The sequence below is a fragment of the Paenibacillus sp. JT22N7 genome (assembly GCF_059383875.1).
In genome coordinates, this window is record NZ_JBXENY010000013.1 from 1 (window position 1) to 57671 (window position 57671).

50 protein-coding genes (1 of these 50 running past the window's edge) are annotated in these 57671 nt (G+C 50.6%); 31 read left to right on the forward strand and 19 right to left on the reverse strand.

Annotated elements, in window-relative coordinates; all coding sequences use genetic code 11:
- The 3 genes from AC50Y5_RS28065 to AC50Y5_RS28075 all read right to left on the reverse strand — a co-directional run.
- The coding region (locus AC50Y5_RS28065) for a DUF8696 domain-containing protein (RefSeq protein ID WP_494864613.1) at positions 1–1815 on the reverse strand (1815 nt) is incomplete at its 3' end.
- A gap of 699 nt (positions 1816–2514) precedes the next feature.
- Entirely contained in the window at positions 2515–3456 is a 942-nt protein-coding gene (locus AC50Y5_RS28070; protein ID WP_494864615.1) for an aldo/keto reductase, read from the reverse strand.
- A gap of 48 nt (positions 3457–3504) precedes the next feature.
- Entirely contained in the window at positions 3505–4503 is a 999-nt protein-coding gene (locus AC50Y5_RS28075; protein WP_494864617.1) for a Gfo/Idh/MocA family protein, read from the reverse strand.
- Positions 4504–4625: 122 nt separating this feature from the next.
- Here AC50Y5_RS28075 and AC50Y5_RS28080 point away from each other — a divergent pair, with 122 nt between their 5' ends.
- Positions 4626–5477 carry an AraC family transcriptional regulator gene (locus AC50Y5_RS28080; protein ID WP_494864619.1) on the forward strand — a complete coding sequence of 284 codons (852 nt, stop codon included), beginning with the start codon at positions 4626–4628 and terminating at the stop codon, positions 5475–5477.
- Positions 5478–5580: 103 nt separating this feature from the next.
- On the opposite strand, the gene AC50Y5_RS28085 is transcribed toward AC50Y5_RS28080, so the two are convergent.
- The 3 genes from AC50Y5_RS28085 to AC50Y5_RS28095 all read right to left on the reverse strand — a co-directional run bounded on the left by AC50Y5_RS28085 (position 5581) and on the right by AC50Y5_RS28095 (position 7326).
- Positions 5581–5865, reverse strand: a complete 285-nt coding sequence (locus AC50Y5_RS28085) for a hypothetical protein (protein ID WP_056031318.1) — start codon at positions 5863–5865, stop codon at positions 5581–5583.
- 189 nt (positions 5866–6054) lie between these two features.
- Positions 6055–6261 carry a hypothetical protein gene (locus tag AC50Y5_RS28090; RefSeq protein ID WP_494864621.1) on the reverse strand — a complete coding sequence of 69 codons (207 nt, stop codon included), beginning with the start codon at positions 6259–6261 and terminating at the stop codon, positions 6055–6057.
- 213 nt (positions 6262–6474) lie between these two features.
- Positions 6475–7326 (reverse strand): AraC family transcriptional regulator, encoded by an 852-nt coding sequence (locus AC50Y5_RS28095; RefSeq protein WP_056032954.1) that lies wholly within the window; start codon positions 7324–7326, stop codon positions 6475–6477.
- Between the two features lie 166 nt (positions 7327–7492).
- On the opposite strand from AC50Y5_RS28095, the gene AC50Y5_RS28100 reads away from it, so the two are divergent.
- The 3 genes from AC50Y5_RS28100 (at position 7493) to AC50Y5_RS28110 (ending at position 10168) form a co-directional block, all read left to right on the forward strand.
- Positions 7493–8656, forward strand: coding sequence for a Gfo/Idh/MocA family protein (locus AC50Y5_RS28100; RefSeq protein WP_494864623.1), 1164 nt, complete (start codon positions 7493–7495; stop codon positions 8654–8656).
- 207 nt (positions 8657–8863) lie between these two features.
- Positions 8864–9283: a GNAT family N-acetyltransferase gene (locus AC50Y5_RS28105; RefSeq protein WP_056031310.1), complete on the forward strand. Its 420-nt coding sequence runs from the start codon at positions 8864–8866 to the stop codon at positions 9281–9283.
- A gap of 27 nt (positions 9284–9310) precedes the next feature.
- The gene (locus AC50Y5_RS28110) at positions 9311–10168 is read left to right on the forward strand and encodes an aminoglycoside 6-adenylyltransferase (protein ID WP_056031307.1); all 858 of its coding nucleotides are present in this window, start codon (positions 9311–9313) and stop codon (positions 10166–10168) included.
- A gap of 105 nt (positions 10169–10273) precedes the next feature.
- Here AC50Y5_RS28110 and AC50Y5_RS28115 read toward each other — a convergent pair whose 3' ends face one another.
- Positions 10274–11062: a hypothetical protein gene (locus AC50Y5_RS28115; RefSeq protein ID WP_056031304.1), complete on the reverse strand. Its 789-nt coding sequence runs from the start codon at positions 11060–11062 to the stop codon at positions 10274–10276.
- A gap of 536 nt (positions 11063–11598) precedes the next feature.
- On the opposite strand from AC50Y5_RS28115, the gene AC50Y5_RS28120 reads away from it, so the two are divergent.
- The 5 genes from AC50Y5_RS28120 to AC50Y5_RS28140 all read left to right on the forward strand — a co-directional run bounded on the left by AC50Y5_RS28120 (position 11599) and on the right by AC50Y5_RS28140 (position 17170).
- Positions 11599–12390: an SDR family oxidoreductase gene (locus AC50Y5_RS28120; RefSeq protein ID WP_494864637.1), complete on the forward strand. Its 792-nt coding sequence runs from the start codon at positions 11599–11601 to the stop codon at positions 12388–12390.
- 93 nt (positions 12391–12483) lie between these two features.
- Positions 12484–13866: an AraC family transcriptional regulator gene (locus AC50Y5_RS28125; RefSeq protein ID WP_494864640.1), complete on the forward strand. Its 1383-nt coding sequence runs from the start codon at positions 12484–12486 to the stop codon at positions 13864–13866.
- Positions 13867–13987: 121 nt separating this feature from the next.
- Positions 13988–15277 (forward strand): ABC transporter substrate-binding protein, encoded by a 1290-nt coding sequence (locus AC50Y5_RS28130; protein ID WP_494864642.1) that lies wholly within the window; start codon positions 13988–13990, stop codon positions 15275–15277.
- 93 nt (positions 15278–15370) lie between these two features.
- Positions 15371–16327, forward strand: a complete 957-nt coding sequence (locus AC50Y5_RS28135; RefSeq protein WP_235533062.1) for a carbohydrate ABC transporter permease — start codon at positions 15371–15373, stop codon at positions 16325–16327.
- Positions 16328–16336: 9 nt separating this feature from the next.
- Positions 16337–17170, forward strand: a complete 834-nt coding sequence (locus AC50Y5_RS28140; protein WP_494864644.1) for a carbohydrate ABC transporter permease — start codon at positions 16337–16339, stop codon at positions 17168–17170.
- A 319-nt stretch (positions 17171–17489) separates the two neighbouring features.
- On the opposite strand, the gene AC50Y5_RS28145 is transcribed toward AC50Y5_RS28140, so the two are convergent.
- The gene (locus AC50Y5_RS28145) at positions 17490–17693 is read right to left on the reverse strand and encodes a hypothetical protein (protein WP_155972848.1); all 204 of its coding nucleotides are present in this window, start codon (positions 17691–17693) and stop codon (positions 17490–17492) included.
- 302 nt (positions 17694–17995) lie between these two features.
- On the opposite strand from AC50Y5_RS28145, the gene AC50Y5_RS28150 reads away from it, so the two are divergent.
- The 11 genes from AC50Y5_RS28150 (at position 17996) to AC50Y5_RS28200 (ending at position 30135) form a co-directional block, all read left to right on the forward strand.
- Complete coding sequence (locus AC50Y5_RS28150; protein WP_056031290.1) at positions 17996–18808, forward strand: ABC transporter ATP-binding protein; 813 nt, start codon at positions 17996–17998, stop codon at positions 18806–18808.
- Positions 18771–19601, forward strand: coding sequence for an ABC transporter permease (locus tag AC50Y5_RS28155; protein ID WP_494864647.1), 831 nt, complete (start codon positions 18771–18773; stop codon positions 19599–19601). The genes AC50Y5_RS28150 and AC50Y5_RS28155 overlap by 38 nt, the downstream gene beginning before the upstream one ends.
- Positions 19598–20455 (forward strand): ABC transporter permease, encoded by an 858-nt coding sequence (locus tag AC50Y5_RS28160; protein WP_494864649.1) that lies wholly within the window; start codon positions 19598–19600, stop codon positions 20453–20455. The genes AC50Y5_RS28155 and AC50Y5_RS28160 overlap by 4 nt, the downstream gene beginning before the upstream one ends.
- A 159-nt stretch (positions 20456–20614) precedes the next feature.
- Entirely contained in the window at positions 20615–21703 is a 1089-nt protein-coding gene (locus AC50Y5_RS28165; protein WP_494864651.1) for an ABC transporter substrate-binding protein, read from the forward strand.
- Between the two features lie 205 nt (positions 21704–21908).
- Positions 21909–23300 carry an aspartate aminotransferase family protein gene (locus AC50Y5_RS28170; protein WP_056032945.1) on the forward strand — a complete coding sequence of 464 codons (1392 nt, stop codon included), beginning with the start codon at positions 21909–21911 and terminating at the stop codon, positions 23298–23300.
- On the forward strand, positions 23281–24552 hold the full coding sequence (locus AC50Y5_RS28175; RefSeq protein ID WP_494864653.1) for a M20 family metallo-hydrolase: 1272 nt from the start codon (positions 23281–23283) through the stop codon (positions 24550–24552). The genes AC50Y5_RS28170 and AC50Y5_RS28175 overlap by 20 nt, the downstream gene beginning before the upstream one ends.
- 21 nt (positions 24553–24573) lie before the next feature.
- Positions 24574–25455, forward strand: coding sequence for a nitrilase-related carbon-nitrogen hydrolase (locus tag AC50Y5_RS28180; RefSeq protein WP_494864871.1), 882 nt, complete (start codon positions 24574–24576; stop codon positions 25453–25455).
- A gap of 90 nt (positions 25456–25545) precedes the next feature.
- Positions 25546–26904: an NAD(P)-dependent oxidoreductase gene (locus AC50Y5_RS28185; RefSeq protein ID WP_056031275.1), complete on the forward strand. Its 1359-nt coding sequence runs from the start codon at positions 25546–25548 to the stop codon at positions 26902–26904.
- Between the two features lie 168 nt (positions 26905–27072).
- Positions 27073–28377 carry an NAD-dependent dihydropyrimidine dehydrogenase subunit PreA gene (gene preA, locus AC50Y5_RS28190; RefSeq protein ID WP_494864655.1) on the forward strand — a complete coding sequence of 435 codons (1305 nt, stop codon included), beginning with the start codon at positions 27073–27075 and terminating at the stop codon, positions 28375–28377.
- Positions 28378–28389: 12 nt separating this feature from the next.
- Positions 28390–29841: a dihydropyrimidinase gene (gene hydA / locus AC50Y5_RS28195; RefSeq protein ID WP_494864873.1), complete on the forward strand. Its 1452-nt coding sequence runs from the start codon at positions 28390–28392 to the stop codon at positions 29839–29841.
- A gap of 30 nt (positions 29842–29871) precedes the next feature.
- Positions 29872–30135 carry a hypothetical protein gene (locus tag AC50Y5_RS28200; protein ID WP_056031270.1) on the forward strand — a complete coding sequence of 88 codons (264 nt, stop codon included), beginning with the start codon at positions 29872–29874 and terminating at the stop codon, positions 30133–30135.
- Positions 30136–30156: 21 nt separating this feature from the next.
- On the opposite strand, the gene AC50Y5_RS28205 is transcribed toward AC50Y5_RS28200, so the two are convergent.
- From AC50Y5_RS28205 to AC50Y5_RS28220, 4 genes are all read right to left on the reverse strand, one after another.
- On the reverse strand, positions 30157–31779 hold the full coding sequence (locus AC50Y5_RS28205; RefSeq protein WP_494864657.1) for a PucR family transcriptional regulator: 1623 nt from the start codon (positions 31777–31779) through the stop codon (positions 30157–30159).
- 64 nt (positions 31780–31843) lie between these two features.
- Positions 31844–32944, reverse strand: a complete 1101-nt coding sequence (locus AC50Y5_RS28210; RefSeq protein ID WP_056031264.1) for a GerAB/ArcD/ProY family transporter — start codon at positions 32942–32944, stop codon at positions 31844–31846.
- Positions 32945–33012: 68 nt separating this feature from the next.
- On the reverse strand, positions 33013–34233 hold the full coding sequence (locus AC50Y5_RS28215; protein WP_056031261.1) for a Ger(x)C family spore germination protein: 1221 nt from the start codon (positions 34231–34233) through the stop codon (positions 33013–33015).
- Between the two features lie 73 nt (positions 34234–34306).
- Positions 34307–35848, reverse strand: a complete 1542-nt coding sequence (locus AC50Y5_RS28220; RefSeq protein ID WP_081418647.1) for a spore germination protein — start codon at positions 35846–35848, stop codon at positions 34307–34309.
- Positions 35849–36125: 277 nt separating this feature from the next.
- On the opposite strand from AC50Y5_RS28220, the gene AC50Y5_RS28225 reads away from it, so the two are divergent.
- Positions 36126–36326 (forward strand): hypothetical protein, encoded by a 201-nt coding sequence (locus AC50Y5_RS28225; protein WP_494864660.1) that lies wholly within the window; start codon positions 36126–36128, stop codon positions 36324–36326.
- Between the two features lie 142 nt (positions 36327–36468).
- On the opposite strand, the gene AC50Y5_RS28230 is transcribed toward AC50Y5_RS28225, so the two are convergent.
- Positions 36469–39348 carry an S-layer homology domain-containing protein gene (locus AC50Y5_RS28230; RefSeq protein ID WP_494864662.1) on the reverse strand — a complete coding sequence of 960 codons (2880 nt, stop codon included), beginning with the start codon at positions 39346–39348 and terminating at the stop codon, positions 36469–36471.
- Positions 39349–39717: 369 nt separating this feature from the next.
- Between AC50Y5_RS28230 and AC50Y5_RS28235 the strand changes: the two genes are divergently transcribed.
- A complete protein-coding gene (locus AC50Y5_RS28235) occupies positions 39718–41355 on the forward strand; it encodes an alkaline phosphatase (RefSeq protein WP_494864664.1) in 1638 nt (545 codons plus the stop codon).
- Between the two features lie 118 nt (positions 41356–41473).
- On the opposite strand, the gene AC50Y5_RS28240 is transcribed toward AC50Y5_RS28235, so the two are convergent.
- The gene (locus tag AC50Y5_RS28240; protein WP_056031249.1) at positions 41474–42013 is read right to left on the reverse strand and encodes a hypothetical protein; all 540 of its coding nucleotides are present in this window, start codon (positions 42011–42013) and stop codon (positions 41474–41476) included.
- A gap of 97 nt (positions 42014–42110) precedes the next feature.
- Here AC50Y5_RS28240 and AC50Y5_RS28245 point away from each other — a divergent pair, with 97 nt between their 5' ends.
- Positions 42111–42791: a DUF3885 domain-containing protein gene (locus AC50Y5_RS28245; protein ID WP_494864666.1), complete on the forward strand. Its 681-nt coding sequence runs from the start codon at positions 42111–42113 to the stop codon at positions 42789–42791.
- Positions 42792–42847: 56 nt separating this feature from the next.
- A complete protein-coding gene (locus AC50Y5_RS28250; RefSeq protein ID WP_494864668.1) occupies positions 42848–43006 on the forward strand; it encodes a deaminase in 159 nt (52 codons plus the stop codon).
- Between the two features lie 58 nt (positions 43007–43064).
- Here AC50Y5_RS28250 and AC50Y5_RS28255 read toward each other — a convergent pair whose 3' ends face one another.
- On the reverse strand, positions 43065–44522 hold the full coding sequence (locus tag AC50Y5_RS28255; protein WP_494864670.1) for an alpha-L-fucosidase: 1458 nt from the start codon (positions 44520–44522) through the stop codon (positions 43065–43067).
- Between the two features lie 126 nt (positions 44523–44648).
- On the opposite strand from AC50Y5_RS28255, the gene AC50Y5_RS28260 reads away from it, so the two are divergent.
- Together AC50Y5_RS28260 and AC50Y5_RS28265 are read left to right on the forward strand one after the other, a co-directional pair.
- A complete protein-coding gene (locus AC50Y5_RS28260; protein WP_494864672.1) occupies positions 44649–45473 on the forward strand; it encodes an AraC family transcriptional regulator in 825 nt (274 codons plus the stop codon).
- Positions 45474–45601: 128 nt separating this feature from the next.
- On the forward strand, positions 45602–46501 hold the full coding sequence (locus tag AC50Y5_RS28265) for a manganese catalase family protein (RefSeq protein WP_494864674.1): 900 nt from the start codon (positions 45602–45604) through the stop codon (positions 46499–46501).
- Between the two features lie 142 nt (positions 46502–46643).
- Here AC50Y5_RS28265 and AC50Y5_RS28270 read toward each other — a convergent pair whose 3' ends face one another.
- A complete protein-coding gene (locus AC50Y5_RS28270) occupies positions 46644–48380 on the reverse strand; it encodes an ABC transporter ATP-binding protein (RefSeq protein WP_494864676.1) in 1737 nt (578 codons plus the stop codon).
- A 187-nt stretch (positions 48381–48567) separates the two neighbouring features.
- Between AC50Y5_RS28270 and AC50Y5_RS28275 the strand changes: the two genes are divergently transcribed.
- The 4 genes from AC50Y5_RS28275 to AC50Y5_RS28290 all read left to right on the forward strand — a co-directional run bounded on the left by AC50Y5_RS28275 (position 48568) and on the right by AC50Y5_RS28290 (position 54069).
- A complete protein-coding gene (locus AC50Y5_RS28275) occupies positions 48568–49944 on the forward strand; it encodes an ABC transporter permease (protein WP_494864875.1) in 1377 nt (458 codons plus the stop codon).
- A gap of 14 nt (positions 49945–49958) precedes the next feature.
- The gene (locus AC50Y5_RS28280; RefSeq protein ID WP_494864678.1) at positions 49959–51470 is read left to right on the forward strand and encodes an ABC transporter permease; all 1512 of its coding nucleotides are present in this window, start codon (positions 49959–49961) and stop codon (positions 51468–51470) included.
- Positions 51471–51629: 159 nt separating this feature from the next.
- Entirely contained in the window at positions 51630–53471 is a 1842-nt protein-coding gene (locus tag AC50Y5_RS28285; RefSeq protein ID WP_494864680.1) for an ABC transporter substrate-binding protein, read from the forward strand.
- Positions 53472–53565: 94 nt separating this feature from the next.
- The gene (locus AC50Y5_RS28290) at positions 53566–54069 is read left to right on the forward strand and encodes a hypothetical protein (RefSeq protein WP_063892470.1); all 504 of its coding nucleotides are present in this window, start codon (positions 53566–53568) and stop codon (positions 54067–54069) included.
- 21 nt (positions 54070–54090) lie between these two features.
- On the opposite strand, the gene AC50Y5_RS28295 is transcribed toward AC50Y5_RS28290, so the two are convergent.
- From AC50Y5_RS28295 to AC50Y5_RS28305, 3 genes are read right to left on the reverse strand one after another with little or no spacing between them, the layout of a single operon-like run.
- Positions 54091–54867 (reverse strand): ABC transporter permease, encoded by a 777-nt coding sequence (locus AC50Y5_RS28295; RefSeq protein ID WP_056031221.1) that lies wholly within the window; start codon positions 54865–54867, stop codon positions 54091–54093.
- 7 nt (positions 54868–54874) lie between these two features.
- Positions 54875–55684: an ABC transporter permease gene (locus tag AC50Y5_RS28300; RefSeq protein ID WP_235533059.1), complete on the reverse strand. Its 810-nt coding sequence runs from the start codon at positions 55682–55684 to the stop codon at positions 54875–54877.
- Positions 55681–56553, reverse strand: a complete 873-nt coding sequence (locus AC50Y5_RS28305; RefSeq protein WP_056031218.1) for an ABC transporter ATP-binding protein — start codon at positions 56551–56553, stop codon at positions 55681–55683. Before AC50Y5_RS28305 ends, AC50Y5_RS28300 begins: the two co-directional genes overlap by 4 nt.
- Positions 56554–56744: 191 nt before the next feature.
- Here AC50Y5_RS28305 and AC50Y5_RS28310 point away from each other — a divergent pair, with 191 nt between their 5' ends.
- Positions 56745–57671, forward strand: the 5' end (the start) of a protein-coding gene (locus tag AC50Y5_RS28310) for an AraC family transcriptional regulator (RefSeq protein ID WP_494864684.1). Its footprint extends 1023 nt past the window's final position; the window shows 927 of its 1950 coding nt (coding positions 1–927); it begins with the start codon at positions 56745–56747; the stop codon falls past the right edge of the window.

Below are 57671 nucleotides of genomic sequence, written 5' to 3' on the forward strand. Positions count from 1 at the left end.
AGTAGGAGTGGATGCGTTGGTTAACGCAATCACGGTTACGGTTGCAACATTACTGGTAGCCGTAGCGGTTTGGTTACCTGTTGCGCTACTGTCTGTATTTGTGATGACAACGTAGTAGTAGGCAGTGCCTGCACTGGAAGTTGGTGCTGCATACGAAGCGCTAGTCGCACTGCCGATCAGCGTCCCGCCGACGTTGCTGTTCGTCGAATTGCTGTACCACTGATAGCTAAGCGCCGCGCCACCGCTAGCCGCAACACTGAGGTTTGCGCTGTCGCCGACGTTCACAGTTTTATCTGTTGGCTGCGTATTAATCGTTGGAGTTGCAGCATGAGTAAGAGAAATCACGGTAACCTTAGCTGCATTGCTGGTAGCCATAGCAGTCTGGTTTCCTGTAGCACTGCTGTCCGTATTGGTCACGACAACATAGTAGTAAGTCGTACCTGCACTAGAAGTTGGTGCTGAATACGAAGCGTTAGTCGCACCGCCAACGAGTGTCCCGCCGACGTTGCTGTTCGTCGAATTGCTGTACCACTGATAGCTAAGCGCCGCGCCACCGCTAGCCGCAACACTGAGGTTTGCGCTGTCGCCGACGTTCACAGTTTTATCTGTTGGCTGCGTATTAATCGTTGGAGTTGCAGCATGAGTAAGAGAAATCACGGTAACCTTAGCTGCATTGCTGGTAGCCATAGCAGTCTGGTTTCCTGTAGCACTGCTGTCCGTATTGGTCACGACAACATAGTAGTAAGTCGTACCTGCACTAGAAGTTGGTGCTGAATACGAAGCGTTAGTCGCACCGCCAACGAGTGTCCCGCCGACGTTGCTGTTCGTCGAATTGCTGTACCACTGATAGCTAAGCGCCGCGCCACCGCTAGCCGCAACACTGAGGTTCGCGCTGTCGCCGACGTTCACAGTTTTATCTGTTGGCTGCGTGTTAATCGTCGGAGTTGCTGCATGAGTAAGAGCGTTCACGGTAACCTTAGCTGCATTGCTGGTAGCCGTAGCAGTCTGATTGCCTGATGCACTGCTGTCCGTATTCGTTACGACTGCGTAATAGTAGGTCGTGCCCGCACTGGAGGTTGGTGCCGAATACGAAGCGCTAGTCGCACCGCCGATAAGCGACCCGCCGACGTTGCTGTTCGTCGAATTGCTATACCATTGGTAGCTAAGCGTCGCGCCACCGCTAGCCGCGACACTTAGGCTTGCACTGCCGCCGACGTTCACGGTCTTATCAGTCGGCTGAGTGCCAATAGTTGGCGGAGCCGCATTAGTGATGATTGGTTCGTCAATTTGAATATTATTAATACCATGCCAGGTTGGGCCTGTTGAATATAGAAGCACCTTATCAACATTGTAGAATGCTGATCCTAATATCACTGTTTTCGAATCGTAATTATTCACTAATTCATCTGTAGTAAATGAAGTATTTCCCACTTCCGTTCCATTACGATAGCCTACTACAGTAATAGAAGCAGATCCGCCCCAATTAGAGTAAAAGAATTCCTTTAACCGAAACTCGGCTCCGTCAGACGATTGCATGCCCATGCCTTTCCAACCACTAGCTATATTAGAAGCATAACTAGTCAAAGCATGGAAAGAGTCACTTTGTTGAGTATCCCCATGTATCAGCTTTTCTGGAATAATTGTGCCGCTCGTATCGCTGATATTGTAAAACTGCATATTAATACCTGCGATATTGGCAGATCCGCCCTCGCCGTCTTCGGCAATACCGTCGTTCCACGCCGTTGCTTCATTCGTGGTAAACGTGACAGTTGTGGGGGTGATGGCAGCGGCAGCCACGTCTATGAATCGATTCATAGAAAAACTGCTAGAAAGAACGACCGTTAAGCTTAATAAAATCATAAAAGCCTTCTTGAGATGTTTAACCGAGCGTATAATATGGATCACTCCCTCAGATGTAGGTGCTCTTAATTAAATGGTTTACAGCGGTGTACGGCCTAATTTTATTTCTCGATGTTTATGAATCCCATTCTTTCATACAATTTGCTGCTAACGCTCCCCCATTCCCACAGTTATCTGAAAATAGTAGTAGATAATATAACAGACATTATTCGACAAATAGCTGTCGATTTCCTTTGCTTTATAACAGCGCTATCCATAATATTTTTTCGTTAAAAGCACGCCAAAAAAACCGCCAAAAGGTTGGCGGCTCAAGGATATTTTGGATCTCGATATCTCGATCTAATAGATGAAGTACTGTAAGGCATCTTCATGCGAGTCGTTTCAGGAGTTTTCCCTGTACAAAGATAGATTTGGCGGACACAGCAGCTTCTATTTTAACCGAATCACGGGTTATGGCACACGTCGCGGACTCAGGAGCCGCTAATGCGCTGTCCAAAGCCATTTCGATGGGAGGAAGAGGGCAATAATGGATTTCCTGTCCGCATATCGCCTATAATCGGGTCAAAAGCCAGAATAGCGGAACCTCAGTCCGCCAAAAAAGGAATGAGGTTCCAAAACTGCGTGATCTCAGCAACAATCGTATGCTGCGGTTACCTAGCCTTGAGTTTCCGAGGTCAGATCCAGCCAATTCCGCTCTTCTGCTGTCAATGTAATAAGCGAGCCCTCATCGCAGGATCGCAGCTCCTCCAGTGACTGTGCGCCAATTAAGGCGCAGGTCGGGAACGGCTGATTTAGCACGTAAGCGAGTGCGATTTGAATGGCGGTAACCCCTTTGCGGGCAGCAAGCTGCTTGGCACGCTCCAGCCGCTCCCAGTTGCCGTCGCTGTAGAAGACGCGGACCAGATCGGCATTCGACCGATCCTCGGGTGTAAAGCGTTCCGTGAAGAAGCCTCTGGCTTGGGACGACCACGAAAATAACGGCATTTGCGTTGCTTCATGCCAAGCGGATGTCTCTTCATCGGCGGAAACGCAGCCTGCCCAGAACGGTTCGTTTGCTTTTGCCAGGCTGAAGTTAGGGCTATTGAAGGAAAAGCCCACCAAACCTTTGGCTGCTGCGTAATCATTGGCTTCCTTAATACGCTGCCATGTCCAGTTGGACACGCCAATCGTCCGAACGGCGCCTGAAGCGACATGCTCGTTCAAAATTTCAATGACCTCGCCAGCGGGAACGGCTGGATCATCGCGGTGCAGCGCATACATATCAATGTAGCCGGATTGCAGCCGCTCAAGGCTGGTGTTCAAATCGCTGCGAATCGCTTCACTGCTTACACGAGGGCCATTTTGGTCATGATGTGCGCCTTTAGTCAAAATGACCCACTGCTCCCGATTGCCTCTTTCTTTCAAATAACGGCCGATAACTTCCTCGCTTTGACCGCCGCAGTAAATATGGGCCGAATCAATGGAATTGCCGCCGATGGCGAAAAACGCATCCAAGTTTGCCGCAGCTTTATCATAGCGGTCATGAAAAAAATAATCCGAGCCTTTCATAAGCCGGGATACCGGTTTGTCCAAGCCTTGCACCTTTAAATAATCCATTGTTGTCGTGGCCTCCTCAATAGGCTAATGTGCTTGAAGCGTTTAAGCTTATAAAATAACTCTTTGGCGCTCGCGTGCAGACTGCAGGCAGGCATCAATCACTTTCATATTGCGAATGCCATCCGCAGCACCGAAGGTTAGAGCTTTGCCTTCTGTAATGGCACGTGCCATATGGTCGGCTTGCTCGGTATAGGCATTTACATAAGGGACTTCAACTTCCTTGCGCTCGCCGCCAGATGTGACGAATATCGTGCCGCTTTCTGGAGTAGGCGTAACAAAAGCGGAGGGAAGCTCGATAATGCCATCGCTGCCTAATATCTCAAGCGGATTGCGGAAGGCGGACCACATGCCGCAATCGAAGGTGAGCGATACATTGCCCTCGAATTCGATGAGCCCGGACGCCATCATATCCACATCATCATGCTCAGGTGAAAATTGGGCGTTTACCGTTACCGCCTCAGGCTCCTTGCCCAGCAGTAGGCGCGCTGCATTAATCGGATAGCAGCCTACATCGTAGAGGGAGCCGCCGCCCCAAGCCTTGCGGTAACGGACGTTCGCTTTATCGCCTGCATTGTTGAATGTAAAAGCACTGCGAATGCCGCGTACCTCACCGATGGCACCGTTTGCAATTAAGTTTTTAATCGTTTCATAGCGGGGATGGTAGCGATACATAAAAGCCTCGGAAAGCAGGACGCCAGCTTGCTCAGCGGCTTCAGCCATTTCTGCTGCTTCGTGTGCCGTAAGGGCAAGCGGTTTTTCGCATAAAATATGTTTGCCTGCCGCAGCAGCCTTGATTGCCCATTCCTTATGCAAATGGTTAGGGAGCGGTATATAAATGACGTCGATGGAGCTGTCCGCCAAAAGGGCTTCATAGCTGTCGTATGCAGTCGGAATTTGGAGTTGTTCGGCGGTTTGCTTAGCCTTGTCTCCGTCGCGGCTGGCGATGGCAGCCACTTCATTTAATTCAGATAAATGCAGCCCTGGAATAACAGCGCGTTTCGCAATTCCAGCACAGCCAATAATGCCCCATTTCAACTTCTTGCTCATGATTCAACCTCGCTTTGTATGAAAGTTTATGATGATATTGCGATTATAGAGGATGTGAATTAAAATTAAAATGATAATATTTTGCACCCTATTAAAACAATATTGTCATTGAGGTGTTGGATTTGCATCGTCAAAGCCATTTGCTTACCCTACCGAATATGCCTTACTTTTGTTTTCCGGAATCGGTTGGCAATTACAATGAACAGCCCGAGCATAGCGTATATCGGGAAGCGGGCGCGCTGAATAATTTTAATATCCATTATGTCGCATCGGGCAGAGGATTTGTCGAATTGGACGGTGTCGTTCACGAGCTGCGCGCGGGGGAGGCGGTACTGTATTTTCCACTGCAAAAACAGCGTTATTACAGCAGCAAGGATGAGCCATGGGATATCCGCTGGCTCCACTTTTATGGCGGCAGCGGGCTGCGCGATTATTTGATTGAGCAGGGCTTGCACAAAAGCCCTTTATGGAGACTTCGTCAGCCCGCGGTTTGGGAGAAGGCTCATGAGGAGCTGCTGGGCGAGGCGGAGACGTATCGCATGCTGCATCCGGCGCATCTCTCTATGCTTACTTATGCTTTGCTTACGATATTCGTCGAGCAGGCAGTGGCGCTGAAACAGGGCAAGGCGGAGACGTCCGCCGACCGAATTATGGAGCTGCTTCCGCTGATGCAGCAGGAGGCGGTAAAGCCGTTTATTTTGGATGAATGGGCGGATAGGCTCGGAGTGACGCCTTATTATTTCTGTAAGCTGTTTCGAGCGGCGACGAGGATGACGCCAATGGATTTTATTACGCGCTGTCGCCTGCAAGCAGCCAAGCAATGGCTATTGGAGCGGAAGGATGACAACATTGGGCAAATTGCCGAGGAAGCTGGCTATCCGAGCGTCAGCTATTTCAATAAGCGTTTTATGCAGCATGAAGGCATGACGCCGACTGCCTATCGCCGCCTGTACGGGATGCATGGGAAGGAATAATGGGAAAATAAAAAAGGTTGGATTCCCTCGATTAAAGGAGAATCCAACCTTTTTCCAATTGCGGACTACATGCATTCGTTAGCCGATTGTAGGGTGTGAAAATCTAGGAGGAGTGTTTTTTTAACTCAGACTTTTTGTAAACCAACTGCCGGGAGAACTCGGCTTGTTTTTTCGCGCTTTCGGCGATTTCTTCATTTAATTTATTCATACGGGTCAGCTTGCTGCTTAAATCGCTGGGCAGGCTGCTTTTTTTGCTATCCTTTTGCAATTGCTTCAGCTTCGCTTGCGCTTTAGCGGATTTATTTTTCTCCAATACGCTTTGGGCTTCTAAAGCAGCAATTTCTCTTTTGAGCCGGCTTATAATCGATGTAGTGAAACTAATGGACATTCAGGCACCTCTTCATCTTATCTTAGAGCATTCTCTCATTTTACTATAAAGTGCTTAGTAGCGCGAATGGGTAGGAATTTTCCTTTTCCTTGTATTGCGGGAAGATGAAATTTAATAGCATAAAAGACACACACCATAATCTATCAACTTCCATACAATAATATCAACTCTATCAATAAGGAGGTGATATTATTGCCTAGAAAAGGAGTCAGTCGCAGCTATAGCAGCAAAAATTATAGTAACAAAAGCCACGGAAACAAAAGCTACGGGAATAAAAGCTATGGGAATAAGAGCAAAGATGATCGAAGCTGCAACAACAAAAGCGGAGGCAGCAACAGCTGCATTCGGAACATTCTTAAGGGTATTGGTGTAGGTACTCCTAATATTCGCATTCATTTTGATGGCACCTCCCATGTAGGCGTGTTCATGGGAGTGGCCAATGGTTGTGCCATTCTTAATGTGAAGGGTGTGGTTACTTATATTAAAGTCCTTTCCATAACCGCTGTGGAAATTGGGGTTAAAGTGAGCCCCGTCCGAAACGGGAAATGGAAATGTAGAAAAGCTTAGCATTGACAGAGCAAGGCTGCCTTCTATGCGAATAGAGCGGCCTTATTTTCTGCGCTGGGTATGCAGCCGATATTGATGCGGCGTATGTCCCATCTGCTGACGAAACACCTTGCAGAAATAAGAGGGGGTGCCCATGCCGACACGGGTGGCGATTTCAGGTACGGTCAGCGTCGTTTCGATTAAATAGAGGCAGGCATGTCGGACGCGCGTCGCTTTGGTATAGTCCATAATGGTTGAGCCCGTAGCCTGCTTGAACAAATGCACGACATGATAGCGGGACAGATGCAGCGCATCGGCCATTTGCTCCAGCCGGAACGGCTCCTGATAGTGCTGTTCGATCCACTCCATCATTTCCTCTGCCCTGTGGCTCTGCCGTCTTATTTGCAAGGCAGCTTGGCTGCCGGGCTTCTGGCGAATGGCTTTTAATTGCCGCAGCAGCTCCAGCAGCAGAAAATGATCGTCCTCTTCTTCCGCGGATTCATCAGCAGCAAGCTGCTCCCGCGTTTCCTTAAATTGCTTCAAAAGCAGCGCAAGCGGTGATGACTCAGAAATGCCGTACCAGGGCTCGCCGCCGGGCCGAAGCAGCAATTCCTCGAAAAAAGCTTTCAGCAATGGGAAGGAGCTCCAGTATTTTTTTAGTGGCGACGGCTCAAACATGAGCACGGTGCGAACGAACGGCTGCTCTGCCGATACATCCATCTGTACCCGATGAAGCTGAAAGGGATGAAAAACCATTAAAGTATTTGGCTCGACCCGGTAGCGCTTGCCTTCTACAATGAGATCCCCATGTCCGGCATGGACATAGGAAAATTCCATTTGGGAATGGGCGTGAAAAACTTCCCAGAAGCTGCTGTCGGATGAGATGCGATAGTTGAATGAAAACTGTTCTTCCATTTTGTGCACGGCTGCCGAGCCTCCCTTATATTGCATGTAGCTGAAACACTTCAAAAACCGCAATATAGTTGTATTTTATCACAATTCCCAATCATAAATGAGGTTGATTTTCCTTTAAAATTAAGAGGGAAAGATTAACTCATTTGCGGACGGGGGAGTTCGTTTTATGCTGAAAGTAGCGGTTATTGGAGCAGGAGCCATTAGCTCCGCTCATTTGGAAGCGTATAGAACATTTGGCGAGCGCTGCAAGGTTGTAGCGATTTGCGATTCCTACACGGATAAGGCACAGGCGAGACTGGAGCAGTTTCAATTGGAAGGCGTTAAAATTGTAGCTGATTATAAGGAACTGCTAGGGGAGGATATCGATCTGGTATCGGTATGTACGCCGCCTTATACCCATGCGCCTATTGCGGTTGATCTTCTGAACGATGGCAAGCATGTACTCGTGGAAAAGCCGATGGCCTCTTCCTTGCAGGAATGCGACCAAATGAACGAAGCGGCCCGCCGCAGCGGGAAAATCCTGTCCATTGTGGCGCAAAATCGCTTTAAAACGCCAATGATGAAGCTGAAATCGGTGGTAGATAGCGGTCTGATGGGGCCTATCGTTCATGCTCAGGTTGATTCCTTCTGGTGGCGTGGACATTCCTATTACGATTTGTGGTGGCGAGGCACATGGGAGAAGGAAGGTGGCGGCTGTACGCTGAACCATGCGGTGCACCATATTGATGCGCTGCTGTGGATGATGGGGCAGCCCAGCGAGGTACAAGCATTTATGACGAATATATCGCATGATAATGCAGAGGTCGAGGATCTGTCGATGGCAATGCTGCGCTTCCCGCAAGGGGCTCTCGGCATCGTGACTAGCTCCGTTGTGCACCATGGCGAGGAGCAGCAGCTGATTTTCCAAGGCAAGCAGGCCCGCGTGTCCGTTCCATGGAAAATGAAGGCTTCTATCTCGCGGCCGAATGGCTTCCCGATAGCTAATGAAGGGCTGGAGCAGCAGCTTCAAAAGCTGTATGAAGACCTTCCGGAGGTGGAGTATATCGGCCATCTCGGACAGATCGATAACGTGCTGACCGCGATCGAGACCGGCGCGCCCGTTCTTATTGACGGTATCAGCGGCCGCAGCACGCTTGAATTTATTACGGGTGTTTACAAGTCGGCAAGCACAGGAGAAAAGGTCGTGTTCCCGCTTGCAGAAAACGATCCCTTCTATACGCGTGAAGGCTTAATGGCGAATACGCCCCGTTTTTATGAAAAGACCGCTTCGGTGGAAAATTTTAAGGAGGCAGCCATTACGACAGGCAGCAGTCTGGAAAATAAAGCGTAACGCTCACTTTGCACACAGCCTAGCCCAAGCATGCCGATGCTTGGGCTAGGCTGCTGTTCATTTGGCTCGCGATTTTTAAAGGGGGGAAACTTAAGCTTCCCCAGTAAGCTGCGCTCTATTTCTCTATTTGTGTATAGCTTTTTCCCCGTTTGCGGTAGATAATACAAGAATAGGATGGAATTAGCTGGGAGAAAGCAGGGGTGTGCCATGGAACTTCAGATCATAAACGAATCAAATTCGGCCGATAAGAAAGCTGTGCTAAATAAGCTAATCGCCTTTAATAGGGAGCATTTTCCGAAAGAGCTAAGCGACAGATACCAAGAGATTAATCTGATTTTAAAAAAGGAGGATGGCGTCGTATACGGCGGGCTTCTGGGTGAAGTGTGCTGGAACTGGCTGGAGGTGCATATTTTGTATGTCGATGAGCCGCTGCGGAAATTAGGCTATGGGTCGAAGCTCTTGGAAGAAGCAGAGGAGCTTGCCAAAGCAAAAAAATGCGATTTCATTAAACTGGACACGTTAAGCTTTCAGGCGCTCGATTTTTACAAGAAGCATGGCTACGAGGTTTATGGCACAATAGACAACGCCGGGGGCCATCAGCATTATTATTTGAAAAAGGATCTTTAGACGCCCACAAGTGATGGAGGAGTGAAAATGGCGGATTTATACGAAATGCTGCAGCAGCGAATCGTAAGCTGGGCTGGTGAAAACGATGAAATACAGACGATATATTTGATGGGATCGCGAGCAAGAACGGATAAGCCGTTTGATGAATTTTCCGATCTGGACATCGTCATTTATTCGACCAATCCAGATTACTATTTTGAGCATAATGATTGGCTGATCCATATTGGGGAAGTTTGGACGAGCTTTATGTACCGGACGGCAGGAGGAGATCCTGAGAAATTAGTGCTATTCAATGAGGGACTGCAGGTGGATTTCTTGTTTTGTCCTATCGCTGAACTGGAACGTTTGGCTGCTGTCGGACAAGTGCCGCAGGGCTTTAAGCGTGGGGTGAAGCTGCTGCTGGACAAGACGGGCAAAGGCGACAAATTGATTCCCAAAACAGCTGTCCCTGACCTGCCGCCACCGATTACGGAAGCTGCCTTCCAGCAGGTGGTTCAGCAATATGGGTTTGCCTGCCTGTATGTGGCGAAGCAGATTTTGCGCGGTGAATTATGGGTCGCGGGCGAAAGGGATCACGATTGCAAACAGCTGCTGCTGCAAATGATGGAGTGGCATGCCAAAGCGATTCATGGACAAAACTATGATACTTGGCATGCCGGGAAATTTATTGCAGACTGGGCAGATGATGCAGTTATAGCGGACTTAAAACAATCGTTCGGAGGTTTTGATCAGCTTGCTAGCTGGAAAGCCTTGATCGTCTCTTATGAATTATTCGGCCGTCTGTCTTTAGAGACAGCGCAAGTTTATCATTATGATTACCCGCACAGCTTGTATAGCAATATCAAAACTTGGCTGCATGCGAGACAAATGGTGAAAAATAAGTAGCCTTAAGGTTTTACTGCTTCATGCTCGGAAAAGTAACGGCAGTATACAAAAGGCGCCTCCTTTCTTGTATAAAAGAAAGGAGGCGCCTTTAAGTATTCTTATGATTTAATCCAAATAATTGTAATACTCTAGAATGTCAGCAATCGTTTGTTTTTGTTCTTTCGTTAATGTATAGTCGGTTGATTTATTGGAAATGTCCTCAAACCTAACAATAACTTCTTCGGTACTTGGAATTTGGCTGTCAAGCATGTTTTGAATGGTTTTGTTAACATTAATATCAACAATTTCCGTCATACCAGCACCAAGTATATCAACATCGCTTGATTTATTCAAAGGATTAAAAGAAAGTTCTTCTAATTTATCTCCTGCACGTACTTTAATGCTAGTAAATACGAATAGAGCCTTTGAAGTATCCTCTTGGAATCCTACTCTTAACAACATATACTTTTTGGAATCTTTAACGCCGATGTAAGGGTAAAATACTAATCCTTTTGTAACACCTTCGGATGGAGAGATGAAAGTGATGTTCTCAACCTTATCTTCCTTGATTTCAAAACCGGATTCAAGCTTTGTTTTGCGTTCCTTGATTTTCGCCGCAATATCCGTTTTTAATTTAGTATACTCGTCTTTATTCTCAGCTTTAATTGCTTTTTCAATTGTAGCAGAAGCATCAAGGTAGCTGCCCTCTTCAAATTGCTTCTTAGCAGTAGCAAACAATTCTTCTGAGCCTTGTGAAGTTTTTGCTGTTGTTTCCTTAGTTGTGGACGCAGTAGTGGGTTCGCTAGAGTCGTCAGCTAAACTTCCAATAATTGCAATAATAATGCTTAGTGCTAGGAAAACGCCAAAAACGATAAGGATAATCTTCAAACAGCCTGGCTTTTTTTTCTCATTCAATGTCCAATTGATCCCCCTCAAAATCTTTTTTATTTAGTTCTATAGTATCACTTAATGATTCCATCATCAACAATTTGAGAGAATTTAAACCAAATAATTTGGCGATATCAGTCGAATGTGGATGTAATAGATTGTATTTTGCGGTGTTATAGACCCGATTATTTTCAATACTTTCTATACATATTTAAAAGGTAATGAAAGGATCACATATTTATATTCTCACGATTTGCCAAACCTTCCACGCCATGCTATGATCCGGAATAGAGATGCTTGAAAAAGGAGACTTGAACCCGCTATGTGGATAATCCTGTAGAGGTTAGCAGCAGAATAGAATGCCGATTTAGTAAGGGGCTTTAGCTTGCTATTGTATTTGGCGTTCCTTTCGCAAACCTTACAGGATAAGCAGGGCTGGGGATTTCATATACCCCTGTCAGCGGCTGCCTATAGGCAGCCGTTGTTCGTTATGGGGCAGAGCAGCATCTCGGGTGAATGCCTAATGTCTTCTTATCCTCCAATATTGAATGGGGGAATTACACATGACTTCTTTGAAAGCTTCGATGAAAAATAAAATTGCTATTGTGACCGGCGCAAGCCGCTCCACGGGCATTGGAACAGCGATCTGCCGCGCGCTCGCGGGCAGTGGCATCGATATCTTTTTTACGCATTGGCAAGCGTTTGATGAGGTGGAAGGCAATGGCCTCGAGCAAGCTTGGCCGGAGCAATTGCGCGGCGAATTGGAACGTCTAGGCGTAAGGGCGAGCCATATGGAGGCTGATTTTTCCAACCCGGATATGCCGTCTCTCATCATGGATGAGGTGGAGCGGACGCTGGGCAGCCCCTCGATTTTAATTAATAATGCGGCTTATTGTGTGCCGACAAATTTTCGGACCCTGAATCTAGCGCTGCTTGAGCAGCATCATGTGGTGAACAACCGGACAACGATGCTGCTCAGTACCGAGTTCGCGAAGCGCTTTGAGCAAAACCAGCCGATAGGGACGAACGGAAGAATTATATTTATGGTTTCCAAAGGACCGGATGCGGACAATCTCGCCTATACGGCTACGAAAGGCGCTTTAATCGCTCTCATCGAGCCGTTTGCTGTGGGGCTTGCTCCGCTGCAAATAACGGTCAATGGCTTTGATCCGGGGCCGACCGATTCGGGCTGGATGGATGATGAGCTGAAAGCCCGCCTGCTGCCGCTGTTCCCGATGGGACGTATCGGTCTGCCGGAGGATGCGGCGAAAGCGATCTGTTTGCTGGCCAGCGACGATGCGCAGTGGATTACGGGCCAGATTATTAAATCCGAAGGCGGATTTTTAGGGAAATAATAGGGAAGCGGCTGCTATAATGCGGCCGCTTTTATTTTATATAGGCGTATGCCACAATAAAATGACGATGGATATGGCTAGGAGGGACGGCGTATGGCGTTATTGTTTATTCCCGGCCGCGGGAAGGACAAATGTCTGGAGGAGTTTGCGCTGCCGGATTTTAGGTTCAGCTTCCAGCTTTATGGCACACACTGGCGCAGTGCAGAGCAGGGCTGGTCTTACCCGGAGCATGACCACCCGCTGCTGGAAATTAATCTGGTCGTTGAGGGTTTTCAGAAAATGATCATTAATGGCATTCCTTATGAGCAATTCCCTGGTGATCTGGTCATTATTCCTCCCGGCTATACGCATGAGAGCCAGACGAGTGACAAGGAGGGAGTCACCTACTTCTGCTTGCACCTGGATATAGAGGATCGCTCGCTGGCCTACTCGATTTTTCATGATCCGCAGCTGTTTTATGCGGCTGCTTCTAGGGTGGCGGAGCGGCTGCGACCGATTCTTGACCAAATAATCGAAGCCTCCCGCCATTCGGCTGCAATGAACCAACTGGAACGAATGAAGCTGCGGACTTATGTGCTGCAATTGATCATTGTGATGATTGAGCACAGGTTGGAGGGGATCGATAGCCTCAAGTCAGAGTCAGGACTAAGGGATGAGAGTCGAGGACCCTCGCTCGAAATTATTAAGCTGCGCGAGCAAAATGCGCTGGAATCGCGTGTGCAGGATTTATTTTATGAACAGCAGCCGGAGCTGCCGCTAGACCACTCGCTGTTTCCACCGCACCGCTGGATTGGATTGTTCACACTAACGAGTCCCGACCGTGAGTTTTGGACGAAGCCGGACCGCTTCTGGGCGAAGAGCTTGCTGGAGGATGTTTTGGCCCATTACGGAATCGGCGTCATTATTGTGGAAGCCTCGCGTATGACCGCCGTTCTATTCTCGACAGATATCGCTGTGCCCGCATTGGAGCCGTACATAGAGGAGGCCAGATTATGCCTGGAGCAAAAGCTGGCTGTGCAGTTAGCAGTCGGACTTGGTGGCGTAACTGCAGATTTGGCGTCGATTCGTGCGATGTATGAGCAGAGTATGAGAACCTTTCAGGGTGGCCTGCCCGATTCAACGATCAATCGAACGATGAATGAATTTGTGCATCGCATTATTCGAAATGCGATGTCGCACATTCAATATGAATATGCCAATCGAGAGCTTTCTCTCAGCATGCTGGCTAATCGGCTTGATGTGACGCCCAATTATTTAAGCGCCCTATTTACTTCCGAGACGGGCTTGTCCTTCACGCGGCATTTGACGCAAATTCGGATGGAGCGGGCGAAGACGCTATTGCGTGAAACGAATCTGAAAATCTATCAAATTTGCCATAACACCGGCTACTCTGATCAAGCTTATTTCAGCCGCTTATTTAAATCGCTGGAGGGCGTCAGCCCTTATGATTACCGGATCCGGTCGAGTTCGACCTGAAAAAATGACCCGATTGTAGAATAGTTCAAAAAATCGTAAATCCCCCTTATTCTCGGGCCTAGCCTGCAAGTGGTATAACTGACTTGTAAGGGCTTACATTATGATGCAGGGGGATATAAAGATGAGAATGAAGCAACCTTTTACCATGCTGCTGGCCGCCGGATTATTGGCAGGCTCCTTGGCTGCTTGCAGCTCCTCGAATGACCCATCTTCTAGCGGCACCTCAGAAAGCGCTAACTCGCCAATCAAGCTTACTTACTGGAATACGAACGGTCCCGGACTTGATGGACTGATTAAACAGTATCAGGAAGAAAATAAAAACATTACGCTGGATGTGCAAATTGACGAAGCCAACCATAAGCAAAATCTGTTAACCGCGCTTTCCGCGGGCAGCGGAGCGCCAGATATCGTTATTTTGACGGTTGATGATATTCCGCAGTTTAAGAAAGAGGATTATTTCTACAATCTGAAGGACTTTGGAGCGGATGAGCTGCAAAAGGATTATCTCGATTCCCGTTGGAAGCAGGGCACAAGCGCGGATGGCAGCTTTATTTTTGGCATACCGACCGATTCCGGCCCTATGGCGATGATGTATCGCATTGAGCTGTTCGAGCAAGCGGGGCTGCCGACGAACCGCGATGAGGTATCCAAGCTCGCCGCTACGTGGGATGACTACTTCAAGCTGGGCGAGACGATTAAGGAAAAAACGGGCAAGCCGCTGACGACCGACGCCTTCTTTGGCGCGTTTCTGCCTAAAATCCAGCAGGGCGGGGAGTTCACCTTTTTTGACAAGGACGGCAATTTGACGATGGATACGAATCCGGCGGTGAAAGAGGCATGGGATTACTCGGCGAAGCTTGCACAGGCAGGATTGACCGCGCAGCAGCCGGATTTTTCGAATGACTGGAAGGTCGGACTGGATACGGGCGATTTTGCGACGATGTTTGCGCCTCCGTGGATGCTCGGCCTCGTGAAGCAAAATGCTCCGAATGCGAAAGGGAAATGGGATATTGCGATGATGCCCGGCGGCTCGGCGAACTGGGGCGGCTCCTTCCTGCTTATTCCTAAGCAAAGCAAGCACGCAAAGGAAGCTTATGCGTTTATTAAATGGATCTTGGCGCCGGAGCAGCAGCTTTCGGTCTATGAATCCAATGGCAATTTCCCTTCGACACCGGGTGTATACAAGGATGAAGCGTTCACCTCGAAAAAGGATGATTTTTTCAATGGCGCACCAGTAGGCGAGATTTATCCGAAAGCAGCGGAGCAGGTGACGTTAATGGATTCGATTAATAATTGGTCGACGATTACGAATGAAATTGGGCAGCAGCTTCCGAATGTGGAGAAAGGGGCTGACCCGGAGAAAACGTGGACCGAGCTAGTGAGCAAGGTGAAATCGACGTTGGCCCGTTAGGAAAACGACGGTAGAGCGCGGCCTTCCGGCTGCACTCTACCTTTGCTGTTCGAGGCTGCATGAATGAAATGCTGCTAGAGAGGAGGCTGGAAAGTGGAGAGGAAAATGGAGAGGAAAATGAGGACTGGGCATGCCGCTCGCCGGTTTAATCAACGTATCAGCGACCATATTTCCGGTTATTTGTACACGCTGCCGTTTTTTGCAATCTTCATGGTATTTGGCTTTTATCCGATGCTGTATACCATTTATATTTCCTTGTTTAAATGGGATATGCTCGGGGACCGGACGTTTGTCGGACTGCGGAATTATCGGCTGCTGTTAACGGATGACCCCTTGTTTTGGAAATCGATTGGCAACACTTTTTTAATTTGGTTTGAATCCGTGCCCTTTCAAATTTTGTTTGCGATATTGCTGGCGGTGCTGCTCAATCAGGCGTTTATTAGAGGAAAAGGCGTGTTCCGCTTTTTTATCTTTTTGCCAAATATCACCTCGCTTGTGGCGGTGAGCTTGATTTTTGCCAATGTATTTGGGGTGAAATACGGCCTGTTCAATTATTTGCTGACGCTGCTGGGCTTGGATCGATTAGATTGGGCAGGGGATTCATGGGCTACGCAGCTTGCAGTCGCTGCGCTTGTGTTTTGGCGTTATCTCGGCTTCCACATGGTCATTCAGCTGGCAGGGCTGCAAAGCATCCCAGGGGATTTGTACCAAGCCGCGACGATTGATGGGGCCAGCAAGGGGCAGCAGTTTTTCCGCATTACGATCCCAATGCTGACGCCAACGATTATGTTCTCGACGCTGATTGCTACGACGGGTGGTCTCCAGCTGTTTACGGAGCCATTCACCTTCATGTCCGATTTGTCGGGAGCCGTCGCGGCCGTTAATGGCGGCACAAACAATCAGGTGCTAACCGTTGTCATGTATTTATACAAAACAGCTTTCACCGACCATGCTTTTGGCTATTCTTCAGCGATTGCCAATTTGCTGCTGATCATCATTGTTATATTTGCTCTATTTAATTCGCTGCTAGTCGGAAAGCTAAGGAGGTAGGAGGCGGCCATGCGAAATCGGACGGGGCGTTCCATCGTTTATGTATTGCTGCTGCTGTTTGTCGGCTTTTCGATCTTTCCCTTTTATTGGATGAGCGTTATTTCTACCCGTACGGCTGGCGAAATTTCGGCGATACCGCCGAAGGTATTTTATGGAAGCCGCCTGGCGGAAAACTTTGATAAGATTTTCAATAATGAAAATGTCGATTTTTTGCGTACGATGGGCAATACGGCCATTATTGCAGTCAGCATCACGATATCCATGCTGCTGCTCAGCTCGCTGGCAGGCTTCGCTTTTGCCCGGCTGAATTTTACGGGAAAAGGCTTTATGCTGCTGTTCGTACTCGGGACGCTGATGATTCCGGCGCAGCTCGGCATTATCCCGCAATATTTAATTATTACGAAGCTGCAATGGCTGAATGATTATCGCGCCGTTATTGTACCGGGCATGGTTAGTGCCTTCGGGGTGTTTTTTATGCGGCAATATATAGAAGCTTCCGTACCGAACGAGCTGGTGGAGGCGGGGCGAATCGATGGCTGCCGAAACCTGCAGCTGTATGCCTTAATAGCTGTTCCGGCAATTGCTCCCGCTTATGCGACGCTTGGCATTTTGACCTTTATGGGGGCATGGAATGACTATTTATGGCCGTCGATTGTGATGAAATCGAATGAGATGCTGACGGTGCAGGTAGCGCTGCTGCGCTTGGATACGTCGTCCTATTTTCAGGATAAGTCGCTTGTTATGGCGGCTTCAGTTATGGCTACGCTGCCGTTGTTTCTAATCTTCCTGTTTTTCAACCGCCAATTTATAGCCGGTGTGACCGATGGAGCCGTAAAGGGCTGACATTCACCGCCTGCCGGCCGCAACCTAGGTAACCGCTGAACGAGGCTGATTCTCCGTCCTTCGTTGGCAGGCGGGGGATAGTTAGGCGGATTGGGGAAATTAGTTCATAGCATAGCTTTCATTTCGAAAAAAAGCCGCGCTACCGGCATGGGCTCCTGCTCATGGTGGTGGCGCGGTTTTTGTTGTGTAGGCGTGTAGCTGCTGAGAACAGTATTGCTGAGACTGGGCAGGTTGGGACGCTCCCTCCTTTTTGGCGGACTGAGATTCCGCTATTCGGGCATTTAATCCGATTTCGGGTCGCAAGCGGACAGGAAAACCGTTATTGTCCTTCTAACCCCGTCAAAATGGCGATTAGCAGCGCAATAGCTGCTCCTGAGTCCGCCACTTGCGCCATAACCCGCGATTCTGTTGAAATAGCGGTTGCTGTGTCCGCCACTTGTGGAATAACCCGCGATTCTGTTGAAAGAACGGCTGCTGTGCCCTCCGCTCCGTAACTATCTTTGTATCCTTGTGCACAAAGCAATCCCCTGGATCGAAAAGCATGAGGTTGACTTTGGGGATGCAAATTTAGTGACGAGCAGGACAAAAGTAGAAGCTATATCTCATAAATAGCTGATAGCCTTAACTATTAACGGTATCAAATAGGTAAGGTAATAAAACATAAATCCCAACAGCAGCGCGCGGAAATCAGCTATTTATGCAAGAATTGGACATCATGTACAATGGATTATTATGATTATGTAACACTCTGTCTAATGTAATTAAAACTGAGTGTTATATAATATTACACAAAGATAGCGTTGATTGAAGAGAAGGAGGGATGGCATGGACGCTCCGAAGGAAAATCAACCAGTGGAAATTCGCATCGACGATATATCCATGTATTTTGGCAGCGGTGACCGCAAGGTGGCTGCGCTGCAAAATGTAAGCTTTGACGTCCGCCAGGGCGAATTCGTCTCGCTCCTCGGCCCATCCGGCTGCGGGAAATCGACGCTTCTGCGTTTAATGGCCGATTTGCTGGAGCCTACCTCGGGCCAAATTACGATTGGCAGCCAGCATCCCCGCGAGGCGCGCCTGCGCCGCAAATTCGGCATTGTTTTTCAAAGTGCTACGCTGTTTGAATGGCGCACGGTCAAGGACAATATTGAGCTGCCAATGGAAATAATGGGACTTAAAAAGTCTGAATATTCTGAAATAATAACGCATTTACTAGAGCTTGTCGGCCTTTCCAAATTTCAAAACCACTATCCGTGGCAGCTTAGCGGAGGCATGCAGCAGCGGGTCGCGATTGCCCGGGCCTTGTCGCTTGATCCGCCTTTGCTGCTGATGGATGAGCCCTTCTCTGCACTTGATGAATTTACGAAGGAGCGGCTGCAGCTTGATTTGCTTGATATTAAAAAACAAACGAATAAAACGATCGTTTTTGTTACCCACAGCATTCCTGAAGCGGTGTATTTATCCGATCGGATCGTCATTTTATCGGCCCATCCGGGTCGTGTTCATTCCATAATCAAGGTTGAGCGGGAGGAAGGAAGCTTCGCGCATACTCGCAGATCGGATAAGTTTCATGCGATGACCGATTTGGTACGGAGCTGCTTCCATGAGGAGAGTGATTCGCTTGACGAGCAAATCGTATAGGCGATGGGGAATCAGTTGGCATGTAGTTCTGTGGACAGTATGCGTGCTGTTGCTATGGGAAGCATTTGCTTGGCTTATAGCCGATGTATGGCAGCTGCTGGCTCCAGCTTCAAAGCTGCCTTATTTGCACCTAGTACTGAATGCAGCTGTGCAGTATTGGCCTGTTTTAGCCGAGCAGGGTGCCATTACATTCGGCAATTCGCTTCTAGGTTTCACCATTGGCTCTGCGGTCGGCTTCCTTCTCGCGGTGCTGATGAGCTTATCCCACACGCTTGAGCATACGCTGTCGCCGTATATGATCGCCTCGCAAATGGTACCTATTATCGGGCTTGCGCCAATCATTTACGGCATCGTTCATGATCCAGCGTTGTCGCGAACGCTGATGTCGGGCTACGTTACCTTTTTCCCGGTTGCCCTGTATACGCTGCGCGGCTTGCAGAGCATTAAGCCGGAGCAAGAGGAACTCATGCGCTCTTACGCAGCCTCAACATGGACGCTTTACATGAAGCTGAAGCTCCAAGCCTCGCTGCCCGGCCTGTTTGCCGGACTTAAGCTGTCTGCGCCGCTTGCTATAACCGCATCAATCATTGTGGAGCTGATGGGAGCGCCGAACGGCATCGGCGTGCTGATGATTAGCTCGCTCTATTATGGGAACGCTCAAGTATACATGTTCTGGGCTACGGTGTTAATGAGCATGGCTATTGGCCTGCTGCTGCTCGCGGCTATTAGTATAGCGGAGCGTCTTATTACGCCATGGCAGCCAGAGTTCCGCTCGCAAGGGAGGGACGAATGATGAAGGAGATGGCTGCTGTGCCTGCCAATCAATCTGCGGTACTGTCGCGGGAAAACACTGTCAGACGAGTGAAGAAGGGGCGAAGGCAAAGAGGAAGCAAGGCATGGCTGCTGCCGCTGGTGTTCGGGCTGCTTTTTCTGATGGCTTGGCAAACGGGCCTATTCCATAAGCTGTTTCAACTGGAGTTATATCAGCTGCCACTGCCGTCGGCGATTGCCTCGTCCATTCAAGAAAATGCCGAAATGTTGTGGCGCTATTCGCTGTTTACCGGCATGGAAATCATCATGGGCTGCTTAGTAGGCTCGCTGCTGGGGCTAATCGCCGCTTCCGCTGCGTCTTTTGCTCCGAAAGCTCTAAATGGCGGCATCGCTATGCTTGCGGCACTGAATGCCGTCCCGATTATTGCCCTTGCTCCCGTAATGAACAACTGGTTTGGCAGCGGAGCAGCTTCCAAAATAGCTATCGTCTCCGTTATGACCATGAGCACGATGGCGGTCGGCGCCTACAAGGGCTTGCGTTCCATTGATCCCATGTATGTGGAGCTGATGCATGTGTATGCAGCAAGCCGCCGCTCCGTATTTATAAAGCTTCGTTTTAAAAATGGTCTGCCGCATTTTTTTACCGCACTGAAAATCAATATGTCGACGAGCATCATCGGCGCCATTGTCGGCGAGTTTTTTATATCGTCACGGGGGCTGGGCTTTCTGCTTTCCGATCAAATCAAGCTCGGCAATATGCCGCTTGCCTGGTCCTGCATAACGATTGCCGCTGCGCTCGGCATTGTGCTTTTTTACCTTGTACAGCTTGCAGAGCAGCTTTCTATTCCTTGGCATGTTGCGCAGCGCAATCGGTAGCTCGCTTCATACGGAGCCTCTTAGATTCGCCTGCTTAAGCGCGGGCCTGCCGACCTCGCCCCGCCACAGCAGTCTCAGTCTAAGTCTCAGTCGCAGTTTCAGCAGCTAGGGAAGACCCATATAAATAGATGCGATTCGATAGGGAGAGGAATGGTCTTCATGATCAAGAGAAACCGAAGAACAAGCTTGGCAATGATGGCAATGGCATGGCTTTTGCTGCTGGCAGCTTGCGGCGGCGGAGGCAGTGAGCCAGCAAGCACCCAGATGCCTACTGGATCAGAAGCAGCGGCGGTGGAGGAGACGGCAGCGGCTGAGGCGCCGCTTACGAAGGTGAAAATTCAGCTGAAATGGGTGCCGCAGGCGCAATTCGCTGGTATTTTTGTCGCTAAGGAAAAAGGCTTCTATGAGCAGGAGGGGCTCGATGTCGAGATTATTCCCGGCGGCCCAGATGTCGTCATTGAGCAGCAGGTCGTTAATGGGGCGGCGGATATTGGGGTGACGAGCTTTGACAGTCTTTTGGTCAACCGGGCTAATGGCTTGCCGCTCGTATCGGTCGCCCAGCTTATTCAGAAAAGCTCCTACCGCTTCGTCGCCGACAAAGCATCTGGCATCGACGAGCCGGCGAAGATGAAAGGCAAGAAGGTCGGCATGTGGACGGGCAGCCAGCAGTTTCAAGTGCTCGCCTTCATGGAGAAAAATGGCCTTGATCCGAAAAAGGACGTGGAGCTTGTGAAGCAGGGCTTCACGATGGATCAATTTTTCAATAAGCAGCTTGATGTGGCTGTTTCGACGATTTACAACGAATACCATGTTGTGCTTGAAAGCGGCGTGAAGGAAGACGATCTGTACGTCTACGATTTTGAGGATGCGGGCGTCGGCATGCTGGAGGATACGCTGGTCGTGAAGGAGGAGTGGCTGAAAAAGAACCGGGAAACCGCCGTTAAAGCGATTCGCGCGACGATGAAGGGCTGGAACTACGCCATTGCCAATCAGCCGGAATCGGTTGACATCATTATGAAAGCCGTAACTGAAGGCAGCACGACGAAGGAGCATCAGACGACGATGCTGATGGAAATGGCCAAGCTGGTCAAGCCGGAAGGCTTTACGGAGGCGCAGGTGGGCTCGTTCGTAGACGAGGCTGTGCAGCGGACGGTCGATATTTCGCTGAAATATGGGCTGATCAAGAAGGAGCCGGATTTGGCGGTGGCAGTCGACAAGACGATTTTGGCGGATGCGGCGAAGCCGTAAGCCCGAAGCGAAGCGGGATTTTGAGACTGCGAGAAGGCGAGCCTTATTGGAATTAAAGAATCTCTCGGGCTCGTGCATAAATGGCTGTTGCAGGGCATAGACAACATAAACGGCAGATCGAGCACATAGACGGCAATCGGCGGGAAGGATGAAGAAGCTGATGGATATCCACGAAGCAATGGATGATGAAGCTAAGCATGCAGCCATGCAAGCAAGTGAGCTAAAGGAAGCGCTGCTGGAAAAGGATCGGGCGTACCTATGGCATCATATTACACCTCATAATGATCATCCGATGATTGTCGCGTCAGGGGAAGGAAGCTGGATTACGGATGTGGACGGCAATCGCTATTTGGATGGCATGTCAGGGCTATGGTGCGTCAATGTGGGGCACGGGCGGAAGGAAATTGCCGAGGCGGCTGCCGCGCAAATGACGACACTGGCCTATTCGCCGCTCATTCAATCCCATGTCCCGGGCATCGAGCTGGCGGCGAAGCTGGGTGATTGGCTGGAGGGGGAATATCGGATATTCTTCTCTAACTCCGGCTCTGATGCGAACGAGGTTGCGTTCAAAATTGCCCGCCAAGCATTTCATCAACGCGGAAAAGCGACCAAGCACAAGTTCATTTCGCGCCATCGGGCTTATCACGGCAACTCGATGGGAGCGCTAGGCGCAACGGGGCAGGCGCAGCGCAAGCTAAAATACGAGCCGCTTGGCGTGGGCTTCTCCCACGTGCCGCCGCCCTATTGCTACCGCTGCCCATTCGGCCAGACGAGCGGTGCCTGCGAGCTGCAATGCGCCCAGGCCTATGAGGACGCGATCATCTGGGAAGGGCCAGACTCCGTTGCTGGCATTATCGTTGAGCCCGTCATTACCGGTGGCGGCATGCTCGTGCCGCCGGACAGCTATTTGCCAAAGCTGCGAGCCATTTGCGACAAATATGACGTCCTGCTGATTGTTGACGAGGTCATCTGCGGCTTCGGACGTTCGGGGCGAAAATTCGGGCACCACAATTATGGCGTTAAGCCGGACATCGTCACGATGGCGAAGGGGCTGACGAGCGCCTACTCGCCTTTATCCGCAACGGCTGTATCCGCCGAGCTGTATGAAAGCTTCAAGGAAGCAGGGCCGGACAGCCACTTCCGCCATATCAATACGTTTGGCGGCAATCCGGTTTCCTGTGCCGTTGCACTGAAAAACCTTGAAATTATTGAGCGCGAAGGGTTAGTTGAGCGCTCTGCTCTCATTGGCAGGCGGATGCGCAGCCGCATGAAGCCGCTGCTCCGGCATCCGAATGTCGGAGAAATTCGGAGCTTCGGCTCCGCCGTCGGCATCGAGCTGGTCGAGGACAAGGAGACGAAGACGCCTGCCGCTGCTGCATTTGTTGCTGGTGTAATCGCGGCTTGCAAGGCACGAGGCTTGCTCATTGGCAAAAACGGGGATACCGTGCCGGGCTTTATGAATATTTTGACGCTCAGTCCGCCGCTTTCTTCGACGGATGAAGATATCGCTTTTATCATCGAAACGCTGCTGGCGGTGTTCGGGGCCGCTGGCGGAGCATCGGAGGAGGGGATGCGGCATGAAGCCGCTTCAGGCTAAGGAGAACAAGCATCACATTCAGGCGGAGCGGCTTCAGCAGCGGATTATGGCGCTGGCTGCGATCGGCAAGATTGGTGAAACAGGCGTATGCCGCCTAGCATTATCCCCGGAGGACCGCGCAGGAGTGGAGCTCGTAAAGGGCTGGATGGAGGAAGCAGGCATGACGGCGCGAATCGATCCCTTCGGCAATTTAATCGGCGTGTATAAGGGACGGGATGAGCAGGCGCCTGTGCTTATGCTGGGCTCGCATATTGATTCGCAGCCTTATGGGGGCCGATTCGACGGCGTTATTGGCGTCCTCGGCGCAATTGAAGCAGTGCAGACGATGGCGGAGCGCGGCATTAGGCCGGAGATGAATGTAGAGGTCGTCGCCTTTTGCGATGAAGAGGGCTGCCGCTTCAATAAAGGGCTGTTCGGCGCAAGGGGAATGACCGGGAAGCTGGAGGAGGGGGAACTGGCGCGAGCCGATAAAAACGGCATAACCCGCAGGGAAGCGCTGCTGCAATTCGGCTGTGATCCAGCACAATATGACAGCTATTCTTTTGAGGCGGGATCAATCCGAGCCTTTCTGGAGCTTCATATCGAGCAGGGCCCCATACTGGAAGCGAAAAATGAACCAATCGGCATCGTCAGCGGCATTTCCGGTCCCGTCTGGTGGACGGTCGAATTGACCGGCTTTGCCGGGCATGCCGGCTCTGTGCCGATGGCGATGCGCCGGGATGCGATGGTCGGCTGCGCCAAGGTTATTGTCGCGCTGGATGAGCTGGCGCGGCGCGAGCCAGGTGCGCCGACGGTCGGCACCGTCGGATCGGTTGCTGTTTTCCCTGATTCGCGCAACATTATACCGGAGAAGGTCAGCTTTACCGTTGATTTCCGAGACATTGAGCTAGAGCGGAGAAACGGGCTGGAGCGGGAGCTGCGAGCGGTGATCGAGCAGGTCAGCGTGGAGCATGGCCTCGCGTATGCGATACGCGAGGATACGAACAGCGAGCCGAGATATTGCGCGGACTGGCTGAAGACGATTTTGCACCGCGAGGCTGCGGGCATGGGACTTGCGCCGCCAGAGCTGATGAGCGGACCGTTTCATGATTCGCTCACGATGTCTTACGTGTGCGATTACAGCATGATTTTTGTCCGCTGCAAGGAGGGCATTAGCCATAATCCGCGGGAATATGCCGCGCCGGAGGATATTGCGCTTGGAGCTGAGCTGCTGTACCGCGCGGCTGTGAACATTGCTAAGGGGAAGGAGTGAGGTGGTTTGAGCGAAAACGGGATGAGCAAGGTGTCGATTGCTTTAATTCAAGCGGCGAACGAACTGCATGGCGGCGAGTCTGTCGAGGCGCATAAGGCGGCTGCAATAGAGAAGCATATCCGCATGATAAGGGAAGCTGCGGCTCAAGGTGCGCAAATCGTATCGCTTCAGGAAATTTTTTATGGCCCTTATTTTTGCGCGGAGCAGCAGACGAAATGGTATGCAGCTGCGGAAGAAATTCCGAATGGGCCAACGACGCGGCTTTTTCAGGAGCTGGCGAAGGAATGCGGCATCGTCATCATTTTGCCGATTTACGAGCGGGAGGGCATCGCCACTTATTACAACACTGCTGCCGTTATTGATGCGGATGGCGCTTATGTTGGCAAATACCGCAAGCATCATATTCCTCATGTCGCTGCGGGCGGCGGCGGGAGCGGCTTTTGGGAGAAGTTTTATTTTAAACCGGGCAATCTCGGTTATCCCGTCTTTGATACGGCGTACGCCAAGGTTGGCGTGTATATATGCTATGACCGCCATTTCCCGGAAGGGGCGCGGGCACTGGGGTTGAATGGAGCGGAAATCGTGTTTAATCCATCGGCGACGGTTGCGGGAACCTCGGAGTATTTGTGGAAGCTGGAGCAGCCCGCCCATGCGGTGGCGAATGGCTATTATGTTGCGGCGATCAACCGTGTGGGTGTAGAGGAGCCTTGGAATATGGGCGAGTTTTATGGGCAATCGTATTTGGTCAATCCGCGTGGGGCGATTACGGCAATCGGGAGCCGGGATAAGGAGGAAATCGTTATGGGCGTACTGGATAAAGAGCTGATTCGCGAAGTGCGCGAGGTATGGCAGTTTTACCGTGACCGCCGCCCGGAGACGTATGACAATCTCGTCAGCTTGTGATTGTAAACGGACAAACGGATAAGCGGATAAGCGGATAGTGGATCATTTTCATCATAAATAGGCGGTTTAAAAATAGGAGGGGAAGCAGCTATGGGCATCGCCTTTATATCGGAGCAATCGCTCCGGCGCAATTTCGCCGAGGTGAAGGCAGGCATGAAGCCGAAGGAAGCGATCGATGAATCGAATCGCTGTTTGTATTGCTATGATGCACCGTGCATTACGGCCTGTCCAACAGGTATCAATATCCCTTCTTTTATTAAAAAGATCGCTTCTGGCAATTTGAAGGGCTCCGCCAGAGCGATTATGGATGCCAATCCGGTCGGCGCGACCTGCTCGCGCGTATGTCCAACCGAGGAGCTGTGCGAGGGCGCATGCGTGCTGAATCATTCCTCCACGCCGATTCGCATTGGCGATTTGCAGCGTTATGCTACAGATTGGGCGATTCATAATGAGCAGCAGCTGTTCACGGCCGGCAAGAGCAACGGCAAGCGCATCGCGATTATCGGCGGCGGCCCAGCCGGGCTGTCGGCAGCGCGGGAGCTGGCGCGGTTCGGCTTTGCCGTTACCGTATTTGAGGCGAAGGAGCAAGCGGGCGGTCTAGATACGTATGGCATCGTCTCCTTCCGGCTGCCGCAGGAGGTTTCGCTCTGGGAGGTTGAGCAAGTGCGGCAGCTGGGCGTAGACATTCGGACGAATACAAAGGTTGGCGTAGATGTGGGCTTGGAGCAGCTGCGCCGTGAATTTGATGCCATCGTGCTGGCCATTGGCATGTCGAAGGTACCTTCGCTTGGCATTGAAGGCGAAACGCTGGACGGCGTATTTGACGCCATTGATTTTGTGGAGTCGACGAAAACGGCTGTGCGCACCGACATAGCGGGCAAACGTGTCGCCGTTATCGGCGCAGGCAACACGGCCATTGATGCGGCGACCTGCTCGGTACGACTTGGCGCCATGAATGTGAAAATCGTCTACCGCCGCAGCGCCGCCGAAATGACGGCCTATGCGTTCGAATATGACTTCGCCAAGCAGGATGGCGTTGAATTTCAATGGCTGACAGCACCGGCTCGCATTATCGGGAATGCCAAGGGGCAAGTGACGGCACTCGAATGCCTCATGATGGAGCTGGAGGAAACGGAAGAAGGGCGGGCGCGTCCCGTACCGATTCCCGGCTCGACGTTCAGGCTGGAAGTGGATGCTGTTGTTTTAGCAATTGGACAAACGCGCCATCTGCCATTGATCGAGCAGCTAGGCATCGCGCATACACGCGGCATTGTAACGGTAGACGAGAGCAGCTATCAAACGTCCGATCCGCAAATTTTTGCCGCTGGGGACGTTATTTTCGGTGAAGGCCAAGGAGAAGCGATGGTCGTCTCGGCCGCCCAGCAGGGCAAGAAGGCAGCTTATGCTATTTATAAGCAGTTAATCAAGCTGCAGGAGGAGCCGGCATAAGGAAAGCAGCGTCAAAATTGGCCGGGTCGGCTCCGCATGCGGTGAAATCCCGTACGTGACTGTTGCATGGGAACGACAAGGCAGCAGGCTCATCAATCAATGCCAAGCTGCTATAAACGCAGCTGTACAAATTCGCATCTTATCGAAGGCATAAGGAGGGAAACGACAATGGCTGATTTACGCATTAATCTAGCGGGTATTGCCTCTCCAAATCCTTTCTGGCTGGCATCTGCGCCGCCTACCAATACGGGCTACCAGGTGCAGCGCGCATTCGAGGCAGGCTGGGGCGGCGCAGTGTGGAAGACGCTGGGCGATCCCATTATCAATACGTCCTCGCGCTTTGCCGCCGTACATTTCAACGGGCAGCGGGTTGCGGGCTTCAACAATATTGAGCTGATTACGGATCGTCCGCTGGAGGTCAACTTAAAGGAAATCTATGAGACAAAAAAGAGATTCCCGAATCATGCTGTCATCGCTTCGCTGATGGTCGAGCCAAGCCGCGAGAAATGGCATGAAATCGTCAAAAAGGTCGAGGCGGTCGGCGTAGATGGACTTGAGCTGAACTTTGGCTGTCCGCATGGGATGGCGGAGCGCGGCATGGGGGCTGCTTCCGGGCAGCAGCCGGATCTGGTCGAAGCGCAGACGATGTGGGCGAAGGAGGCAGCGCGGACGCCGGTTATCGTCAAGCTGACGCCCAATATTACCGATATAACGGCGACTGCAAAGGCGGCGACGCGGGGCGGGGCGGATGCCATTTCCTTAATTAACACGATTAACTCGCTCGCTGGCGTCGATCTGGATTCTTGGCTGACGATTCCGCATGTGGGCGGGAAGGGGGCGCATGGCGGCTATTGCGGCCCGGCAGTGAAGCCAATTGCGCTGAACATGGTCGCGGAATGCGCTCGTAATCCGCAGGTGAACATTCCGATTTCGGGAATCGGCGGCATCTCGAATTGGCGCGATGCGGTTGAATTTATGCTTATGGGCGCAACGGGCGTTCAAGTGTGTACGGCAGCGATGCATCATGGCTTCAGCATTGTCGAGGACATGATCGACGGCTTGAACAATTACTTGGATGATAAGGGATTATCGTCGGCGATGGAGCTGATCGGCAAATCGGTGTCCCGTTATTCGGACTGGGGCGATCTCGATTTGAATTATCAAGTCGTTGCCCGCATTCATGAGGAAGAATGTATCGTATGCAACAAATGCCATATCGCCTGCGAGGATACCTCGCATCAATGCATCGAGCGGCATACGGACGAAGGCGGGCGTGCTTTCTTGAAGGTGAGGGAAGAGGATTGCGTCGGCTGCAATTTATGCTCCATCGTTTGCCCAGTGGAAGGAGCAATCTCAATGGTCGAGGTGCCGTCTTCCGAGCTGCCGATGTCATGGAATGAGCGCCAGCAAGCGATCGCGGGCATGGGCGGCAGCGAAGGGAATGCTAAATCAAGTGCTAGAGAGGCGGTGTAGCATATGGAGAAGATGGCGAAGCTCATTCGAAATGGAACGATTGTAACGGCTGCGGACACGTATCAGGCGGATGTGCTGATTGAGGGGGGCATCATCCAGGCTATCGGGACGGGGCTAGAAGCTGCTGGTGCGGCTGTCGGCGCGGAAATCATCGATGTGTCTGGAAAATATTTGTTTCCCGGAGGCATTGATCCGCATACGCATCTGGATATGCCGTTCGGCGGTACGGTGACGGCGGATAATTTTGAGACGGGGACGATTGCTGCCGCTTTTGGCGGAACGACGACGATTATTGATTTTTGCCTGACGGATAAAGGCAAGCCGCTGGCGGATTCGATTCAGAAGTGGCACGCGAAATCAGCTGGAAAATCGGCAATCGACTACGGCTTTCATCTGATGATTGGCGAAATTAACGATGCGGTGCTGGCCGAGCTGCCGGATATTGTCCATACGGAGGGCATTACGTCGTTCAAGGTGTTTATGGCTTACAAAAATGTTTTCCAAGCCGACGACGGCACCCTCTACCGAACGATGCTGACGGCAAGCGAGCTGGGAGCGATGGTTATGGTCCATGCCGAGAACGGCGATGTCATCGACTATCTCGTTGCCAAGGCATTGGCGGAAGGGCATACGGAGCCGATCTATCATGCGCTGACCCGACCATCCATGCTGGAGGGAGAGGCGACAGGAAGAGCGGCAAAGCTTGCAGGATTGACGGGAGCGAGGCTGTACGTCGTGCATGTCACCTGCGAGGAGGCGGTAAAAGCGATTGCTGAGGCGAGGGAGCAGGGCTTCGACGTCTGGGGTGAAACCTGTCCGCAATATTTGCTGCTCGACCAATCGTATTTGGAGCTGCCGGATTTTGAGGGAGCCAAGTACGTATGGTCGCCCCCGCTGCGCGAGACCCGGCATCAGGACGTCTTGTGGAATGCGCTGCGCACAGGAGGGCTGCAAACGATCGGCTCGGACCAATGCTCCTTTAATTTCAGCGGGCAAAAAGAGCTTGGACGCGAAGATTTCAGCAAAATTCCGAATGGCGGGCCGGTCATCGAAGACCGCTTCTCCCTGCTTTATTCCGAAGGCGTAGCGAAAGGGCGATTGACGCTGAACCAGTTTGTCGATCTCGTCTCGACACGCAGCGCGAAGCTGTTCGGGCTGTTTCCACGCAAGGGCACGATTGCGGTAGGCAGCGATGCCGACATCGTGATTTTCGACCCGACGATCCAGAGGGTTATCTCGGAAGCAGCGCATCATATGAATGTGGACTATAACCCGTTTGAAGGGATAGCTGTAACGGGAGCCCCAGTCAGCGTGCTGTCTCGCGGCGAGTTTGTCATTCGCGATCTAGCCTTCGTCGGACGGGCAGGCGCCGGACAATATGTGAAGCGCGCGCCCTACAAACAGCCCGTGCAGGGGGAGCTGCCTGCTGCTTCTTATAAAGCGGTCGGCATAAGCAGCAAATAGACGGTTCAATGATAGCAAGGAGGGATCGAAGTGTCGGAATATCAGCAGGTTTTGGAGGAGAAGGCGAAGCTGGACAGCTATATGGTCAGGCAGTTTAAATTTATCCACATTGAGGAAAATTTGAGCGGAGCGACGGTAACGCTCCAGCATCCGGGCGGAGAAGCCGCAACGGTTCAGCTGCTTACTGCCGAAGCGCGCAAATATTTAACCAATTTGCTGATCAAGCAGCTGGCGCAGGCCCGGGCATCGGCTGCTGCAGCCTCTTCCAGCTCAGGCGCTGCGCCATCAGCGTAATCCTCGCCATCCGCTGCCCCCTTAGCGGATGGCCTCGCGCGTATATTCATAGGCGTTCACTGCGAGCTCAATGGCGAGCCGCTTATCGGCGTTCATAAAATCTTCGCCCAGCAGCGCAATGATTTTATCAAGGCGATGATAAAGCGTCTGCCGGGCGATGAACAGCTCGCGGGCTGTATCCTGCTTGGAGCCGGAGCGGATTAAATAGGTTTTCAGCGTCAGCAGCAGCTGGCCGTGTTTTTCCTTGTCATAGGAGACAAGCGGCTCAATGTATTCGCGGATCAGTTCATCCAGCATCCCGCTTTTTTTCAGCGCGGAAATGATTTTGTACGTATGCAGCTCGTCGAAAAAGGGGGCTGGCAGCGGCCCGGCATCCCGTTGTATAGCAAGCGTCTCTTTGGCTGCTGCATAGCTTTCCGCTGCTTGGTCGACCTGTGCGGCCAGCTTGCCAATGCCCCAAAGCCCGGAGAAGAGCGCCGGCTCCTGCTTCATCTCCGTCTTGCGCAGCCGCTCAACTGCTTGCAGCAGGCGCTCCTTCCATTTTTGGCGCTCCAGCTGATCCAGCAAAATAAACACAATTTGCCCTTGCAGCAGCAGCGGGAGCAAATAAAAGCCCTCCCCCTCAAAAATCGCCCGCGCCACCCGGTAGCGCTGGAGCAGCAGCGATTCAAAATCCGCCGCTTCCATGTGCGAGGCTTCCAACTGAAACACGCATACCGCTACGCTGCCAAGCTTGGCAGACGGTTTAATACGGCGAATATAATCGTTGATTTCGGTTAGGCCATGTTTGCCGGAAAGCCAGTCGCCAAGCCAGAGATCGTCTTGGTAGCGGCGTTTCTCCTCGGTATATTGGGTGCGCATCATTTCCTGGGCTACCGCAGTCGCACAGCGATCCAGCGCAAGAATTTGAAATTCAGTCAGCTCCTGCCTCGCGTGAATGAGCAAATCAGCGAATAGATGGCCGAGCGCCACAATGGGCCGATGAGCAAGCTGCTGGCTCAGCAGCGGAGCGGGGAACATTTCATTGTAAATCCACCGCTCGTAAAATTTGTCGGCTTTCGCTTTCGTCATGAAGGGGACAAACTGGGCTTCGGCATTCAAGGGAAAAAAAGCGACCTGCGCACCCGTTGTTTGCTGAAGCAGCTCCAGAAGGGGCCTCAGGCCCTTGCCGGACAAGAGCAGCTGTCCGAGCTGCCTGGATAACGTCTCCAGTTCGGACACCATTTTATGATGCTGATTAATGAAGTGGGCATGAAGATCCTGAGTGATATCAATGTAGCGGACTTGCTCGTGGAAGAGGAGAATGGGGAAATGCTCGCGTTTTGCCAGCTCCAGCATCCGTGCCGGCGGTCTGGAAGTATAAGTGACCAGCTCAATGCACAGCCCAGATGCGCCGGAATCGAGCAATTGCTGTAGAAAAATCAGGCTTCGTTCTTCATCCTCCTGCCAGCCGATGCCTGTCGTCAAAATCAGCTCGCCGCCGCTTAAAAGCTGGCCAGCTTGAATGACCTCCATAATGTGGACCCATCTGACGGTGCGGTTTAAGGCATCTTCACTTGCGAGCACCTCGGCTTTCTGGAACAGCGGCCGTTGTAAAATATCGCGGATTGTCAGCTGCAGCAGCGTTTGTACGATAGTGTCCACTCCCCTCATGTGAAGATAGTTGACACTATTATACAGGATTTTCATTTGAAAGTAGATACCGACCCTATTGCGTGCGGCTGGCAGGTTTGGCTTTGCGAAAAAAGCCGAGCAGGAAGGCGATAAACAGAATGGCTATTTGCACAGGAGTTACGTACCTTACCGTATATTTCAGCCCAATCCACAGATGAACCGTATTGTTCGGTTCGGCAAAGGAGGCGCTGTAAATCAATACTGCGACGATAATCGCGCATTTGCGGTACGGAATTTTCAGCAGTGAGCTGAGCGCCAGAACGGCGGCCATAAAAAGCAGCGACAGCTTGACGAACAGCCCGATAATAAGCAGAATCGTTACGACTACATCGAGCCGTTCCAGAAAGTCAGCAATGCGAATGAGCTGGACGGCTTCAAGAAAAGGCATCATGCTGTAGCCTGAGAGCGCAGGGCCGAGCACGGACATAATGAGCATATTCATGAAAACCAGAAATAGGGAGACGATCGTATAAGCGCTGTAGGTGGTGCGAAGCCTTGAGGCAATCGGCTTTACATATTTCCAGAACATTAACATCGTTAGCATCTGTGCGAATGGAAACGCGACGATATCCGGCACGGCCGCTTTGAAAATCGGCGCTAGGCCATCACTCATAATTGGCAGCAGGCGGTGATAGTCCGGCAGTCCGGTCTGAATAAGCAGCGCGATAAGCAGAATATAGCTGAAAAATACGATCGGAAACAGCAGCTCCACCAGCCGAAAAAACACCTCGACTCCTTTCCAAATCGCATATAAGGACAATAAAATGATGAGCAGCATAATGCTCCATTGCGGCGTTTTGTTCAAAATGGTCATGACGGTCAGCTCGCCAAAATCGCGGACGTTTCGCATCGATTCATAGGCAAATATAAGTGCCTGCGGCACAGCAAGCGTAAAACCCAGCCATTTGCCAAACAGCTGCTTATAGAGCTCTGGCATGTCAGCGTCTGGGGACCGAGTTTGAATGCGCAGCAGCATCCAGAGAAAAATCCCGCCAATCACTGCCCCGAGCGCCATCGCAAGCCATGAATCCTGCTTCGCATCTACGCCCAGCTCGAAGAGGGGGGTGCTGCCGATCTGGAAAAGCAAAATCATGATGGCAAGCTGAAACTTGCCTATTTTGGGTGCCTTCGCCATCGCATTTTACCCCTCCTTCGAGCGTGTATTAGTATGCAGCGCAGGCTGCGCGTGCAAATCTGGCGTCGCTATTTTCTCGTTTTTGATTGCGCCTCTTTGAAGGTAAAGTTGCTGAACCCAATGCGGGCAAGCTTGAATTTGACATCCAAATTCAGCACCGTCTCGGGAAATTCCTCATTCCAATCCTTCTGTATTTGCTTCCACTGCTGCGGATATTTCATGCTTATGGCTTTGCCGAATCCGACGATATCCGTCTTCAGACGGCTTGCCGCCTTCCAGCTCGTTTCCATCCCTCGTTTAATTTCTTCGGCGATTCTTAGCTCCTCCTGCTTTAATAGCCCCGGCTGCTGAAGATCGTTCGGGCAAGTATATTCAAGGAGTGTCCCATTAGCTTTGACACTTACATTCATGACCCATCTTCCATCGGCCCGCTGCTCCGGCTTCACCGTGGTGGAGGCTCCCCCTATAATAACGGAGGAATCCTTTTTGCTCCCCTGACCTCTGCAATCAAAGCTAATGGTCGTCCGCTTGACCTGATCGGACAGCCACATGACGCCGGCCGCTTCATCCGGTGTGAGCCAACCGGCCAGCTTGTCACCGGAAATAACGCCAAGGTCTCCCAGCTTGATTTTTGCTCGGGTATAGGTGTTCTGCAGGGAGCTTACGGAACTGAGAGGCTGCTTGGAACCGGAAATTTCCAGCTCAGGAATGCCGGTTGCCTGCGTAGGGCCAAGCAGCTCGAGTAAAATGCGATACATTGTCATATCGGGATAGACGGAGCTGCTTGCAGCTTCGTTTTCGACCAGACGCTGGACAGCGGTACCGGGAATTTTCTCCACAGGGAGCAGCTGCTCAATGAGCTTGCGCGCTTTGCCCTTGGCAATGAACATCGACACCGTTTCGCGGGCATCGGTGTTGCGCATATAGATTTCCATCAGCGGCGAGATTCCCTTCTTCGCGACCGTCTCGCTAATGACAATGATTTGATTATGGGCAAAATAAAGCTTGCGCGACATTTCGCGGCTGGCATCGCCGATGGCTTTGCGAATGCTATCTGCCTCGGTCGAAAATACGTTCACCGGGGCATCGCCCGTAGCAGCGCTATTGCCTTGAGAGGAAATGGCCTGCGGGATGACCATCTGGTAAGATACAATCCATTTCCCTTTTTCCCAATCTACTGCCGTGGCAGAAATAATGCCGATTTCATTCATTTCAACGCGATTCCAGCAGCCTCCCAGCAGCATGAATATGAGCAAAGAGCCTACGATGCGAGTAAGCAGGCGATACATATGCGGATTCCTCCTTTCAGCGTACGCCGCTTGTACAACCGCGGGCTCTCGACTAGATTTGGGCAGCTAAGCTTTATTCGGCCTTGCTAGTGCGATTAATTTTGTTCGTAGCTTCTCGTTTCAGCAGAGCTTTATGGGGTGCGCGAATGAACGTATCCTTCATGGCCGACCAATTGAAGGGAGCAAGCGGCGTCATATACGGAACGCCAAACGATTCAAGTCCAGCCAAATGGATGAGCATCGCCATAAATCCGGCGACAATGCCCATAAAGCCGAACACGCCAGCGAGCAGCATGAACGTGAAGCGAATGAGCCTAGCGGAAATCGCAATATTGAACTGCGGAATGACAAAGCTGGATATGGCGGTGAAGGACACGACCATGACCATGCCGGCGGATACGATTCCGGCATCTACGGCGGCTTGTCCTAAGACGAGTGCGCCTACGATGGAAATGGCTGGACCAATAGCTCGTGGCATCCGTACGCCTGCTTCACGCAATACTTCAAAGGTCATCTCCATAATCAGCGCCTCGACCAGCCCCGGAAACGGAATGCCCTCCCGCTGGGCAGCAAGCGTGATGAGCAGTGTAGTTGGCAGCATTTCCTGATGGAATGTTGTCACGGCAATATATAGGGCTGGCAGCAGCATGGAAATGAGAAAAGATACGAAACGAATCAGCCGCAGGAAGGTAGCGATATCAAAGCGGTGGTAATAGTCTTCCGGTGTCTGGAAAAATTGAAACAGCGTGACCGGCGCAAGCAGCACGAATGGCGTGCCATCTACAACAATCGCAATTTGTCCCTCCAATATGCCCCCGGCAACCGCATCTGGACGCTCGGTGTTCATCAGCGTTGGGAAGGGGGTATATCGTTTTTCCTGAATGAGCGCTTCGATATAGCCGCTTTCAAGAATGCCGCTGACTTCAATAGCCTCAAGGCGTTCACGAATGGTCTTTACAGCTTCTGCTGAAGCGACGCCGTTCAAATACAGCATCGCAATTTGCGTACGTGTTTGGCTGCCAACAACCATCGATTCGATATGCAAGTCCGGCGACTTAATGATTTGGCGCATCAGATTAATATTTGTACTCAAGATTTCATTGAAGCTTTGCTGTGGCCCGCGCAGCACGGTTTGGGTAGTCGGCTCACTGACTGTTCTGCCTTCTTTGCTGCTGACATTAATCATCAGCCCGCTGCTCGCTTCCTGGACAAGCAGGAGACAGTAACCATTCAGCAGCATATCGATCGCTTCTTCTATGGAATCGGTGCAATAAGTCGAGCCGACCTGTATAATCTGTTCCTTAATCAAATGAATTAAAGCGTTGCTGCGCTCCTCCGCTTGTTTATCTTCCTCCATTAAGGGGCGCAGGACGGATTCATTTAACGTCGCCTCATTGACCATTTCGCTCAAATAGACGAGCGACATCGTAATCTCTGGAGCCAAGTCGCTTGCAAAAGGCTTAATTTCGAGATCAGAGCTGTGACCAAGCAGCTTAGTAAACGTATCTATATTGGATTTGAGCGAAGGGCTGAACGGTTGTTCCTTATGCTTCTTCCGGGGAGAGCCGCCCTTCGGCTGATTCAAGCCACCTGATTTTGTATGGTTGAAAAACATGCCAGTGCCACCCTCCTTGAATAGGATCGGAGTGCGGCTAGGTAAGGGATCACGCCAGTCGCCAAAGCTCTCCAAGTCATAATTTGGCTAAAAGCTTACCCTTTTATGTATGAAAAGGAATAGGGGTAATAGATAATAAAAGCAATTGGAAGGAGTGTGACGGAATATTCGACAGCAGCGAACAACGGCAGCCAGATTCATTGGCTGTGTATTATTTGCTTTATTATTTGTGGTTGCGGGGTTTTAACATTTTCGGGAGGCGCAGGGCTTTGCCGAGATGCTGCCTGATTTTGTTCCATTGCGGCTTGAAATCATTTATGCGACAGGTATAGTGGAGTGGATATTTGCGCTGCAATCTATGGGATTCCAGCTCCCGGGTCGACAGACCCTCGCAGGCGGCACTATGGATCAGGCTGGTGTTCCAGCCGCTGCTGATTTGGTGGGTTTGGTGGGCGACGCGTTTGCCAAAGAGTCGTAACGGGTAAGCGAGTGGAGCGCAAGCCTATAGTGAAAAAGAAAAAAACAGCATGACCGATTCAGCGGTCATGCTGTTTTTGTTGATTGCTCAGCGGCTGCCTGAAGTTTAAGGCGTTACCGCTGCGTTATTTTTTTGCAGCCTATTAAGGTGCTGTTTGTGGATCAGGCTGTTGCTCTGGCTGCTGTTCAGGTTGTTGCTCCTGCTCCGGTTGTTGTTCTGGCTCTTCTTCTTGCTCTGGTTCTTCAGAAGGTCTTTGATTGTTATCTACGATGTTCAGACCCCTTACAGGATTCGTATTCGAGAATGCATTAACATCCGTGAATGTAACTTGACCATCTGTGATGGTCATCGTGAATACAGTCCAATAAATCTCATTGCCTCTATCGGTTGGCACTTCGTACACTTTAATTGGTGTAGGGGAAGAACCACGGTACACTTCAATTTTGGCACCGGAAGCCGAAATTGTGCTTGCTCCGGAGAAGTGATGCACATAGAAAGTGTACGTGCCGTTTGTATCTTTACGGATCGTTGTTGTTTCAGGTCCATACGAAGTTACATCATCCAAGTCTAGATCAACCATTTTGGTATTGTTATAATAATAAGCTTTACCACCATACCAAGTGTGGAAGATACCGCCTTGTGCAGCTGGTCCAATTAGATGCGAATCCAGATCGGCAGGGTCCTTGCCCCATGTCAATACGATACGCGTTTCATTTTCGGACGGAATGCCGATTGCAGTTTGATTTTCATTCTGGTTATTTACATTTACTGCCGATACAGCAGTCATGTAGGTTGTTACGTATGGCGTGCCTACGCCGCCCAGCTCACCTGTGTAAATGCCAGGAGCCAAATAAATGTAATATCTTCCGTTAGCATCGGTTACAGCTGTTCCAACAACAGGGCCACTTGTAGCGCCGAGGCCTTTGCGGAACTCAATCGTCAGGTTAGCTACAGGATTACGGGCAACATCAATGATGGTACCGCCGAAGCCTGTCAGTTTAACCGAACCGCTTTGGCTGCCTGCGAACTTGGTTTTGGCTTCATTCGCTTCCACATGAACGTACAGCGTGGAGCCATAGCTTTGAACCGGATTAAAGGTGATTTTGCCGTCCGCATATTGCAAGCCGCTCAGCTCATAAGCTGCACCGTTCAGCGTTGCGGAAATTGCGAAATCAGACAGGCTCACATCCTCCACTTGCTGATCAAAAGAAACATCGACTGCGCCGTTCGTTACTTGTACAGTGGAAATCGTCGGGTACCCTTGCTCATAAACGGCTACTGTTACAGGAACCTGTACATTGTACAAGCCATAGGTTGCTGTAATGAAGGTTGTACCTTCGCCGACAGCTTTAACCTTGCCGTATACGACTTCAGCTACAGAAGCATCTGAACTGGTCCAGTTGGAATGAGTCGTAATATCTTTAGCGTTAGCTGTGTATTTCACGCCTGTCGCAACGATTTGACGTGTTGCTCCAATCGCTGAAAGCTCAAAGCCTAGAGCAGGTTCAGCAATGATGCTGGAAACCGCAGGATCGGCTTGCAGGTTTGGCTGGCTTGGCAGCGAGCTGAAGTCTACGCCGTCTGCATTGACCACTGCATCAGTAATCGAGCCTTGTCCAAGGAAGGAAACGATCGCATCAAGTACGGCATTTGCAACGTTAGAGCCATGTTCCAGGTGGAAAACGGTATTCAGTGCGCTTGCGAATACATCCAGCTGACCGATAGAGCCGTTCTCGCCTAGCGTGATGGCTGCTTGTTCAGCATAGACGGAAACCGAATTAAATACGCCGTTTAACGAAACTTGTGCGTTATGTGGAACGTTGCTTGAGATGTTGATGTTTCCAACTTGTCCAACCCCTGGCTGTGTTTCGATAATAGCGCCAGAGCGAATCGTAACCTGCTGAACATCGGTTCCATTTTCCAATACGAGACGAATGCTTCCATCTTGCTTGTCTACAATGACGGTTGCCAGAGTGGAGTTTTGTACGTGAATACTGTTAGGGCCGCCACCATTAATGGTCGTCGATCCGCTAACGGTAACGTTCTGGAGCGTTACATCGCCATTGCCGATGCTAGTTTCCAAGTACAGATTACCCGAAATCGTTGTGTTTTTAAGGGTAACATTGGCAGCGTAGATGCGGACATCGCCAGTCACCGCACCCAGCGTGTGCTCACCTGCGGAATTAATGGAAGTGCTCGTCGATCCGCCATTATTTCCACCGTTATTTCCACCATTGTTTCCACCACCGCTGCTGCTGTCTGATGACTTCGGCGGGTTTGTTGGAGTCGGGGTAGCAGACGGTGCTGGTGTAGCAGTTGCACCGAGCGAAGCGGCTGCCAGCTCATAGGACGATTTGTTGAAGACGAATTCGTAGGCTAGACGAGCTAGCGCTTGACGATCTGCTACGCCCGAAGGATTGAAGCGAGTTGTACCGTCTGCATTGGCTACGCCTTTAATGAAGCCGATTTGGTAGGCGAAGGAAACGGAGCTTTTCGCCCATGCCGATACAGTGGAGAGATCCGAGAGCTTCTCATCCAGCGGCACCGCTTTAGCAGCTTGCTCCAAGCCGAAGGCGCGAACAAAGAATACGGCGAGCTCTTCGCGTGTAACGGTTTTGTTCGGAGCAAATTGGTCGGCGGAAATGCCTTGCGTAATGCCGGATTTCACAAGTGCGCCAACATAGCCGTTATACCAGCTGTTGCTGGCCACATCTTTGAAAGATGCGGCGCTTGCAGCATCCTGCTCTTTGCCTAGAGCAAGCACAAGCACTTTAGCTAGTTCCGCGCGAGTAATAGAGTTCGAAGGCTTAAAGCTGCCGTCGCCATAACCGCCGAGAATGCCTTTTTCTACTAGAGCGGTTACTTCATCTTTAGCATAAGATTTCTCGATGTCTGTGAACGACACGGAGGAGGCGGCTGCCTCTGCGCCAAAGGCGATATAGTTCGTGGAAAAAATCGATAAGACCATTGCAAAAACAAGTGCGACAGAAATACGTTTGCTTGCCATGTTGCCAATCATCATAACTCTCTCCCTTATCTATTCTCTGTTTGCCAAACAATTGCATATTGTGCATAGGACCTAAAACAATAAGACTATGTACTCACTCTGCATAGAAGATAAAATAGGTCTTTTTGCTCAATAGTATAATACTACCATGGAAAATAATGAATAGGGAAGATGTTTTATTGAATTTATCAAAATATTTTGTTGAATAAAGCTGAATAAAGTAGAAAAAACGCATGTATACCTAAGGATTCAAGCGATAAACTAAATATGGGTAATTGTTGCAAATTTACAAATAATCAAAGTGACCTTTACATTCCCCTATCAATTCTCTTATAAACTAGTTGTGTTGAAGCATTATCCAATCTAGTTAATAGGAGGATGTACATGTTAAAGAGGTTCCATGCTCGTGCAGCCAAGGTAGCACTGGCAGTCGCGACTATTGTGGCAGTAACAACTGTAGGGGGAAACAGCGGAGTGAGCGCAGAGGATGAGCAATCGCCAATTAAAAATGTGATCATTCTCATTCCTGACGGCATGGCAAATGATGCAACGGCGCTCGCCAGATGGTATAAAGGCTCTTCGTTAACGCTTGATCAAATGGCAAGCGGCATGGTCCGCACCCACTCGGCAGACGCACCGATCGCGGATTCTGCCCCTGCGGGTACCGCTTTTGCTACTGGACATAAATCGCACACAGGATTTGTTGGCGTTTTGCCAGACAAGGCTACGATGCCAGGCCAGAAGGCTATCGCCCCGGGTGATGAGAGAAAACCTGTCGCTTCTGTGCTGGAAGCGTCCAAGCTTGCGGGAAAAGCGACGGGCATCATTGCAACCTCGGAAATTATGCATGCGACTCCGGCTGATTTTACCGCTCACTATCCAGACCGCAAAAACTACGATGCCCTGAGCAAGCAGCAGGTATATAATCAGGTCGATGTTGTATTAGGCGGCGGCAGCGATTATTTGGTTCCGTCCGGCCGCAGCGATGGCGAAAATTTGGTTTCCTCCATTAAAGCGCTCGGTTACGACTATGTGACGACGCCAGCGGCGATGAAGGCCTCCAAATCGGGCAAGCTATGGGGCATGTTTGCTCCGGCAGGCCTGTCCTATGATATGGACCGTGATCCCGCTAAGCAGCCAAGTCTCGCCGACATGACGCAAAAAGCGATCGACATTCTTTCCAAGGATAAAGACGGCTTTTTCCTCATGGTAGAGGGCAGCAAGGTGGATTGGGCAGCTCATGCCAACGATCCAATCGGTATTATCAGCGATGTGCTGGCCTTTGATAATGCGGTTAAAGTAGCGTTGGATTTTGCGAAAAAGGACAAGCAGACAGCCGTTGTTGCTGTAACGGACCATGGCAATGGCGGTTTGACGATCGGCAGCGCCGCAACGACAGGCACCTACGATAAGGAGCCGTTGTCCACCTTCATTGGCCCGCTGAAGAAAGCGAAGCTGACGGGTGAGGGCTTGGAGGCGAAGCTGGATGCGAAGAGAACGAACATTAAATCTGTGCTTCAGCAATATTATGGCATTTCGGATTTGACGACGGAGGAAATGGCGGCGATTAAAGCTGCGGAGCCGGGCAGAATGAATTATGCAGTAGGCCCTATGATCAGCAAGCGTGCAGGTATTGGCTGGACAACTGGCGGACACACCGGCGGAGATGTGGTGCTGTACACATATGCTCCGAATAATGACCGGCCATTTGGCGTCATCGACAACACGGATATTGCGAAGTATATGGCTCGCGTGCTGGACCTTGATTTGGATGCGGTCAGCAAGCAGCTGTTCGTGCCGGCGAAGCAGGCGTTTACGGCTAAAGGCGCGAAATACGAGCTTAACCTGAAGGATGCGAAAAACCCTGCCATCCTCGTGACGAAGGGCAGCCAGAAGCTGGAGCTGCAAATTTACAAAAACATCGCCGTCCTGAACGGAAAGAAAACGACCCTTAAAGGCGTCATCGTTTACAACGGAACCGATGCGTTTGTGCCGCAGGATGCTGTAGATCTGATTAAATAAGCGATGGATTGTGAAAATAGTGCAAAGAGCAAGAGCCCGCATTGGCTGCGGGCTCTTCTTTTTGCTGCTATGCGCTATATTGACTATGGAATGATTAGCCTGTTATGTGGTGGGCCGCTTATTTTCCCTCTATGCTTGCAGCGGAAACCTCGCCCAGCGCTCGCAAAGTCAACAGAACATGCTCCAGCAAGCTCGGAATATCCTCCATTTGCTCCTCGTTGATTTTGCGCTTGAACGATAGCTTAATCTCGTTCTGATGCTCCGCCTGCCCCTCTGAGTAGACAAAGCTGAGCGACTGCACAGGGACAGGGTTTTCCGGCCAAATCCGCTGGAATACCGCTTCAATCTGCGGACATTGCTGCTCGAAATCCTTCACCCTCATATGAAAAAGCAAGCTCAGCTCGCAGCCGGGCGCCTCTCCCGGCAGCTCCAATAGCTCGGCGGCCAGCTCCTTCAATGAGGCTTCGAGCCGCAGCTCGGCGGTTACGGCTTCCTGCCCGGTTAAGTGGAAGGCAAGGCTGAAGGCTCGTCCCATAACGGACATTTCCATCGTATCTTTGCGGCCTGTTATCTGAATCGTTTCGTCCAGCGTATCCAGATCGTACAGCTGATTTTCAAAAGCAACCTTCAAATTATCGAATACGGTTGGATCAAACATCTTTTTTCCCTCGCAGTGGTCATATTTTTAATGTCGAAGCAAATATTGAAGCGTTTCAATAGAGCTGTGTTCATTATACAATGGTTTTCTGGCGAAGGTGAGAACGATCAGATTTGAAAGAGGTGATGGGATGGCGTTTGATTCACATTTAGATCATTTCTTACTGCATTATTTTAAGAGCCTGCCTTTAAAAAGCCCGATATTTTATAATGCGCCAGTAGGCATTAGATTCGAAATGGGCGGAGACATATGTGAAGCTGCGGCTAGAGCTGAGAAAGTCAAAAGCAGAGCGCTGGCTTTATTTAATGCGATTAATGGATGCGAGGATTTTATTTATTTTGTGCTATTCATGGATAGCTGGGACGAGCACCCGGTTACTCTTTTTGAAAAAGATGTGTATAAGACTTTCAATGATTATATTAGCGGCATTCCTATAAGTGAAGTATCAAAGCAAGAGCAGGAATATCGATACAAGAGCCCGGATGATGCGGATGATATTGTGACGGTAAGGTACTATGCCCGCGTGAAGCTTCAAAATTTGAACGTTAATTCTCTTTTAGAGGCGATTGCAAATCGTTCGCTTGGTCTTGAGCCAATTATTGATGGGGACATATATATCATTAATGAAACGAACAAAACGATTTTTCATCTCTATGATGACAGAGGACTGGACATTATCGCTGAAAAAGTGGAGACGTTACGGGGGATATATAAGCAGTATAATGATTGGATTTTAGATTATGATCGGAAGAAAGTGGACGAATGGTTTACGCTGTGAAGCTTTTTGCTGTGAATTTTTGGAGGGATAATTGGAATGGACGAGCGGGGAACCACATGCTCCAGCTTGAAAATAAAAGGTTTATTGCGGACAATGGACTGACGCTGTATACGACCTGCGAGCCATGCCCTATGTGTACAGGGACGATTGTATTGTCGATGATCAAAAAAGTCCTTAGCATTTGCAAAAGAGTCAACTGCAAAACCCACCGCTAGCCTTTATCCGGCTGTTGGTGGGTTTGCTTTTTTTAGACGTATCGATACCTTGATCTGATTAGTCCACTGTAATCTTCAACACTACTGGATACGGACTGCGAACATTATTCGTCTTCACAACGAGTGCTTCTGCTGTGCGTTCCCACACAGGCTGCTCCTCGAAGCCGAGCACCTCGATCTGCTGAATAATGCCTTGAAAATCGTGGGATTTTTCCTTCAAGGATGTGATTTTAACCTCGCCGTCCTCTGGATAGACGAGCACCGTCGCATACAGACAGCTTCCCTTCACCGTAAAGCGGATATCCTGCGGCGTGAAAATTTTGCTTTTACCGTCCGTAAATTGTCCCTCTACAACCTTCGTCGGCCCTTCCCCATAAGTGCGCCAGTAGCTTGTATCATAGATGGCCTCGCCGTTCGTCTCAAGCCATCCTCCGATCGCGAGCAAAATGTCCTGATCCTCCTGCGGGATCGTGCCATCGGCTTTCGGGCCAACATTGAGCAGCAGATTGCCGTTTTTGCTGACGATATCGACCAAATCTTGAATGAGCTCCAGCGGCGACTTATAATCATTGTTAGGCGTGTAGCTCCATGAGTTTCGGGCAACAGCCGTATCGGTCTGCCAGTAATACGGTTTCAGCTCAGCGAATTGTCCGCGTTCCACATCGGGAACGGCGCTGCCGAGCATGTAGGCGTCATGCTTATAGTTAATGATGCCCTCGAAGCCAAGCTCAGCGGATTTATTGTAATAATAGGCTGCGAGCTTTTTCAAATACGGCTTGAACGAGGCATGCTGAATCCACCAGTCAAAATATAAAACTTTCGGCTCATAATTATCGATCAGCTCGCAGCAGCGAATGAGCCAGTCTTCCATATATTCATCCGTCGGTGGCGATTCATACAAGTTATGATGATCCGGCTCCGGCATAGAAGGCCAATACAAGTCGCCGCACGCAAGCGGTTCATGGATATCGGATTCAAACTCCTTGCCATGCGACAGGAAGAACCAATGCTCTGCACGGTGTGACGAGACGCAGAAGGTCAAATCCTTTTGCTCGAAAGCGGTTTTCATCTCATTCAGCAAATCCCGTCTAGGTCCCATTTCATAAGCGTTAAAGCGGGAAATGGCGCTTTTGTACATTTGAAAGCCGTCATGATGCTCCGCAACGGGCATCACATATTTCGCTCCCGAGCGCTGGAACAGGTCGGCCCACTCTTCGGCGTTGAATTTTTCAGCCTGGAACATCGGGATAAAATCTTTATAACCAAAGTTTTTATGCTCGCCATAGGTGGCAATATGGTGCTCATATTCCTTGCTGCCCTGGATATACATATTCCGCGGATACCATTCGCTGCCGAAGGCCGGAACGGCGTACACGCCCCAGTGAATGAAGATGCCGAATTTAGCTTGCTTATACCAAGCCGGAACCTCAAATGCGCCGAGAGATTGCCAATCGTCACGATAAGGGCCCTGCGCAATCGTTGCGGCTATTTGGTTCAAATACTCTTGTTTATTCATGGTTTCTGTTACCGTCCTTTCCGATTTGAAATCTACATGGCTATTCTAGCAAGCGTTAACAGGATTAAGAATGTGGGACACTAACTTTTATTTGTATAAAATTAACCATGGAAGCGGGTTTGCCCCATGAATGCTCATTCCTTGCTCGCCTATTATTTGTCCCATATGCAGGTGGAGCTATTTATCGCCCATCATAATACGGTCAGCACCGAATGGCAGGATCTCGATTTTACGCCGGATTACAGCAAGTTTTATTACATCGAGCATGGCAGCGGCTGGCTCAAAATCGGGGACGAGGAGTATTCGCCTGCTCCAGGCGAGCTTATTCTGGTGCCGGAGGGCGTGCCCCAATCGTATTCGGTCATAGAGGGGAGTGCCACATACCGCAAATATTGGTGCCATTTCAGCGCCAAGGTTGGGGAAATCAACCTGTTCAAGCTGCTGGATGTGCCTTATCTGTGCACGGCTGCTGATCAGGAACGGGTACGGACGATTTTTGCCGAGCTGGTGTTTTATGCGAACGACCAGACAATCTATTCCAGGCTGCTTGCAAAAGCGAAGCTGCTGGAGCTGTTTTCATTGTTCATTATGCAGCAGGGCGAGGAGAGCATCAGCTTGAAAAATGCGGCTGCCACCCAGCGGCTGACAGAAATTTTGAGCTATATCCATATGAATAGCGGCAGCGATATCACCATTCAAGACCTGGCAAAGCGGGCGTGCCTGCATCCGAACTATTTTATAAGAATGTTCAAGGAGCAAATGGGCGTGCCGCCGATTCAATACATCGCTCGTTTGAAAATCGAAAAAGCGAAGGAGCTGCTGGCCGATTCAACGCTCAGCGTTAGCGAGGTCGCCGAGCAGGCGGGCTTTAATGACCTGTTTTATTTTTCAAAGCAATTCAAGAAAATAGCGGGCCTGTCTCCGACAGAGTTTAGAAAACAAGGGCCATAAAAAACCAGCTTCATTCTCCCATTGTTCTCCATTACGGATATCGTTCCCTGATCCAGCAAATAATAAAGCGTCGCAACTTATTGGCGCTGTCAGAGAAGTCTGATACTGACAATGATGGAGGGTAAAGCATGTTCAAACGCTTGGATGAAGTGTTGATCGAAATTCCGAATGCCGGGCGGCCTGAGCCGAACGCGGCGGCTGCGGTGCAAGAGCTGCTGGGCGGAAAATTTGGCGAAATGTCTACGCTGAGCAACTATTTGTACCAGTCGTTTAATTTTCGCTCGAAAACGAAGCTGCGCCCGTTTTATGATTTGGTTACGAGCATTACGGCGGAGGAGCTAGGCCATGTCGAGCTCGTCTCCCACGCGATTAACCATTGCTTGCATGGCTCCACGACACCGGGCAAGCCGGATGAATCGCCGCTGAAATCCGTTAAGGACTGGCGGATGTCGCTTCCTTTCCTGTCTGGCGGACAAGGCGCATTGCCCGTTGATTCAATGGGGCGGCCGTGGACGGGCGAGCATGTATTCAACAGCGGAAATTTGGTCGAAGATTTGCTGCATAATTTCTTCCTGGAAGTTGGCGCCAGAACCCATAAAATGAAGGTGTATGAAATGACCTCCCATCCGGCTGCGCGTGAAGTAGTCGGCTATTTGCTCGTACGGGGCGGTGTCCATGTCGTGGCGTATGCGAAAGCGCTGCAAGTGGCGACCGGCGTCGATGTGACGAAGCTGATTCCAATTCCTTCTCTTAATAACAAAGCATTCAATGAAGCGCGCAAGTATGAGGAGAAAGGCGTTCATACGAAGCTTTATACGTACAGCGATAATGATTTTAAAACGATTGACCAAATTTGGAAGGGCACGCATCCAGAGGATGGGCAGCCGCTTGAGGTTATTCATGGGTTGCCGAAGGGCGTGCCTGTACCGGAATATCCAGAGGTGGAGGAGGAATTCGCGCCGGGCATTTCCGCTGAGGATTTTGCCGCCATTGCCGAGAGGCTGAAGGCCGCGGGTAATATCCATTAACCTTGCCTGCACACAGGATGCCAAATGGAGACACAGCCCCGTTTCCATGAAAAAGAACGCTAAACAGCCAGCACCTGCCGTCTATTTTCGGCTAGTGCTGGCTGTTTATTTAATAAACCTATGCTAAGGCTGATCCGGAAGCTTAAGCTCCTGCAACGGCGACAAAATGTCCCGGCTTCACTTCAATAAAGGAAGAATGCTCCAGTCCGTACGGATCGGCTTTGGCTGCCTCCGTATGCGGCAGCAGCCGCTTCTTCGACTCAATCGCAGGATCAGGAACCGGGATAGCTGCGAGCAGCGACTTCGTATAGGCATGGAGCGGATTCGAATACAGCTCCTCGCTTTCAGCGAGCTCAACGATTTTGCCCTTATACATAACCGCGACCCGGTCGCTAATATGCTTAACCATGGATAGATCATGGGCGATAAACAGGTAAGTCAGGCCAAGCCGCTGTTGAAGCTCCTCCAAGAGCTTCACAATTTGCGCCTGAATCGAGACGTCGAGGGCAGACAGCGGCTCGTCGCAGACGATAAATTCCGGCTCGACCGCCAGCGTGCGGGCGATGCCAATGCGCTGCCGCTGCCCGCCGGAAAACTCATGCGGATAGCGCAGGGCATGGGAGGCGTTCAGCCCGACCAATTCCAGCAGTTCCTCTACGCGTTTGAGACGGTTTGCCTTGCCCTTCGTTAGGCCATGAGTGTCCAGCGCCTCGCCGATAATATCGACAATGCGCAGGCGCGGGTTAAGCGAAGCATAGGGATCTTGAAATATAATGCCCATATGCCGCCGCATTTGCTTCATCTCGGCCCGGTTTAAATGCTGGAGCGGAATGCCGCGGTATAGCACATCTCCGCCAGTCGCTTCGTTTAACCGCAATATCGTGCGGCCTGTCGTCGACTTGCCGCTGCCTGATTCGCCAACGACGCCAAACGTCTCGCCAGCTTGAATATCAAAGCTTACATTGTTAACCGCCTTAACGATTTGGCCTTTGCCGAGGTCGAAGTGCTGCCTGAGCGAGCGCACCTGCAGCAGCGGAACATTGTCCTCCGGACGGGCTAGCAACGGCTTCGGCTTTGGCTTCTTCTTCTCATCGAGACGCGGCAGGGCGTGAAGCAGCTTCACCGTATAAGGATGCTGCGGATTTGCGAAAATTTGCTCCGTCGTGCCGCTCTCCACGATTTCTCCATCCTTCATGACGACTACGCGGTCGCACATCCCCGCTACAACGCCCAAATCATGCGTGATCAATATAATGGACGTTCCGAGCTGCTGCTGCAATTCCTTCATTTGCTGCAAAATTTGCGCCTGAATCGTTACATCTAGTGAAGTCGTAGGCTCGTCTGCGATGAGCAGCGAAGGCCTACAGGCAAGGGCAATCGCAATCATCACCCGCTGCCGCATGCCGCCGGAAAATTCATGGGGATATTGATAGTAGTGGGACTCGCTATCAGCTATTCCAACCATATCCAGCATTTCAATTGCCGCTTTGCGGGCCTCCTGCTTGCCAAGCTTGCGATGCTTGATTAAGCTTTCTTCAATTTGCCGGCCGATACGCATCGTCGGATTGAGCGAAGACATCGGGTCCTGAAAAATCATGCCGATATCCTTGCCGCGTATTTTCTCCATTTCGTGCTCTGATTTATGAGCGAGATTATCGCCTTGAAACAACACCTCGCCGCCTTTGACGATGGAGGGGGGAGAAGGGAGCAAGCGCATGATCGTGCGGGCGGTTACGCTTTTGCCGCTGCCCGATTCGCCTACGATGCCGAGCGTTTCCCCTGGATGCACTTCGAAGCTTACCCCGCGTACCGCCTCAACCTCTGAATCACGAGAAAAGAAGGAAACGGACAAATGATTGACTTGTAATAATGGTTTCATATCGTCACCTGTGCAAATCATATTTAGTAGAATGTTGACATTTTGTATTCCTTAAAATAAAATCTACTATATCTATCGGAATAATGCAATTAAAATGCTGAATTAAAAGGAGCGGACAGGCTTGACGGTGCAAGACTTGAAAATTGGAAATGGCATCACAGACTGGGCGGCTGCTGTCTATCGTAAAATGCTTCAGCATCCAGCCTACAGGCTGCTGCTGCTTATTGCAGGCGCACCCGTATCCGCATTCGTATTCGCGGTTTATGTATATCGCAAAGCCCGGTTTGGCTATCGCCGGCTTGAGGAAGAGACGAGACAAGAGCTGCTGCAAGCAGGCAGCATGGACAAGCTGCTGGCGGAGGCGCTGGATCAGTTGCAGCGCAAGCAGCAATTTTTCGGTCAGACGCCCGGCGCACACAAAACGGAGCAGGAAGCGAGGCGAATCGCTGCCGCTAAATTTAAAGAGCAGCTTGCCGCCCGCGTATTGGAACGGCTATCGGAGGAGCCGCAAGGGAAGCTGACGTTCAGCGATACGTTTGACTCCCTGCTCAAGCGGCCCGCATTTTTCGTATTATCGTTTATTCCTGGCCTGCTGATGTACGCCATTATGGCGCTTTATGCGAACCCGTATGTGAAATATATTGCCGAGCGTCTGATTATGGCGATATTTGTTATTTTCGGTGTAGCCTTTTTAGTTTTTACGATTTTATATATTTCGCCAATGAATCCAGCAGCCAACATATTGGGAGAAACGGCTACCGCGGAGCAAATTGCGGCGTTTAACCAGCTGTATGGGCTGGATCAACCTTATCTTGTTCAGCTATGGAATACGATTAAGGGCATATTGACCTTTGATCTGGGCCGTTCCTTCGCAGGCAATGAAAGTGTAACGACAGCTATTGCCGGCAAATTTCCGGTTACGCTGACGCTCACCTTCGTATCGACGTTGATCGCCGTATTGATTGCTTTGCCAATCGGCATTATTTCGGCAACGAGGCCAGGCTCCTTTTTCGACTACACCTTTATGTTCATTGCTTTGCTAGGGCTGTCGATTCCGAATTTCTGGCAAGGATTGATTTTTATTTTGAATTTTTCAATTAAGCTATCCTGGCTGCCAGCAACTTATAATCCGCAAAATGCGCTGTCGGCGATTATGCCGATCATTGTTCTAGGTACAGGTCTGACGGCGGCTGTTGCGCGCATGACTCGATCTTCGACGCTGGAGGTTATTCATGAGGATTATATTACGACCGCCAAAGCGAAAGGGCTGGCCCGCCGGCAGGTCATTTGGAAGCATGCTGTAGGCAATGCGCTCATTCCAATTATTACGGTGATTGGGCTGCAATTTGGCGCGATGCTTGGCGGGGCGGCAGTGACGGAGAAGGTGTTCAATATTAGCGGGATTGGGAGCTATATTGTGGACAAGCAGTTTATTCCGGATATTCCGGCCATTATGGGCGGGGTTGTCTACACGGCAATTACGATATCGGTTATTAACGTCATTGTGGATCTGCTTTACGCCTTCTTTGACCCGAGAATTCGCTCCAAAATGAAACAATACTAAAGCAGGTGCTATCCGTGTCCAATGTTTTCATAAACAAGCAGCAAATTCGATTTAAATTAAAATCCAGCCTGGAGTACAGCCAGTCCAGCTTCGCTGGCATTGTCTCCCTGGCTTTGGCGCTTGTACTGCTGCTCAGTAGCTATACGCCTGCCGACGCTTCGTTCAAGCCGGGGGGACTGGCCCTAAGCGCTGCCTATTTCGGTTTTGCGCTGCTGCAGCTTGCAGTATGGGCGTTCATTCGGCGCGATTTGCTTAAAGGGGGCGGCGAGCTTCGCCGCTCGACTAGAGCGCTCGGCTATGTGCTGCTGCTCAGCCTGGCGACGGCGAATGTGTTCATTGCCACCGCAGCATTCCAGCTCATTAAACGGAAGAAGAGCGCAGCTTATACGCTTGCGGTTTATACCTTGCTAACTACGTTGCTAGTGCTCGCCGTATCTGCTCTAAATTTGTTCAAGCCTTATGTGGCGAATACATTTTTGCTTGGCATGCTGCTGCTTCTCATCTCGGCGTTGGCCCAGCTTGCGAGTCTGCTGCTCGTTGCCAAATACGCTGACAAGGCGGAATTGCCGCGCTGGATGTGGTTGGTCGCCTTGATTCTAATCGCAACGGCAGTGAGCGGCAATCTGTTCGCGCTGTTCCTCGGCTTGCTGCTTATCGCCAAGCTGCGGGATCGAAGCTTTACATCCGGCTCACGGCTTAGCGATGTGGTGGAGCGGCTGTCCAGAAGCTCAACGTCGATGCTGGGACTGCTCTTTATTTTGTTCCTGCTGACCTTGTCGGTCACCAGCTATTTGATCTTTGATTATGGAATGGCTATCGATAATAATTATGGAGCGATTTTGCAGCATCCAAATCTCGCTTATCCGCTGGGGACGGACAATTTCGGCCGGGATTTGCTTTCACGCATCGTATTCGGTGCTAGAATATCGCTGATTGTCGGCTTTTTATCGACGCTCATTCCCGTCCTAATCGGCGGTGTGCTGGGTGCGGTGTCCGGCTATTACGGCCGCCATGCAGATAACATCATCATGCGTGCACTCGATGTGCTGTACGCCATTCCAGGCATTTTGCTGGCTATTGCGATCATTGCCGCTTTTGGCGCCAGCACGACTAATTTGATATTAGCGCTCAGTATCGGCGCTATTCCGACCTATGCCCGAACGATGCGGGCGAATGTGCTGCTCGTTTCGACGCTCGAATATGTACAGGCTGCGCGGGCTTTCGGCTCAGGAGACTTCGTTATTTTGTTCAAGCATATTGTGCCGAACGCTATTGCTCCGATGATTGTGAAATCGACGCTTACGATAGGCACAGCCGTTATTTCAACGAGCAGCTTAAGTTACCTCGGTTTGGGCGTCGAGCCGCATATACCGGAATGGGGCAATATTTTGCGGCTGGGCAGTGCTTATCTGGAAACCCACGCCTATACGGCGATTTATCCGGGGCTGGCGATTATTGCGCTCGTGCTGTCGTTTAATTTTCTCGGCGACGGCCTGCGGGATACATTAGATCCGAAGCTGGATTAGGGCAGTGCTAAAGCTGCAATTGCAGCTGTATTTGCTTTTATATTTGCTGTAACCTCATTCATATTCTATCCAAAGCTACGTTACGAAACGATGTATGGGCGATGTGCGAATGTGAGTTAACTTATAGACTATAGAATAATGACAAGAGGAGAGAGAAACATGAAACACACAAGCAAGCTATTTTCACTCATTCTGCTCAGTTTGGCTATTATGCTGAGCGGCTGCACATTGACGACGAAGGATGAGGCTGCCAGCACGCCGCAAGCGACGGAAGGCGCAGAGGCGGTTGTCGACAGCAAGCCGGTTGATATTGAATTGCTCGGAATGAGCAGCAATGAGGCTGATCTGAACATTGTACGTGACCAGCTGGCGAAAAACGGCTTTAACGTAAAGCTGAACATTCAAGCCGATTACGGTACGTTTAAAGCACAACAGGATGCTGGCAACTATGATATAGCGTTGTCGAGCTGGACGACAGTAACGGGAAACCCGGACTATGCGGTTCGCTCGCTGTTTAAAACCGGCGGTGACTATAGCATTATGAGCGACAAGGACATTGATGCCCTCATTGATACGGCTTCCACACAAACACCGGATCAATACACAGAAACGTATAAACAATTGGAGCAAAAGCTCGTTTTTGACAACGCCTATATTGCTCCGCTTTACAGCTCGCTTAAATCGCAAGCGTTTAATCAGGAAGTGCTGAACAAGGACAGCGTTCGCCTATCGAAGTCTAGATCGCTCCCGTGGGAAGAGCTGGATTTTAAAGATGCATCCAAGCGCAATACGGAAGCGTTGGTGCTGCAATCGGCCATGGCGACCTTGACTTCGCTTGACCCGATTAAAGGCAATGACGGCTCCATTAACATTATCAACACGAACCAATACGTGCGCCTGCTGAACCTGACCGATGACGACAAGCTGACGGCGGAAGGCTCATTGTCGTATAATTTTGCGATTGCCGAAGGCAATTCCGATTATTATTTCATTTTGCGTGATGATATTCATTTCGCGGAAATTAAAGACAAGCTTGTTGCCGATTCTGGCGAGCGTGTAGGCGCCGACGACGTTATTTTCTCGCTGGATCGCGCCAAAAATAAAGATTCCGTTCCTGACCACCGGACGTATACCCTGCACGAGCATATTAAAAATGTCGAGCTGATCACTGACCCGGCAGCGCTTGAGTCTGTAAAGCTGTCGAGCGGCAGCGGTAATGTGAAAAATGAACTGGAAAAAGGGCTCGATGCCAAAATTTCCGAGCTCGTGTCGGATAAAGCACAAGCAAATAGCAAGGAAGGCAAGTACCAGGTTGTGAAGCTGACAACAACGGTGCCATTCCCGCAAGTGCTGAATTATTTGGCCCACCAATCTGCGGGTATCGTATCCAAGAAGCAGGTAGAAAAAATTAATACGTACGATGTAGCCAAATTCGATGTGAACAAGGATATTCCTTACGGCGACCAAAACACGGTAACCGAGGGCAGCCAGTACAACAATACGCTGTACACAAGCGGACCTTACATCTTGGCTCACAAAAACGACTATGAAGCTATCTTCTATAAAAACCCTGGCTACATGAAGGGCACGAAGCATGAGCCGAAAATTACGGCGATTAAGGTTCGCTTTATTAAAGATGCCGATAGTGCATTGTCTGCACTGCGCAGCGGCGAAATTCATCTTTATTACAGCGTGCCTGAAACGAAGTTTGACATTGTGAAGGGCGACAGCAAGCTGGCGCTCCAGACGCTTCCGAGCAACGCGGCTTCGTACCTGCTGTTTAATACGAAAAACCGTCCGGTTGCAGAAAGCGCAGATTTGAGAAAAGCGGTGCTTTATTCGATCAATCAGGATGAGTTTTTAGCCTATTACGGCGGCAATAAATTTAAAGCTATTTCTACGCTTAGCCCGCTTGTGAAAACAGGCCTTGAGCTGAAGGCTGATCCGGCAAAAGTAAAAGAGTTTTTGAACGCCTACCAAGCAGGCGCAGCAGCTAAATAATAGAAAGAGATTGCCCCCCTCCTTCGTGATGGTCGGGGCAATCTCTTTACTCATATAAGGACAAGCGTTAGCACAGATAAAGGAGACGAATAACATGGATGCAAAGACAGGAACGGTTATTAAACTATCGCAATGGGATGCGCTATTGCTGGAATCGCTTAAGTCCTATGGCTGGACGAATGAACAATTGATTCGCAAGGTGCATGAGGGCGATTTACCCGTAGATACGAGCCCCTTTCAATTTGACTACAGCCTATTGAATGCTTTAGCCAGCAGCGATGCGGAGCTGTTTGCACAGGCTGTGAACGAGGGCTATCAAATAAAATACAATACGATTCGCGGCATTCACAGCTGGATTAAAGTTGCTTTTCAGCAAGAAGCGGAGCTTCTGTTGGAGCCAGGAGGCGAATCGGTCCATGCTTGGCTGACGAACGCTGAAGCTGACCAGCTTGCCTCGGTGCTTTCTTACGGTTGGACATTGTCCAAGCTGGATGGTGCAGCTCCCCAATTAACCGAAGCAGCTGATACAGTCAATGTACCGGACGCACCGGGCGCGGCTGGCCGTGATGCCTATCGCATTTATCCGGCGGCTCAGTAACCAGCTGCTTATTCCGCAGCACTAGGACCCGGTCGAGCGGTAGCGCCGAACGCCAATTTGCCAGATGAGCAGACAGGGTGCAAGAAACAGCAGCCCTGCCAGCGGCAGAAAAGCATACATCGGGCTTGCCTCGCGGCCGAGTATGTATTGCAGCGGCAAATAGTTGGCACAGCCGAACGGGATAATGAAGGTGAAAAATTGCTGAATGCGCCGATGGTAGATGCTCAGCGGATATTGCGTCATTTCCCGCCCGCCATCGGTTAAAATATTAGCGATCTCCAGTCCCTGCACGGTCCAGAAGCTGAACGAAGCGCACAAAATAAAGATGCTGGCAAAAATAATGACGCCGCTTGCTTCCATCAGCACGAGCGCCGTTATTTTAAGCGGCGACCATGGAATGTCCAGATTCATGATCGTCCAGACGAGAACCACAATTCCGAGCAGCAGCCGTCCGACGCGAGAAAATTCAAATTTGGAGCCCAGCACCTGAATAATGGTGCCGCGCGGCCGAACGAGCAGCCGGTCGAAATCTCCGCTGACGACTAGCGAGGAGAACATATCAAATCCGCGTGCAAAGCATTCGGTAATAGAGAAAGCCATATGCGTCACAGCAAAGCACAGCAGCACCTCGTAAAAGCTCCAGCCTTTCATTTCCCCGAAACGCTCGAACATGAAATATAGCCCGGCAAATACGGTAAATGGCGTTAAGCATTGTCCAAGCACGAGAAGCAGAAAAGAAGCGCGGTACTGCATTTGCGCTTTGAACAGCAGCAGCATGTATTTAAAATAAAGCGTCATCGCCGCATCAGCCTCCTTGTACAACGACGCGTCGCAGCGCCTTGTTCATCGCGATTTTGCCAAGGAAAATAAGGGCAGCGAGCCACAGCAGCTGAAACAGCAGTCCCGTTCCGGCATCTAGCGTGGAAATGTTGCCAGTGTAGACGCGAAAGGGGAAGTCAACGGTCCAGTGGAAGGGCAGAGCGTAGACGATCCGCTGCATCCAATCCGGCATAAGCGGCACCGGAATAATCATGCCGGCGAAAAACTCGCCAAACACGCTGAACATCAGCAGGGAGCCGGCCGGAGACATCGTAATAAATACGGAAATATAAATGAGCATGGAGATGGCCACGATCAGAAACAGCCCTATGATAAGCGAGCAGACGAATAGGAAAAAGGCGGCAAAGTCAGGCGGCAGCTCAAGCCTGTAGGGCTGAGGCAGAAAGACGCTGACCAGCAATATCGGCAGGCAGCGAAGCAAAGCGCTGGACAGCCGCTGGGCGAGCAGCTTGGCATACCAGAGGCCGTAAATGCCGCTGGGCCTGCACAGCTCATAGGCAATATTGCCGCTTGTAATGAGCTGAAACAGTTCATTGTCTCGCAGCCATAAAACGATGAAGGCAAGGAACGCTTGCTTGAGCCAGCAATAGGCGACAACCTCGGAGAGGCTCATCTGTGGTGCGGCGGCACTGGTCTGGGCATAAAAGGCTTCAAACACCATAATGAAAATAAAGCCGAAAAAAAACTGCGTCCCGATGCCGGCGTATGCGGCGGCACGGTATTGCAGCCCGTTGCTGAGCCGCAACCTGAGTACGGCGTAGTAAGGTTTAATCATAGTGCGTACTCCTTGTACATTTGCACGACAATGTCTTCAATGGACAGGCTGTCGTTAGAATGGCCCCGTTCAGACGTTGAAGCGGATGCCTGTTCCAGCTGTGAAGCTTGCGGCGCCTCAACTTTTCCGCCATAGCGGCTGCGCAGCCCCTGCACGGTGCCGTCATAAAGCAGCTTGCCTTTGCCGATGAGCAGCAGGCGGCTCGCGAGTGCCTCAATATCAAACATATCATGGGTCGTCAAAATGACGGTAACGCCTTTTTCTTCATTGATCGTTTTAATGAACTGCCTGACGGCGATTTTGGATACGGCATCGAGCCCGATCGTCGGTTCATCGAGAAACAGCAGGCTGGGACTGTGCAGCAGCGAAGCAGCAATTTCACAGCGCATGCGCTGTCCAAGACTGAGCTGGCGAACGGGAGTGTGCAGCAGCGCTTGTAAATCCAGCGTTTCTACGAGCAATGCCAGAGTAGCCCGATATTCCAGTGGGGGAGTGCGATAGATGTCGCGCAGCAGCTCGAAGGAGTCCAATACCGGAACGTCCCACCATAGCTGCGAGCGCTGTCCAAACACGACGCCGATATTTTTCACATATGAAACGCGATCCTTCCAAGGGGTGTACCCCATAATCGAACACGTCCCGCTATCCGGTACGAGAATGCCGCTCATCGTCTTTATTGTCGTCGATTTCCCTGCTCCGTTCGGGCCGATATACCCGACAATTTCACCGGAGCCAATCGTGAATGAAATATCCTGCAGCGCCTCCACGACCGTATATTCCCTCCGAAAAAGCGATTTTACCGCATGCGCCAGGCCCGGCGGCCGCTTCGACACCAGGAACGACTTGCTTATTCCGTTAACCTCAATCAAGTGCTTTCCTCCTCACGTTGTTAAAATGACAGGGAGAAGATAGTAGCATTTTATGGGAAGCGCTGTCAATCGATTTTTTTTAGATAAGTCATTATCAAGATAGGGTTGTGAATGATAATGCTTATCAATTATGATGAATAATAATGAACGTTTAAGGCTTTTGCGTAAGTGAGAGACAGGGAGTGAACAAGGTGTTAAAGCTGAATGAACATACGGCATTATGGAATCGTGCTTCGATAAGACTGCTGGATATAAGGCGCGTCATGTTAGGCATAGATGAGGAGCTGCGGGCTTACCGCGTTCCATCGAGCTTTTTTTTATATGCGCTGCGCGGCAGTGCTGAGGTGGAACTGGACAGCGCCGCCGGTGGCATGAAGCGATTTCACGTTTTGCACGGCGGCAAAGGGGCATGTCTGGACATTAGGCCGTCAGCAGAGCCCTTTGAATATGTCATCGTATTTTATAAGGCGGTTATTCCGCTCCCCAGCAGGCAGGAGATTTTGGATTTGCTGCAACAGCATCGTCCCTTTCAGCTGCAATACCGCTTAGTGCCGCATTCATCCTTGGCTTTATTTTCAAAAATCGAAGAGCTGGAGCGAAGCTGGAAAAATGGCGGGGAATTAGAGCAATTCCATGCTAAAGCTCTATTGTATCAGTGCATATACGAGCAGCTTTGGCAGCTTCATAGAGACGGCGTACAGCTGGCGCGGGCCGATCTTGTCTCGCAGGCAATCCGTTATATGGAGGAGCAATATGCCAGTGCGATTGCCCTGGACGTCCTAGCGGATTTGCTGGATTGCAGCGTAGGTCATCTCGTCAAATTATTCAAGAGGGAGACAGGTGTTAGCCCGATTCAATATTTAACCCAAATCAGGCTGAAGCATGCCAAGGAGCTGCTGCTGAACTCGGAATCGACCTTGGAAGAAATAGCGATATACGTAGGATGTCCAGATAAATATTATTTTGGGCGAATGTTCAAAAAACATATCGGCCAGTCTCCTATACGATTTCGCACCCAGAGGGGGCAGATCGAAAAAGGAGCAAAAAATCCAGCGATCGGGCGCATATTCTCCATTGGCAACTATAGCTCCAAGCTTTATAGTGAGGATGATAATTAT

Bases quoted from the DNA above. Each gene is read 5' to 3' on its own strand.
- AC50Y5_RS28070 (WP_494864615.1), bottom strand. From the start codon at position 3,456: ATGGATTATTTAAAGGTGCAAGGCTTGGACAAACCGGTATCCCGGCTT.
- AC50Y5_RS28075 (WP_494864617.1), bottom strand. From the start codon at position 4,503: ATGAGCAAGAAGTTGAAATGGGGCATTATTGGCTGTGCTGGAATTGCG.
- AC50Y5_RS28085 (WP_056031318.1), bottom strand. From the start codon at position 5,865: ATGTCCATTAGTTTCACTACATCGATTATAAGCCGGCTCAAAAGAGAA.
- AC50Y5_RS28090 (WP_494864621.1), bottom strand. From the start codon at position 6,261: ATGAATGCGAATATTAGGAGTACCTACACCAATACCCTTAAGAATGTT.
- AC50Y5_RS28095 (WP_056032954.1), bottom strand. From the start codon at position 7,326: ATGGAAGAACAGTTTTCATTCAACTATCGCATCTCATCCGACAGCAGC.
- AC50Y5_RS28100 (WP_494864623.1), top strand. From the start codon at position 7,493: ATGCTGAAAGTAGCGGTTATTGGAGCAGGAGCCATTAGCTCCGCTCAT.
- AC50Y5_RS28105 (WP_056031310.1), top strand. From the start codon at position 8,864: ATGGAACTTCAGATCATAAACGAATCAAATTCGGCCGATAAGAAAGCT.
- AC50Y5_RS28110 (WP_056031307.1), top strand. From the start codon at position 9,311: ATGGCGGATTTATACGAAATGCTGCAGCAGCGAATCGTAAGCTGGGCT.
- AC50Y5_RS28120 (WP_494864637.1), top strand. From the start codon at position 11,599: ATGACTTCTTTGAAAGCTTCGATGAAAAATAAAATTGCTATTGTGACC.
- AC50Y5_RS28125 (WP_494864640.1), top strand. From the start codon at position 12,484: ATGGCGTTATTGTTTATTCCCGGCCGCGGGAAGGACAAATGTCTGGAG.
- AC50Y5_RS28130 (WP_494864642.1), top strand. From the start codon at position 13,988: ATGAGAATGAAGCAACCTTTTACCATGCTGCTGGCCGCCGGATTATTG.
- AC50Y5_RS28140 (WP_494864644.1), top strand. From the start codon at position 16,337: ATGCGAAATCGGACGGGGCGTTCCATCGTTTATGTATTGCTGCTGCTG.
- AC50Y5_RS28150 (WP_056031290.1), top strand. From the start codon at position 17,996: ATGGACGCTCCGAAGGAAAATCAACCAGTGGAAATTCGCATCGACGAT.
- AC50Y5_RS28155 (WP_494864647.1), top strand. From the start codon at position 18,771: ATGAGGAGAGTGATTCGCTTGACGAGCAAATCGTATAGGCGATGGGGA.
- AC50Y5_RS28160 (WP_494864649.1), top strand. From the start codon at position 19,598: ATGATGAAGGAGATGGCTGCTGTGCCTGCCAATCAATCTGCGGTACTG.
- AC50Y5_RS28165 (WP_494864651.1), top strand. From the start codon at position 20,615: ATGATCAAGAGAAACCGAAGAACAAGCTTGGCAATGATGGCAATGGCA.
- AC50Y5_RS28170 (WP_056032945.1), top strand. From the start codon at position 21,909: ATGCAAGCAAGTGAGCTAAAGGAAGCGCTGCTGGAAAAGGATCGGGCG.
- AC50Y5_RS28175 (WP_494864653.1), top strand. From the start codon at position 23,281: ATGAAGCCGCTTCAGGCTAAGGAGAACAAGCATCACATTCAGGCGGAG.
- AC50Y5_RS28180 (WP_494864871.1), top strand. From the start codon at position 24,574: ATGAGCAAGGTGTCGATTGCTTTAATTCAAGCGGCGAACGAACTGCAT.
- AC50Y5_RS28185 (WP_056031275.1), top strand. From the start codon at position 25,546: ATGGGCATCGCCTTTATATCGGAGCAATCGCTCCGGCGCAATTTCGCC.
- preA (WP_494864655.1), top strand. From the start codon at position 27,073: ATGGCTGATTTACGCATTAATCTAGCGGGTATTGCCTCTCCAAATCCT.
- hydA (WP_494864873.1), top strand. From the start codon at position 28,390: ATGGCGAAGCTCATTCGAAATGGAACGATTGTAACGGCTGCGGACACG.
- AC50Y5_RS28210 (WP_056031264.1), bottom strand. From the start codon at position 32,944: ATGGCGAAGGCACCCAAAATAGGCAAGTTTCAGCTTGCCATCATGATT.
- AC50Y5_RS28215 (WP_056031261.1), bottom strand. From the start codon at position 34,233: ATGTATCGCCTGCTTACTCGCATCGTAGGCTCTTTGCTCATATTCATG.
- AC50Y5_RS28220 (WP_081418647.1), bottom strand. From the start codon at position 35,848: ATGTTTTTCAACCATACAAAATCAGGTGGCTTGAATCAGCCGAAGGGC.
- AC50Y5_RS28225 (WP_494864660.1), top strand. From the start codon at position 36,126: ATGCTGCCTGATTTTGTTCCATTGCGGCTTGAAATCATTTATGCGACA.
- AC50Y5_RS28230 (WP_494864662.1), bottom strand. From the start codon at position 39,348: ATGATGATTGGCAACATGGCAAGCAAACGTATTTCTGTCGCACTTGTT.
- AC50Y5_RS28235 (WP_494864664.1), top strand. From the start codon at position 39,718: ATGTTAAAGAGGTTCCATGCTCGTGCAGCCAAGGTAGCACTGGCAGTC.
- AC50Y5_RS28240 (WP_056031249.1), bottom strand. From the start codon at position 42,013: ATGTTTGATCCAACCGTATTCGATAATTTGAAGGTTGCTTTTGAAAAT.
- AC50Y5_RS28250 (WP_494864668.1), top strand. From the start codon at position 42,848: ATGCTCCAGCTTGAAAATAAAAGGTTTATTGCGGACAATGGACTGACG.
- AC50Y5_RS28255 (WP_494864670.1), bottom strand. From the start codon at position 44,522: ATGAATAAACAAGAGTATTTGAACCAAATAGCCGCAACGATTGCGCAG.
- AC50Y5_RS28260 (WP_494864672.1), top strand. From the start codon at position 44,649: ATGAATGCTCATTCCTTGCTCGCCTATTATTTGTCCCATATGCAGGTG.
- AC50Y5_RS28265 (WP_494864674.1), top strand. From the start codon at position 45,602: ATGTTCAAACGCTTGGATGAAGTGTTGATCGAAATTCCGAATGCCGGG.
- AC50Y5_RS28270 (WP_494864676.1), bottom strand. From the start codon at position 48,380: ATGAAACCATTATTACAAGTCAATCATTTGTCCGTTTCCTTCTTTTCT.
- AC50Y5_RS28275 (WP_494864875.1), top strand. From the start codon at position 48,568: ATGCTTCAGCATCCAGCCTACAGGCTGCTGCTGCTTATTGCAGGCGCA.
- AC50Y5_RS28285 (WP_494864680.1), top strand. From the start codon at position 51,630: ATGAAACACACAAGCAAGCTATTTTCACTCATTCTGCTCAGTTTGGCT.
- AC50Y5_RS28290 (WP_063892470.1), top strand. From the start codon at position 53,566: ATGGATGCAAAGACAGGAACGGTTATTAAACTATCGCAATGGGATGCG.
- AC50Y5_RS28295 (WP_056031221.1), bottom strand. From the start codon at position 54,867: ATGACGCTTTATTTTAAATACATGCTGCTGCTGTTCAAAGCGCAAATG.
- AC50Y5_RS28300 (WP_235533059.1), bottom strand. From the start codon at position 55,684: ATGATTAAACCTTACTACGCCGTACTCAGGTTGCGGCTCAGCAACGGG.